The 55,957-nt window shown below is 59.4% G+C and carries 58 protein-coding genes (1 of these 58 cut by a window edge); 31 read left to right on the top strand and 27 right to left on the bottom strand.

Features of this window, described 5'->3' with window-relative positions; genetic code table 11:
- Together HY36_RS17510 and HY36_RS00275 are read left to right on the top strand one after the other, a co-directional pair.
- On the top strand, positions 1–409 hold the final stretch of the coding sequence (locus HY36_RS17510; RefSeq protein WP_051602361.1) for a diacylglycerol/lipid kinase family protein. It extends 470 nt beyond the left edge of the window; 409 of the gene's 879 nt are visible here — the last part of the coding sequence; the start codon falls outside the window, past its left edge; the stop codon is at positions 407–409.
- Complete coding sequence (locus tag HY36_RS00275) at positions 406–1,194, top strand: metallophosphoesterase family protein (RefSeq protein WP_051602360.1); 789 nt, start codon at positions 406–408, stop codon at positions 1,192–1,194. The genes HY36_RS17510 and HY36_RS00275 overlap by 4 nt, the downstream gene beginning before the upstream one ends.
- A 4-nt stretch (positions 1,195–1,198) precedes the next feature.
- Here HY36_RS00275 and HY36_RS00270 read toward each other — a convergent pair whose 3' ends face one another.
- Positions 1,199–2,095 (bottom strand): LysR family transcriptional regulator, encoded by an 897-nt coding sequence (locus tag HY36_RS00270; protein ID WP_035546702.1) that lies wholly within the window; start codon positions 2,093–2,095, stop codon positions 1,199–1,201.
- Positions 2,096–2,188: 93 nt separating this feature from the next.
- On the opposite strand from HY36_RS00270, the gene HY36_RS00265 reads away from it, so the two are divergent.
- The 5 genes from HY36_RS00265 (at position 2,189) to HY36_RS17505 (ending at position 5,210) form a co-directional block, all read left to right on the top strand.
- Positions 2,189–3,298, top strand: coding sequence for an S-(hydroxymethyl)glutathione dehydrogenase/class III alcohol dehydrogenase (locus tag HY36_RS00265; RefSeq protein ID WP_035546697.1), 1,110 nt, complete (start codon positions 2,189–2,191; stop codon positions 3,296–3,298).
- Positions 3,299–3,335: 37 nt separating this feature from the next.
- Entirely contained in the window at positions 3,336–3,866 is a 531-nt protein-coding gene (locus HY36_RS00260; protein WP_051602359.1) for a DUF1993 domain-containing protein, read from the top strand.
- A gap of 78 nt (positions 3,867–3,944) precedes the next feature.
- Positions 3,945–4,322, top strand: coding sequence for a VOC family protein (locus HY36_RS00255; protein WP_035546694.1), 378 nt, complete (start codon positions 3,945–3,947; stop codon positions 4,320–4,322).
- A gap of 116 nt (positions 4,323–4,438) precedes the next feature.
- The gene (locus HY36_RS00250) at positions 4,439–4,816 is read left to right on the top strand and encodes a VOC family protein (protein WP_035546691.1); all 378 of its coding nucleotides are present in this window, start codon (positions 4,439–4,441) and stop codon (positions 4,814–4,816) included.
- A 16-nt stretch (positions 4,817–4,832) separates the two neighbouring features.
- On the top strand, positions 4,833–5,210 hold the full coding sequence (locus HY36_RS17505) for a hypothetical protein (protein WP_051602358.1): 378 nt from the start codon (positions 4,833–4,835) through the stop codon (positions 5,208–5,210).
- On the opposite strand, the gene HY36_RS00240 is transcribed toward HY36_RS17505, so the two are convergent.
- Together HY36_RS00240 and HY36_RS00235 are read right to left on the bottom strand one after the other, a co-directional pair.
- Positions 5,207–6,301, bottom strand: a complete 1,095-nt coding sequence (locus HY36_RS00240) for a glutathione S-transferase N-terminal domain-containing protein (protein ID WP_035546687.1) — start codon at positions 6,299–6,301, stop codon at positions 5,207–5,209. The two genes, HY36_RS17505 and HY36_RS00240, sit on opposite strands and share 4 nt — an antisense overlap.
- Positions 6,302–6,360: 59 nt before the next feature.
- Entirely contained in the window at positions 6,361–7,977 is a 1,617-nt protein-coding gene (locus HY36_RS00235; protein WP_035546682.1) for a hypothetical protein, read from the bottom strand.
- Between the two features lie 295 nt (positions 7,978–8,272).
- Between HY36_RS00235 and fghA the strand changes: the two genes are divergently transcribed.
- A complete protein-coding gene (fghA, locus tag HY36_RS00230) occupies positions 8,273–9,115 on the top strand; it encodes an S-formylglutathione hydrolase (protein ID WP_035546678.1) in 843 nt (280 codons plus the stop codon).
- Between the two features lie 21 nt (positions 9,116–9,136).
- On the opposite strand, the gene HY36_RS00225 is transcribed toward fghA, so the two are convergent.
- Positions 9,137–9,334, bottom strand: a complete 198-nt coding sequence (locus HY36_RS00225; RefSeq protein ID WP_035546675.1) for a hypothetical protein — start codon at positions 9,332–9,334, stop codon at positions 9,137–9,139.
- 86 nt (positions 9,335–9,420) lie between these two features.
- Positions 9,421–10,770, bottom strand: coding sequence for an oxygen-independent coproporphyrinogen III oxidase (hemN, locus tag HY36_RS00220; protein WP_035546673.1), 1,350 nt, complete (start codon positions 10,768–10,770; stop codon positions 9,421–9,423).
- 118 nt (positions 10,771–10,888) lie between these two features.
- Between hemN and HY36_RS00215 the strand changes: the two genes are divergently transcribed.
- Complete coding sequence (locus HY36_RS00215) at positions 10,889–11,404, top strand: DsrE family protein (protein WP_035546670.1); 516 nt, start codon at positions 10,889–10,891, stop codon at positions 11,402–11,404.
- Here the strand turns inward: HY36_RS00215 and HY36_RS00210 are convergent.
- Together HY36_RS00210 and HY36_RS00205 are read right to left on the bottom strand one after the other, a co-directional pair.
- Positions 11,401–11,763: a RusA family crossover junction endodeoxyribonuclease gene (locus HY36_RS00210; RefSeq protein ID WP_051602357.1), complete on the bottom strand. Its 363-nt coding sequence runs from the start codon at positions 11,761–11,763 to the stop codon at positions 11,401–11,403. The two genes, HY36_RS00215 and HY36_RS00210, sit on opposite strands and share 4 nt — an antisense overlap.
- The gene (locus tag HY36_RS00205) at positions 11,760–12,071 is read right to left on the bottom strand and encodes a hypothetical protein (protein ID WP_155841592.1); all 312 of its coding nucleotides are present in this window, start codon (positions 12,069–12,071) and stop codon (positions 11,760–11,762) included. The genes HY36_RS00210 and HY36_RS00205 overlap by 4 nt, the downstream gene beginning before the upstream one ends.
- 207 nt (positions 12,072–12,278) lie before the next feature.
- On the opposite strand from HY36_RS00205, the gene fumC reads away from it, so the two are divergent.
- The 5 genes from fumC to HY36_RS00180 all read left to right on the top strand — a co-directional run bounded on the left by fumC (position 12,279) and on the right by HY36_RS00180 (position 17,073).
- Positions 12,279–13,664 carry a class II fumarate hydratase gene (fumC, locus tag HY36_RS00200; RefSeq protein WP_035546659.1) on the top strand — a complete coding sequence of 462 codons (1,386 nt, stop codon included), beginning with the start codon at positions 12,279–12,281 and terminating at the stop codon, positions 13,662–13,664.
- A gap of 35 nt (positions 13,665–13,699) precedes the next feature.
- Entirely contained in the window at positions 13,700–14,113 is a 414-nt protein-coding gene (locus HY36_RS00195) for a type II toxin-antitoxin system CcdA family antitoxin (protein ID WP_081805956.1), read from the top strand.
- A gap of 3 nt (positions 14,114–14,116) precedes the next feature.
- Positions 14,117–14,413: a CcdB family protein gene (locus HY36_RS00190; protein ID WP_035546651.1), complete on the top strand. Its 297-nt coding sequence runs from the start codon at positions 14,117–14,119 to the stop codon at positions 14,411–14,413.
- 129 nt (positions 14,414–14,542) lie between these two features.
- Positions 14,543–16,180 (top strand): SulP family inorganic anion transporter, encoded by a 1,638-nt coding sequence (locus HY36_RS00185; RefSeq protein ID WP_035546647.1) that lies wholly within the window; start codon positions 14,543–14,545, stop codon positions 16,178–16,180.
- Positions 16,181–16,269: 89 nt separating this feature from the next.
- Positions 16,270–17,073 (top strand): SDR family oxidoreductase, encoded by an 804-nt coding sequence (locus HY36_RS00180; protein WP_035548087.1) that lies wholly within the window; start codon positions 16,270–16,272, stop codon positions 17,071–17,073.
- Here HY36_RS00180 and HY36_RS00175 read toward each other — a convergent pair.
- Positions 17,070–18,017, bottom strand: a complete 948-nt coding sequence (locus HY36_RS00175; protein ID WP_081805955.1) for a DUF2306 domain-containing protein — start codon at positions 18,015–18,017, stop codon at positions 17,070–17,072. The genes HY36_RS00180 and HY36_RS00175 overlap by 4 nt on opposite strands.
- 14 nt (positions 18,018–18,031) lie before the next feature.
- Here HY36_RS00175 and HY36_RS00170 point away from each other — a divergent pair, with 14 nt between their 5' ends.
- The 5 genes from HY36_RS00170 to HY36_RS18795 all read left to right on the top strand — a co-directional run bounded on the left by HY36_RS00170 (position 18,032) and on the right by HY36_RS18795 (position 20,412).
- A complete protein-coding gene (locus HY36_RS00170; protein ID WP_051602356.1) occupies positions 18,032–19,042 on the top strand; it encodes a helix-turn-helix domain-containing protein in 1,011 nt (336 codons plus the stop codon).
- Positions 19,043–19,115: 73 nt separating this feature from the next.
- Positions 19,116–19,415 carry a hypothetical protein gene (locus HY36_RS00165; RefSeq protein WP_035546644.1) on the top strand — a complete coding sequence of 100 codons (300 nt, stop codon included), beginning with the start codon at positions 19,116–19,118 and terminating at the stop codon, positions 19,413–19,415.
- 12 nt (positions 19,416–19,427) lie between these two features.
- A complete protein-coding gene (locus tag HY36_RS00160) occupies positions 19,428–20,033 on the top strand; it encodes a GNAT family N-acetyltransferase (protein ID WP_035546639.1) in 606 nt (201 codons plus the stop codon).
- A complete protein-coding gene (locus HY36_RS00155; protein ID WP_035546634.1) occupies positions 20,026–20,220 on the top strand; it encodes a DUF4169 family protein in 195 nt (64 codons plus the stop codon). The genes HY36_RS00160 and HY36_RS00155 overlap by 8 nt, the downstream gene beginning before the upstream one ends.
- Before the next feature lie 69 nt (positions 20,221–20,289).
- Positions 20,290–20,412 (top strand): hypothetical protein, encoded by a 123-nt coding sequence (locus HY36_RS18795; protein WP_272983391.1) that lies wholly within the window; start codon positions 20,290–20,292, stop codon positions 20,410–20,412.
- A 7-nt stretch (positions 20,413–20,419) separates the two neighbouring features.
- Here the strand turns inward: HY36_RS18795 and HY36_RS00150 are convergent, their stop codons facing one another.
- Positions 20,420–21,436 carry a hypothetical protein gene (locus HY36_RS00150; RefSeq protein WP_035546631.1) on the bottom strand — a complete coding sequence of 339 codons (1,017 nt, stop codon included), beginning with the start codon at positions 21,434–21,436 and terminating at the stop codon, positions 20,420–20,422.
- Between the two features lie 148 nt (positions 21,437–21,584).
- Here HY36_RS00150 and HY36_RS00145 point away from each other — a divergent pair, with 148 nt between their 5' ends.
- The 3 genes from HY36_RS00145 (at position 21,585) to HY36_RS17500 (ending at position 25,920) form a co-directional block, all read left to right on the top strand.
- Positions 21,585–22,694: an NADH:flavin oxidoreductase gene (locus HY36_RS00145; RefSeq protein ID WP_035546629.1), complete on the top strand. Its 1,110-nt coding sequence runs from the start codon at positions 21,585–21,587 to the stop codon at positions 22,692–22,694.
- Positions 22,695–23,087: 393 nt separating this feature from the next.
- Entirely contained in the window at positions 23,088–25,427 is a 2,340-nt protein-coding gene (locus tag HY36_RS00140) for an ATP-dependent helicase (RefSeq protein WP_035546625.1), read from the top strand.
- Between the two features lie 58 nt (positions 25,428–25,485).
- Positions 25,486–25,920 carry a PH domain-containing protein gene (locus HY36_RS17500; RefSeq protein WP_162175917.1) on the top strand — a complete coding sequence of 145 codons (435 nt, stop codon included), beginning with the start codon at positions 25,486–25,488 and terminating at the stop codon, positions 25,918–25,920.
- 210 nt (positions 25,921–26,130) lie between these two features.
- Here HY36_RS17500 and HY36_RS00130 read toward each other — a convergent pair whose 3' ends face one another.
- The 5 genes from HY36_RS00130 to HY36_RS00110 all read right to left on the bottom strand — a co-directional run bounded on the left by HY36_RS00130 (position 26,131) and on the right by HY36_RS00110 (position 33,860).
- The gene (locus HY36_RS00130; protein WP_081805953.1) at positions 26,131–29,367 is read right to left on the bottom strand and encodes an efflux RND transporter permease subunit; all 3,237 of its coding nucleotides are present in this window, start codon (positions 29,365–29,367) and stop codon (positions 26,131–26,133) included.
- Complete coding sequence (locus tag HY36_RS00125; RefSeq protein ID WP_035546621.1) at positions 29,364–30,440, bottom strand: efflux RND transporter periplasmic adaptor subunit; 1,077 nt, start codon at positions 30,438–30,440, stop codon at positions 29,364–29,366. Before HY36_RS00125 ends, HY36_RS00130 begins: the two co-directional genes overlap by 4 nt.
- A 181-nt stretch (positions 30,441–30,621) precedes the next feature.
- Complete coding sequence (locus tag HY36_RS00120) at positions 30,622–31,632, bottom strand: zinc transporter ZntB (RefSeq protein WP_051602354.1); 1,011 nt, start codon at positions 31,630–31,632, stop codon at positions 30,622–30,624.
- 6 nt (positions 31,633–31,638) lie between these two features.
- A complete protein-coding gene (locus HY36_RS00115; protein WP_035546618.1) occupies positions 31,639–33,147 on the bottom strand; it encodes an amidase family protein in 1,509 nt (502 codons plus the stop codon).
- 119 nt (positions 33,148–33,266) lie between these two features.
- Entirely contained in the window at positions 33,267–33,860 is a 594-nt protein-coding gene (locus tag HY36_RS00110) for a superoxide dismutase family protein (protein ID WP_051602353.1), read from the bottom strand.
- 65 nt (positions 33,861–33,925) lie between these two features.
- Here HY36_RS00110 and HY36_RS00105 point away from each other — a divergent pair, with 65 nt between their 5' ends.
- Complete coding sequence (locus tag HY36_RS00105; RefSeq protein WP_035546613.1) at positions 33,926–34,654, top strand: TlyA family RNA methyltransferase; 729 nt, start codon at positions 33,926–33,928, stop codon at positions 34,652–34,654.
- On the opposite strand, the gene HY36_RS00100 is transcribed toward HY36_RS00105, so the two are convergent.
- Positions 34,651–35,382 carry a hypothetical protein gene (locus HY36_RS00100; protein WP_035546611.1) on the bottom strand — a complete coding sequence of 244 codons (732 nt, stop codon included), beginning with the start codon at positions 35,380–35,382 and terminating at the stop codon, positions 34,651–34,653. The two genes, HY36_RS00105 and HY36_RS00100, sit on opposite strands and share 4 nt — an antisense overlap.
- Positions 35,383–35,498: 116 nt before the next feature.
- Between HY36_RS00100 and HY36_RS00095 the strand changes: the two genes are divergently transcribed.
- Entirely contained in the window at positions 35,499–36,572 is a 1,074-nt protein-coding gene (locus HY36_RS00095) for a class I SAM-dependent methyltransferase (protein ID WP_035546607.1), read from the top strand.
- A gap of 155 nt (positions 36,573–36,727) precedes the next feature.
- Positions 36,728–36,898 (top strand): hypothetical protein, encoded by a 171-nt coding sequence (locus HY36_RS18285; protein WP_155841590.1) that lies wholly within the window; start codon positions 36,728–36,730, stop codon positions 36,896–36,898.
- Between the two features lie 13 nt (positions 36,899–36,911).
- On the opposite strand, the gene HY36_RS00090 is transcribed toward HY36_RS18285, so the two are convergent.
- The 3 genes from HY36_RS00090 to HY36_RS00080 all read right to left on the bottom strand — a co-directional run bounded on the left by HY36_RS00090 (position 36,912) and on the right by HY36_RS00080 (position 40,174).
- On the bottom strand, positions 36,912–37,967 hold the full coding sequence (locus HY36_RS00090) for a hypothetical protein (RefSeq protein WP_035546603.1): 1,056 nt from the start codon (positions 37,965–37,967) through the stop codon (positions 36,912–36,914).
- 103 nt (positions 37,968–38,070) lie between these two features.
- A complete protein-coding gene (aroC, locus tag HY36_RS00085) occupies positions 38,071–39,162 on the bottom strand; it encodes a chorismate synthase (protein WP_035546598.1) in 1,092 nt (363 codons plus the stop codon).
- A gap of 31 nt (positions 39,163–39,193) precedes the next feature.
- Positions 39,194–40,174 carry a malate dehydrogenase gene (locus HY36_RS00080; protein WP_035546594.1) on the bottom strand — a complete coding sequence of 327 codons (981 nt, stop codon included), beginning with the start codon at positions 40,172–40,174 and terminating at the stop codon, positions 39,194–39,196.
- Between the two features lie 173 nt (positions 40,175–40,347).
- Between HY36_RS00080 and pdxH the strand changes: the two genes are divergently transcribed.
- The gene (pdxH, locus tag HY36_RS00075; RefSeq protein WP_035546590.1) at positions 40,348–41,019 is read left to right on the top strand and encodes a pyridoxamine 5'-phosphate oxidase; all 672 of its coding nucleotides are present in this window, start codon (positions 40,348–40,350) and stop codon (positions 41,017–41,019) included.
- Positions 41,020–41,022: 3 nt separating this feature from the next.
- On the opposite strand, the gene HY36_RS00070 is transcribed toward pdxH, so the two are convergent.
- Positions 41,023–41,472, bottom strand: a complete 450-nt coding sequence (locus HY36_RS00070) for a glyoxalase superfamily protein (RefSeq protein WP_035546587.1) — start codon at positions 41,470–41,472, stop codon at positions 41,023–41,025.
- A 201-nt stretch (positions 41,473–41,673) separates the two neighbouring features.
- Positions 41,674–42,618: a glycerophosphodiester phosphodiesterase family protein gene (locus HY36_RS00065; RefSeq protein WP_081805952.1), complete on the bottom strand. Its 945-nt coding sequence runs from the start codon at positions 42,616–42,618 to the stop codon at positions 41,674–41,676.
- A 99-nt stretch (positions 42,619–42,717) separates the two neighbouring features.
- Between HY36_RS00065 and HY36_RS00060 the strand changes: the two genes are divergently transcribed.
- On the top strand, positions 42,718–44,343 hold the full coding sequence (locus HY36_RS00060; protein ID WP_035546585.1) for a long-chain-fatty-acid--CoA ligase: 1,626 nt from the start codon (positions 42,718–42,720) through the stop codon (positions 44,341–44,343).
- On the opposite strand, the gene HY36_RS00055 is transcribed toward HY36_RS00060, so the two are convergent.
- Entirely contained in the window at positions 44,340–44,858 is a 519-nt protein-coding gene (locus HY36_RS00055; RefSeq protein ID WP_035546582.1) for a DUF305 domain-containing protein, read from the bottom strand. The genes HY36_RS00060 and HY36_RS00055 overlap by 4 nt on opposite strands.
- 157 nt (positions 44,859–45,015) lie before the next feature.
- Between HY36_RS00055 and HY36_RS00050 the strand changes: the two genes are divergently transcribed.
- Complete coding sequence (locus HY36_RS00050) at positions 45,016–45,885, top strand: DUF1499 domain-containing protein (RefSeq protein ID WP_051602352.1); 870 nt, start codon at positions 45,016–45,018, stop codon at positions 45,883–45,885.
- Here HY36_RS00050 and HY36_RS00045 read toward each other — a convergent pair.
- The 4 genes from HY36_RS00045 to HY36_RS00030 form a co-directional block, all read right to left on the bottom strand.
- Positions 45,882–47,105, bottom strand: coding sequence for a potassium/proton antiporter (locus tag HY36_RS00045; protein WP_081805950.1), 1,224 nt, complete (start codon positions 47,103–47,105; stop codon positions 45,882–45,884). The genes HY36_RS00050 and HY36_RS00045 overlap by 4 nt on opposite strands.
- A gap of 98 nt (positions 47,106–47,203) precedes the next feature.
- The gene (locus HY36_RS00040; protein WP_035546579.1) at positions 47,204–48,643 is read right to left on the bottom strand and encodes a mannose-1-phosphate guanylyltransferase/mannose-6-phosphate isomerase; all 1,440 of its coding nucleotides are present in this window, start codon (positions 48,641–48,643) and stop codon (positions 47,204–47,206) included.
- A 112-nt stretch (positions 48,644–48,755) separates the two neighbouring features.
- A complete protein-coding gene (locus HY36_RS00035) occupies positions 48,756–49,667 on the bottom strand; it encodes an ABC transporter permease subunit (RefSeq protein WP_035546576.1) in 912 nt (303 codons plus the stop codon).
- Positions 49,667–50,638 carry an ABC transporter permease gene (locus tag HY36_RS00030; RefSeq protein WP_276325145.1) on the bottom strand — a complete coding sequence of 324 codons (972 nt, stop codon included), beginning with the start codon at positions 50,636–50,638 and terminating at the stop codon, positions 49,667–49,669. Before HY36_RS00030 ends, HY36_RS00035 begins: the two co-directional genes overlap by 1 nt.
- A gap of 136 nt (positions 50,639–50,774) precedes the next feature.
- Between HY36_RS00030 and HY36_RS00025 the strand changes: the two genes are divergently transcribed.
- The 3 genes from HY36_RS00025 (at position 50,775) to HY36_RS00015 (ending at position 53,215) form a co-directional block, all read left to right on the top strand.
- Positions 50,775–51,185: a TIGR01244 family sulfur transferase gene (locus HY36_RS00025; RefSeq protein WP_035546572.1), complete on the top strand. Its 411-nt coding sequence runs from the start codon at positions 50,775–50,777 to the stop codon at positions 51,183–51,185.
- A 138-nt stretch (positions 51,186–51,323) separates the two neighbouring features.
- A complete protein-coding gene (locus tag HY36_RS00020; protein WP_035546569.1) occupies positions 51,324–52,262 on the top strand; it encodes a hypothetical protein in 939 nt (312 codons plus the stop codon).
- A gap of 41 nt (positions 52,263–52,303) precedes the next feature.
- Positions 52,304–53,215 (top strand): MBL fold metallo-hydrolase, encoded by a 912-nt coding sequence (locus HY36_RS00015; RefSeq protein ID WP_035546565.1) that lies wholly within the window; start codon positions 52,304–52,306, stop codon positions 53,213–53,215.
- 23 nt (positions 53,216–53,238) lie between these two features.
- Here HY36_RS00015 and HY36_RS00010 read toward each other — a convergent pair whose 3' ends face one another.
- Positions 53,239–54,243: an NAD(P)H-dependent glycerol-3-phosphate dehydrogenase gene (locus HY36_RS00010; RefSeq protein ID WP_035546562.1), complete on the bottom strand. Its 1,005-nt coding sequence runs from the start codon at positions 54,241–54,243 to the stop codon at positions 53,239–53,241.
- A gap of 45 nt (positions 54,244–54,288) precedes the next feature.
- Positions 54,289–55,806 carry an acetyl-CoA acetyltransferase gene (locus tag HY36_RS00005; protein WP_035546552.1) on the bottom strand — a complete coding sequence of 506 codons (1,518 nt, stop codon included), beginning with the start codon at positions 55,804–55,806 and terminating at the stop codon, positions 54,289–54,291.
- Positions 55,807–55,957 lie beyond the last annotated feature (151 nt).

The following is a 55,957-nucleotide window of genomic DNA, read 5'->3' as shown; positions in this document are numbered from 1 at the left end:
AGCGCTGCGCGAAGGCAATCTGATGGAAGCGGCGGAGATTGTGCATGATTCTTCGGCGCTGGCTCTGCGCTCAAACCTGCATTGGAAGGTGCCGGGACAAACCCTGCGCAAATCGACTGCCGTGACGGTGAACATCAATGCTGACACGCCGGGCAAGCTGGAAGTTGCGAGCGTCGACCCGGAAGGTCTGCTCGGACTGGCGAAAATTGGCATTGAGATGCTGGTAGACGGCTGGCGGAATGCCGAGGACGTTGATCTTCTGTTGGCGGATCAAATCGAGGTCGCCAATTCCGAGAAGGACCGCATCAGCCTGACGCTGGATGGGGAGCTGCGTGAAATGGCGTCCCCGGTTCAGTTCCAGCGTGTGGATTCTGCGGTCAAGATTTTCGTGCCTGATCTGTCCCAATGACCCTGATTGCACAGATTTCCGACGTTCACTTCGGCGCCGAAGATGATCGGGCCATTGCCGAAGCCGCGGCCTGTATCGAAGAGGCGGGGCCTGACATGCTGGTCCTGTGTGGGGATTTGACCCAGCGGGGAAAGCGTTCTGAATTTGAAGCTGCGGCGACCTGGCTTGATCAATTCGATCTGCCAAAGCTGGTCGTGCCCGGAAACCATGACACACCCATGTTCAATCTTGCTGCTCGCGCGGCTGAACCGTTCAAGCGGTTCAAGAGCCTGTTCAGCGACTTGTTCGATGTGGCAGAGGCCGGTGAAGCGATCGCAGTTGGGCTCAACACTGCGCGTGGCTGGCAGGTGCGGCGCAACTGGGCCGAGGGGACGGTCAATCTGGATGATCTGGATGAGGCGATCATTCGCGCGGCTGAATCTGACGCCGCGCTGAAGATGATTGCCTGTCATCATCCGTTCCATTCCCTGCCGGGCGCGCCCTTGCGCACGCGCACACGTCGGGGCAGGCGCGCCTCTGACAAGGTTGCGGCGAGCCATGTTCAAATGTTGCTGACAGGGCACGTCCACACACCATCCGTCACGTTGCGCCAGCGCGCAAATGGATGTTATCTCGCCGTATCGTCAGGCACATTGTCTGTGCGCCTGCGAGCTGAGCCGCCATCCTTCAATCTGGTGCGGCTGGAAGACGGGAATGTCAGTGTGGACCGGTGCGACATGCACAGTGACGGGCCGAAACTGTCCCGCATGGGCGAATTTGAAGCCCATGCCAGCGCGTGTTCCTGATCGCCTACTGAGTGCCGCCGGTTTCAAAACTCGCCTGTAGCTCGGCGCGGATTCGATCAACCAGCAAATGTACCTTGGGCTGAAGGTGTCTGGCCTGCGGGTAGACGGCCCAGATGGGTTCGGGCTCCGGGCGGAGGTCTGCGAACAATTCCACCAACTCACCGCTTTCAAGATGCGGCGCGACATAGAAGAGAGGCAGCTGGCCGATACCTGCGCCTGCCAGCAACGCATCCAGCACGGACGCGCCGGAATTGCATTTCAGATTTCCCCGTGGGCGGATCGTTTCATGCTGGCCGCCGTGCCGGAACCGCCAGCTGCTGGATGAGCCGATGATGCAATTGTGGGATTTCAAATCATCCAGCCGGTCCGGCGTGCCGTTGGCGGCAAGATAGGCTGGGGCAGCGCAGACCAGGAATTGCCGCCTAGCCACGCGAGAGCTGATCAGGCGGGAATCTTCCAGCTGGCCAGTTCGGATGGCAAGGTCAAATCCCTCGGCGATCAGGTCTACCAGTCGATTCGACAAATCCAGTGTGATCTCGACTTTTGGATAGTCCTGACAGAATTGCCGGACGATCGGCGAGATGTAGCGCTCGCCAAGCGAGGTCGAGCAAGTGATCTTGAGTTCGCCCTGAGGCTCGGTGTTTCCGCCCACGACTGCGAACAATTCGTCGCGCGCGCGGATCAGCGCTTCACACTGGCTGAGCACAGTGCGGCCCGTATCTGTCAGGGAAACTTTCCGCGTCGTGCGATAGAGCAGGGGTGCGCCGATGGCGTTTTCGAGTTTGGTGACCGCGCGGCTGACGTGAGACGTCGACACATTCAGCATCTGGGCCGCAGGCTTGAAGCCCATACAGGTGGCCACGGCCACGAATTCCTCGATTCCATCCCAGCTCGCGCGCATTATCCCAATCCTGCAACAATGAATTTCGAATTACCTACTTTATCGCTGAATTCGCAAGAGTAGTATGGCAGGCAAACTGAATGGAGTTCCCTCATGAAAACGCGCGCTGCTGTCGCCTTTGAAGCCAAGAAACCGCTGGAAATCGTCGAACTCGATCTGGAAGGCCCGAAAGCGGGTGAAGTTCTGGTCGAGATCATGGCGACCGGCATTTGTCACACCGATGCCTACACGCTGGACGGGCTCGATTCCGAAGGCATCTTCCCGAGCGTTCTGGGCCATGAGGGCGCGGGCATTGTGCGCGAAGTGGGCCCGGGCGTGACGAGCGTGCAGCCGGGTGACCATGTGATCCCGCTCTACACGCCGGAGTGCCGCCAGTGCAAAAGCTGTCTTTCGGGCAAGACCAATCTCTGCACGGCGATCCGCGCGACGCAGGGCAAGGGCCTGATGCCGGATGGCACGACGCGGTTCAGCTATAAGGGCCAGCCGATCTATCACTATATGGGCTGTTCGACCTTTTCGAACTTTACCGTGCTACCGGAAATCGCTGTCGCGAAAATTCGCACCGACGCGCCCTTCGACAAGGCCTGCTATGTCGGCTGCGGCGTGACAACGGGCGTGGGCGCGGTGGTGAACACGGCGCAGGTTCAGGTTGGCGACAATGTCGTCGTGTTTGGCCTCGGCGGCATCGGGCTGAACGTGATCCAGGGCGCGAAGATGGCCGGGGCGGACATGATTGTCGGTGTCGACATCAACCCGTCCAAGAAAGAGTGGGGCGAGAAGTTCGGCATGACGCATTTCGTCAACCCGAAGGAAACCGCCGATGTGGTCGCGCACCTTGTGGAGCTGACCGATGGTGGGGCGGACTATTCCTTTGATTGTACCGGCAATACGGATGTGATGCGTCAGGCGCTGGAATGTTGCCATCGCGGCTGGGGCACGAGCGTCATCATCGGTGTGGCCGAGGCCGGCAAGGAAATCAGCACACGGCCGTTCCAGCTGGTGACGGGCCGCAACTGGCGCGGCACGGCCTTTGGCGGCGCGAAAGGGCGCACGGATGTGCCAAAGATTGTCGACTGGTACATGAACGGCAAGATCCAGATCGACCCGATGATCACCCACGTCATGAAGCTGGACAAGATCAATGATGCGTTCGACCTGATGCATGCGGGCGAAAGCATTCGGAGCGTGGTGGTTTACGACTAGGTCGGTCACGTCCAGAGTGGTCGGGAAGGAGCCATCCATGACCATTGTAAAACGCAATCTTGACATCTACCGCACGCGCCTGATCACGCTGCAGAACATCCTTGGCCGGGCCGAGGCGGAGCTGGTTCCGGAGGACCCGGAAAAAACAGCCCTGCTGACGGCCCGGCTGGCCGAGGACATGCTGCCGCTGCCCAATCAGGTCTGGTTTGCATGCCGTCAGGCAGAATTGCTTCTGGGCAAGCTGAATGACACGCCCGTGAAGGAGTTCGAGGTTGATACGGCGAGCTTCGCGGACCTGCAGGCGCTGGTGGCCGAGACGATTTCCCGGATCGAGGCGCAAGCCGACGCAAAGGAAAGCTTCGCCGAGGCGAAGACCCCGCTTGAACTGCCCGGCATGCCGACGCTTTCCATGACCGGCCAGGACTATATCGATGAATGGCTAACGCCGAATTTCTATTTCCACCTCGTCACCGCCTACGACATCCTGCGGGCCGAAGGGTTGGCGATCGGCAAAGCAGACTATTTGAGCCATTTACGCCCGCTGCTGGCGGCGGCTATGGCTAGCTGACGCGAGGGGAGGCCGAAATCCCTCTGGCGCTGTTTCGGCGGCTGAGGCACAAATTCCCCATCCATAAGGAGGAAACACATGTTCAGTCACGTCATGGTCGGCACGAACGACCTTGAGAAATCGAAGAAATTCTATGATGCGCTGTTCAAGGCGCTGGGCGGGCGCGAGGCGATTGTCGATCCGAAAGGGCGGCTGATCTATTTGCATAATGGCGGGACGTTCCTCGTGACACCGCCGATTGATGGCGAGCCTGCCTGCCATGCCAATGGCGGTACGATCGGATTTGCGGTCGACAGCACCGAGCAGGCCGATGCCTGGCACAAGGCCGGGATCGAGGCTGGCGGCACGGCGATTGAAGACCCGCCAGGCTGGCGCGAAGGGAATGGCATGAAGCTGTACCTTGCCTATCTGCGCGACCCGGACGGCAACAAGATCTGCACCATGATGCGCGGCTAGGCCGGTCAACTAAACACACGGTTCAGGGCGGCGCGATTGCGTCGCCCTTTTCGATTCCCTAGGGCAGATTTGCGCGCGCTGTATCCTGGCGCGCCATGCAAGACAGGAACTGATTTATGCTCACTCACATCATGATGGGGGCCACCAACCCCAAGGCCTCCATTGCGTTCTATCAGGCGGCGCTCGGCGCGGTTGGCGTAACTGCGACGGTGTCGCCAGACGACCGGGCCTACTTTTCAAAGGATGGCCTGATGCTCATCGTAGCCCGGCCCGCCGATGGAAAGGATGCGACCTGCGCGAACGGCCTGACCATCGGTTTCCGGGCGCAGTCTGCGGAAGAAGTCGACGCCTTCCACAAGGCAGGTATTGAGGCGGGTGGCACGGATGAGGGCGCGCCGGGACTCCGCCCGAATGCGCCGGGCAAGGCCTATGGCGCCTATCTGCGCGATCCGGATGGCAACAAGATCTGCGCCTTTTGCCAACTGGCTGAGTAAGGCCCCAGCCCGCAGGATGGAAAATCAACCTGCGGGCCTCGCCTTGCGGTTCAAATCGCGGCATGGTCTGCGCATGACAGAGTTTACGCATTTCACGCTGATCGCTGACGGACATGTGTTCGAGCCGAACGAGAATTACGGCACGGAGATTGGCGCATGCATCATGGGCATGAAAGTCTGGGCCGAGGATGCCGAACAGGCCGCCGACATGATCGTCCAGATTGGCAAGCGGCTCGGCTTCAAGGTCGATGGCGAACTCCAAGTCTACCAGACCGAGCCGGAGATCGCCGCCGAGGACCAGCCATTCGGCTATGATGTTCAGTTTACGTCATATGCTGACATGGTCGACGAGGATGACGATGAAGACGACATCGGCAACGCCACCATTCATTAAGCGGCCAGGGCGATCCGGTAATCTGTCCGCGCAAGGCGCGCAGGCAGGCTGAATTCCTTCAGCGCGCTGCCGCGAATACGCTCCAGAAGATCATCCGCGCGGGCTAGCGCGTCGCCCTCCAGGGCGGAGTATGCGTCCAGTGCCGCCTGAAGGCGCCAGAGCGGAAAAGTGCGCGCCGCCGCCGGGCCTTGAGTGTCTTCGATATCAATCTCGATTTGCCCGACTGCACGCGGCACATGCGTGCCGGGGGAGGCGGTCTCGGCCCAGGCGCCGAACAGTTCCGCCGTCTGGTGGAGGGCGGGGAATTGTTCCCGCATCTGGCGGGCAAGGATCGGCACCAGTGTCAGCGGAATTTCGTCATTGGGCAGCAACTCGCCCTCAGACGGAGAACCTGCCTTTACACGCTCCACCCAGTCGGCAACTTTCGGCGCGTAGCGCTTCATCAGGTCGCCGGATGTCGGGTCACGATAGAGGTGAGCATAGAGCGGACCATAGAGCGCAAAGTCCGCCAGCGTGGCACGCCCCCCCAGCGCATAGGGGTGTACTTCCAGATGGGTCGAGAATTCCCGCAGGAACGCTTCATAGCTGCGCTCGATCGCCGGCGCAGTGGTCGGGGAAACGCCAAGCGGCGGCAACGCGCCCTTGAAGCGTTCTCCATTGCGCTTGCCGATGTCATATTGTTCCGGCGCCGGGCGGTCCGGCGCAGAGATCGCGCCAAACTCCTGATAGGCCCAGTCTTCATTGTAGTTCCAGCGATAGTGCATTGCCGGCAGGACGAGCCACTCATCTGCATAGAGCTGCAGCAGCTGCGCGACGAAGGCCTGAACCGGCGTGTCCGGAATTGCGGGAGGGGAGAGCCCTTCCGCCGCCTCGACATGGGCGATGATGTCGGCGGTATCCTGCACGATCTCTCCGCTCGGCGTCTTCATCACCGGAATGACCGGCCAGCCAACCGAGGGCAGGATGATGTCGCGGTAGACCTGTTGCGTCGCCAGCTCCTCGACATAATCCACGCCGCGCCAGTCGAGATAGGCGCGCGCCTTGCCGGTGAAATAGCTGACTTCGGCGCCGTAGAGTGTGTAGCCTGGCATGATACGGTTTTCGTTCCTGTGTAGTCGATGTTGTGCAGTCTGCTGAAGGAAGGTCACGCCTAGTCGCTGAAGCACCTTTGACGCGTGCCATATTTCGTCTCTTCAACATTGTAGCAGCGCAATTCGGACTGCTTCTGATAGGGCGGCTTCCAGTTCAGCAGCTCGTCATAGGCGGCGTCGATTTCGGCACGGCGCGCGGCTTCCCGGCGATTGGCGGCGTCCCACTCGGCCTGTTGCCGGGCTTTCTCACGCATCACCTGATTGTAGTGACGCTCCCAGGTCTTGCGGGCCAGTGGCAGCACATCCGGCGGGATCGCCGCGCACAAGGCTTTGTCAGGGGCGCCCCAACGGTCGAAGACTCTGGCGAGACCGACGAAATCCTCTTCAGCCTGACTGAACTTGCTCCAGTCATGGGCAATGTTGCGCGAATACCAGATCGCCGCCTGGCAATTCCCGCCCTGAACATAGGTTTCGGCGAAGGTCTGGTCGCGCCACATCCAGCGTTCAACAAAGGCCTTCCAGTCATTCTCGTTCCAGATGTTCGGCTTGTTGTTCCGGAATTCCTCCTCGGCCCCATAGGCCTCGAACAGTTTCGGGTCCTGCTTCGCGACCCAGTCGCCCAGCTCCTGCGGCATGGCCGGGCATGCCTGTCCGGCGGCTTGTGTCTTCTCGAATTGCAGGGCCCAGCTGATGCCGCTGTCCGGCACCGGATCGACGATGAAACTCATCTTGTCCCGATTGATACCGCCAAAGACGTAGGAATAGGCGATCTGGCAACCATCGAGCGTGCCGAAACGCTGATAATCGTTGCGGGCCAGAAGGCGCTCGCGCTTGGACTTTCGCAGATATTCGTCCTCGCGGGCCTGCTTCTCGGCGGCAGCCTGCGCCGCTGCAGCAGCCTCTGCTTCCCGTGCCGCGATCTGCACGGGATCTTCAAGGGCGGCATAATTGTTGTCGTCATAATACTGCATGAAGGTGGGTATCAGCTCGATGGGTGCAACGCCGCATCGCGTCGCCCCTTCATCAGGCTTGTTGCGCACCTGATTGATCAGGTAGTAGGCGAGCATGCCCCATTCCCTGTATCTGGCGATCTGGGCGTCGGTCATCGGCGGCGCCTCGCTGCGGTAATTTTCTCCGCGGTAAAACATCGTCTGTCCGGCGCGAAAACAGATATCGATCGGCAGGTCCGTTTCGGTCAGCTCGACCTCATCGAGATAGATGCCCTCGCCGGCGGAACCGAAACAATCGCCGACGACCGCCATCGCGTTGCGCACGGCGCTCGCCGGCGGCGGGTTCTTGAAATAGGCCGTGGAGACGCCATTTTCCGGCACGTCGAACTGGCTGAGCTCATTCGCGATATTATAATTCAGCGGCAGTCCACATTCGCGCTCACCATTGAAGCACGCCGCAAAACTCTTGCGGGACACGTATTCCATTTCGTTAAGGAACTGGTCGCCGGTGACATGCCACTTCAGGATTATCGTCGCCATCGAATTATCCGGGATGAACCAGTATTTCGTCCCATCACTTCGATAAGTTGTATTGTAAAAATTCTCGGAAATCATGCATTGCTTGTTCTGCTCATAGGGCGTCCAGTCCCGCTGAACGGTCTGTGCCTGTGCACTCGCGGCAAACGCCGTCACAACCCCCAAAAGAGTCAGCAAAATCCGGATCATACTTGTCCCCTTAAGCGTGCATGTCTTGTGCGGCCGTATCCCCGGTGTTTTCGGAATCAAGACCGGTGCGACCTGTGATGATGGTCTCCTTGTATCAGAGGCGAAGTCGAAGGGAATCCCAAGTTTCGCGGTTTCAGCGAGTTGAGCCTGTTTTTTTCCGATTGTCTTCGTTTTACTTGGCGGGGTCTTTGCGCCACTATCGCCAACATGCGTGGAGTGGCGTATTCGAGGCCCAAAAGGGTGCTGAACCTCGAGGGGCGGCGGCCACCAAAGCAAAACCGAAAAGGATCATGGCGTGCAACCAACTGAAGTTTCTTCGTGGCAATCCTTTGGCGGCACGCTGTCTGTCCATGATCATGAAAGCGCCTTGCAGAACTGCACGATGCGGTTTGCGGTCTACACCCCCTCGCAGGCGAACCCCGAGAAGGTGCCCGTGCTGTGGTATCTGTCGGGCCTGACCTGTACCTGGGCCAATGTGATGGAGAAGTCCGGGTTGCAGCGTGCGGCCTCCAAGCATGGCATCATGATCATCGCGCCGGACACCAGCCCGCGCGGCGAGCATGTGCCGGATGATGAGGCCTATGATCTGGGGCAGGGCGCAGGATTTTACCTGACGGCGACGCAGGAGCCGTGGGCGAAGCACTACAAGATGGACGAGTACATCACCGAGGAACTGCCGAAGGTGATCGCGGAGAATTTCCCTTATGCGGATATGAGCCGGCAGGGGATCTTCGGCCACTCTATGGGCGGTCATGGCGCGATCACGCTGCACCTGAAACATCCGGATGTTTACAAATCCTGCTCAGCGTTCAGTCCGATCACCAGCCCGGCGCAGGTGCCATGGGGCCAGAAGGCATTCGGCGCCTATCTCGGCGCGCCTTCGGTTGCATGGGAGCAGTATGACGCGACTGAGCTTGTCAAGGAACGTCAGACAAAGGCGACAATCCTGGTTGATACGGGTACGGCAGATACTTTCCTTGAGCGGGAACTGAAGCCTGAGATCTTTACCGAAGCCTGCGCAAAGCATGGCCAGCGGCTGGATTACAATCTGCGCGATGGGTATGGCCACGACTATTACTTCATCGCGACCTATATGGACGAGCATATTGCCCACCATGCGCGGGCGCTTGGCAGCTAGGTACCATCCGGCCCTCCCGGGCTAAACGTGTTCGGCTTCCAGATAGGACATCAGGCTGGCCAGATCCTCGCGAACCAGGAGGCTGGAGAACTCGCTGTCGCCTCCAAATTCCAGCCATGTGCCGGATTCGTCATGCGGACGCAGCATGCGCACATGTTCAATGTTCACCACGCGCACCTTGTCATTGTTCTTCTGATGCAGGACGAGGAATTCAGCCATGGGAAGTCACGCTCCGGATTGTTGAGCCTGCGTGTATCACCAGTTCACTTGTCTGCAAATGACGCCGGTTGCTTTGATGCGCTGGATCAGACCGCCTTGGCGTGGCGTTGGGCGGCGGGTTTGTAGCGACCATCAAGGCTTTGCGCGACTGTGCGCAGGAAGAGGCGGGCCTCAGTCGGAACACGGATCGTTTTGCCGTTCAACTCGCAAAGGCCCGCAGACTGCAGGAAGCGGGCGGTCTCCAGCGCATCGGCGAGACTGCCGCGAGGGGCCTGCATCTCGTCGCAGACGGCGTCCACATCCACTTCCAGATCACACATCAGCCGCTCGATCGCGCGTGAACGCAGCCTGTCATCGTCGGTGAAGGCCACGCCGCGCTCAACCGGCAGGCGACCATCATTGATGGCGGCTTGCCAGTTTGGGCGATCCTTGAAGTTCTGGGCGTACCCTTCTGAAAACTGGGAAATTGCTGTGCTGCCGATACCAATCAGCGTGTCGCACGGGTCATCCGTGTAGCCCTGGAAGTTTCGATGCAGGGTTCCGGCGCGCGCAGCAACGGCAAGCGAGTCATCTGCACGGGCGAAATGGTCCAGTCCGATGGCGTGATAGCCTGCCAGTTCCAGCGTGTGTGCACCTGCCTCGGCCTGTTCGAACCGTGCCTCAAGGCCGGGCAGGGCGTCCTCGTCGATGGCCTTCTGGTGTTTTGCAAACCACGGGACATGCGCATAGCCAAACAGGGATATGCGGGCCGCGCCCATCTCTGCGGCGAAGTGCGCGGCATCTTCAACATCGGCCACGGTCTGGTGTGGCAAGCCGTACATCAAATCCATGTTGATTGCCCGAATGCCGGCATCATGCAGGCGGTCGATGCCTTCGCTGAGCAGGATCTTCGGCTGGATGCGCCCCACGGCCTGCTGGACGGTAGGGGACAGGGTCTGGACGCCGAAGCTGACGCGATTGAGGCCGGACACGGCCATTGCGTGAATGAAATCTGGCGACAGGCTGCGCGGGTCGATCTCCACCGCGATTTCGGCATCGGGCCGCAAATGGAAGGCGCGGGCAGCGTGGGCAACCAGATCCTTGAAATCCTCTGCCGACAGCGCATTGGGCGAGCCGCCCCCGAAATGGAGATGCGCCATGCCCGCATGGTCTCCGAGCGCTGCGGCCCACAGGTCAATCTCGCGGTGCAGCGTTTCCAGATAGGATGCAATCCGGGAATAGCCGTTCGGCACGCTGGTCGCGCACCCGCAATAGAAGCAGAGCTTCTCGCAGAAAGGCACGTGGATATAGACCGAGACCGGCTTGTCAGGGGTCGTCGCGCTGGCCCAGAGGCGGGCATCCGGTTCCGAGACATCCGGCGCAAAGTCTGCGGCGGTCGGATAGCTGGTATAGCGCGGGACAGGGCGCGACGCGAAGGGGATCCATGCCTGTTTCATGGCGTTGTCCTACCAATGGCTGTACAACGGGGAACTAGGGGGAAACCCGTAAGCGAGACGCATCTCGACGCCGCCCGCGCCGCAGCCTAATCTGCCCGGGCTCAGAGGAGGTTGCCCCATGATCCGACTGCTCGCCTGTGCCTTCGCGGCCAGTTCACTCAGTTTACCAGCGCTTGCCGGCCCGGAAGATTTCAAGCCAGGCCCGCCTATTCCGACCTATGGCAAGGTCGCCGCCGTGCCGGACGCGGAACGCCTGAACAAGGACGCCGTCTTCAAGATCGCCTTCGATACGGCTGCCGCGGCTGAACCCGGCAAGGTGAATCGCACGCTGGAGAGCGCCGCGCGTTTCCTGAACATGCATGAAGCGGTTGGCATTCCGGCCAGCAATATCCAGCTGGCGGTTGTGGTGCATGGCGGGGCCTATGCTGACTTGCTGAAGCGTGAGGACAATGCCTCCGCGCCACTGATCGCTGCGCTGCTGAAGAACCGGGTGCGAATTATCCTGTGCGGCCAGACGGCGGCCTATCGCGATGTCACCAAAGCCGACCTGTTGCCGGGCGTTGAAATGTCGCTGTCAGCCATGACGGCTCACGCGCAATTGCAGCAGGACGGGTACACGCTGAACCCGTTCTAATCCATCGCCTCGGCTTTCAGCCAGATGCCTTCGCGTTCTCCCACACGGCGCTCTACCAGAAGGCGGGCGACCTGGTGGTCGTCCTCGAAGACATTGCCCGTCAAACTGTCGAGCAGGGCCTTGGCGAGATTGTCGAGATCCATCCAGGGCGCGTCTCCCGTGTACTCCATCATGATGTGCACGGAATAATCGCCGTAGCCGGGGCGAAGAGGCGGGAAGTCCTTGCGGAAGAACTCTTTCAGCAGCGTCTTGTAATATTTGGTTTGCGTCGTCAGGCCCGTGCAACGCACTTCGAGCGCGCCTTCATCGGTGATGCGCGCGCGCACCTTTCCGGCGCTGGTCCAGTCCGACAGGCTCATCCGCGCATCCGGTGGCGGGATTGCATGCGGGCCTCGATGGCCTCCTTGGAGGCTTTCAGGCCGAGGCCGGTTTGCTCCCGAAGCAGTTTGATGGCGAGGAGTTTCTTGCGGTCGTCAATTGCGCGGTCGATCTCGGCCCAGCGGGCCTTGGTGACGCGTGAGAGGGCATCTTCGACCTGTGCCTGTGTCAGGATTGGCGGCGAGGTCGAGTTCTTCCCGATACCGCGCACAAGGAAGCCGAGCCCGAAGGCGAGTGCCATCAGGACGAGAGTCTCCGGCTGGGTCAGGGCGTGGGCGAAGGTATTCAAGATGTATCCTGGCTCAGCTTGCAGGGGAGGGGCTGTCAGGCGGCCCGGCACAAGCGCAATCTAGGCTCGGCGAGGGGACGAGCGCAAGCCAGCAGTCCGACAGGCGGCTGCGGCGTATCGGGCCAGTAAACCGGCAACACCTTGTCATGTGCGCCCACTTGGCTAAACCCGGCTCGAAAGCTTTTCCACGCACGAGGATTCAAGACCATGACGACGCGGACCGAAACCGACACGATGGGCCCAATCGAAGTTTCTGATGATGCCTATTGGGGCGCACAGGCGCAGCGCAGCCTCGGAAACTTCAAGATCGGCTGGGAAAAGCAGCCCGAGCCCATCATCCGCGCGCTGGGCATCGTGAAAAAGGCCGCTGCCGAAGCGAACATGGACCTCGGCAAGATGGATCCGGACCTCGGCAAGGTCATCGTGCAGGCCGCCGAAGAAGTGATCGAAGGCAAGCTGAACGATCATTTCCCGCTGGTTGTCTGGCAGACGGGGTCGGGCACCCAGTCCAACATGAACTCGAATGAGGTCATCTCAAACCGCTCAATCGAGATTCTTGGCGGGGAAAAAGGCTCCAAGAAGCCGGTTCACCCGAATGACCATGTGAACATGTCCCAGTCGTCAAACGACACATTCCCGACAGCGATGCACATCGCCTGCGCCGAGGAAGTCGTGCACCGCCTGATCCCGGCGCTGCAGGTTCTGCACAATGCGCTCGATTCCAAAGCCAAGGAATGGGCTGACATCATCAAGATTGGCCGCACGCACACGCAGGACGCCACGCCGGTCACGCTCGGCCAGGAATTCTCCGGCTATGCCCAGCAGCTGCAGAACGGCATCGAGCGGATCGAACTGACCCTGCCAAAGCTCATGGAACTGGCACAAGGCGGCACGGCCGTCGGCACCGGTCTCGCCTCGCCTGTAGGGTTCGCCGAGAAAGTCGCTGAAAAGATCGCGGCGATCACCGGCCTGAAGTTCACGACGGCACCGAACAAGTTCGAAGCGCTGGCCGCGCATGACGCGATGGTGTTCACGCATGGCGCGATCACCACGGTGGCTATGTCCTGCTTCAAGATTGCGAACGACATCCGCTTCCTCGGGTCCGGACCGCGTTCCGGCCTTGGCGAACTGGCTCTGCCAGAAAACGAACCGGGCAGCTCCATCATGCCGGGCAAGGTGAACCCGACCCAGTGTGAAGCGCTGACACAGGTCTGCGCGCACATTCACGGCAACAATGCCGCAATCGGTTTCGCAGGGTCTCAGGGTCACTTCGAGCTGAACGTGTTCAACCCGATGATGGCCTATAATTTCCTGCAGTCTGTCCGCCTGCTGGCCGACGCCGCAATCAGCTTCACTGAAAACTGCGTTGTCGGTATCGAGCCGCGCCTCGACAATATTCAGCGCGGCCTCGAAAACTCGCTGATGCTGGTGACGCCGCTGAAGGAAAAATACGGCTATGACCGCGCCGCCAAGATTGCCAAGACGGCCCACAAGAACGGGACGACGCTTCGCGAGGAGGCCATCGCCGACGGCATCCCGGGCGACGATTTCGACAACATCGTCGACCCATCCAAGATGATTTCGCCGGGGTGATTGACGTTCACTAGTTGTGAACATAAGTTCTCAACATGAGTTCGCTTTCTGGATGGCGCAAAGCAAACAGGCGCTCCCTTGCATCGCTTGGGGAACAGATAGGTTTGCAAAAGGGGTTCCTGTCCGAAGTCGAGCGGGGACTGAAGCGACCTTCTGTTGAGGCAGCGAAGCGTATTGAGGCTGCGACCGATGGCGAAGTAACAGCGGCGGAATTGCTCGGAATCTCCGGCGGTGTCAGCGAAGAGGCTACTCCGTTTGAGCCTGCGCTTGCCTCCGAGGCGCGTGCGCTAGGCTTAGATCCCAATGCGATTGCCCGCACGGCTGTAGAAGAAGCCGTGAAGCGGGCACGTATGGATGCATGGAACGAGAAAAACCGCGAGGCCGTCGACAGCTGGAACAAGCTGGTCGAGCGTGAAGGCCTATGGTCCGATGATTTGCGGGCGCTCTAGCGAATGGAGCGTCTCGCCGTTCATCGCTTGAGTCACGGCAAGCCACCAGTTGTGATCTTGCAGTATCCCAGCATGGACACGGGAGATATTGTGCTGGCTGCGCCGCTGTACCCCGCTGGCGCAGCCATGCCGATGGAGATCATCACACCGGAAGTCGTATTAAACGGGGACAGATTTATCCTCGGGGTTCATCTGCTGGCTGGAATTCGCAAATCCAGTCTTGAAGGCCGGATGGGAGATTTGCTCGCATATGAGTACGAAATCTCCCGCGCGCTTTCGCGTTTGTTCTTCGGAAATTGAAAGTCGCCCAAGGTGCGGGCAGGGGCTGGAAACGCATTGGTTTTCTCACGCCTGCGGTTGCGCGATGCCATGAAGATGGCCATACGGCGGCAAACATCTTCCTGCCCTCACAATGAAGAGTGTCATCCCGTGGTAAAATCGTCTTTTGCAGCCTTTGCGGATCGCCTCGGCGCGCAGAATTTCTCGCAGGCCAATCTCTCCAAGTTCACGCCAGACCGGATCAAGATTGAATTGCTTTCGGGCCTGACCGTGGCGCTGGCGCTTGTGCCGGAGGCCGTGGCCTTCGCCTTCGTGGCGGGAGTGCACCCCCTGGTGGGCCTGTATGCGGCCTTCATCGTCGGGCTGGTAACAGCATTGATCGGCGGTCGGCCGGGCATGATATCCGGGGCGACCGGGGCCCTCGCCGTCGTCATGGTGTCGCTCGTTGCGCAGCATGGCGTTGAATACCTGTTCGCGACGGTTGTGCTGATGGGCATCCTGCAGCTTGCGGCAGGGGTCTTCCGCTTTGGCAAATTCATCCGCCTTGTGCCGCACCCCGTGATGCTTGGCTTCGTGAACGGTCTCGCCATTGTGATCTTCATGGCGCAGCTGACCCAGTTCCAGGTGCCAGGAACGGCAGAAGTTTCCGGGCACGGCATGTCGGGCGGGGAATGGATGAGCGGCTGGCCGCTCGCGCTGATGCTGGCGCTGGTTGCGCTCACCATGCTGATCATCTGGGCCTTGCCGAAATTCACCAAGATCATTCCTGCGCCGCTGGCAGGTATCGCTATCGTGGCGGGCGTGGTGATCGCGTTCGGGCTGGATGTGCCACGCGTTGGCGACATGGCGTCGATCGAGGGCGGCTTGCCGCCTTTCCATATCCCGAGCGTGCCGCTGACATTTGAAACCTTCAAGATCATCCTGCCTTACGCGGTCATTCTCGCTGCCATTGGCCTGATCGAGAGCCTGCTGACGCTGAACCTTGTTGGTGAGATTACCGGCAAGCGGGGCGGGGCCAGCCAGGAATGTATCGCGCAGGGCACGGCCAATGTGATCACAGGCTTCTTTGGCGGCATGGGTGGCTGCGCCATGATTGGTCAGTCGATGATCAATGTGAAATCCGGTGGGCGCACGCGCCTTGCGGGCATTGCTGCGGCGCTGTTCCTGCTCGCCTTCATTCTTGTCGGCTCCAGCCTGATTGAGCAGATTCCCCTCGCGGCTCTGGTCGGCGTCATGTTCATGGTCGTGATCGGCACTTTTGCGTGGAACAGTCTGCGCATCATGACGCGCATTCCGCTTCTGGATGCGGGCGTCATTGTGCTGGTGACTGTCGTGACAGTGTTCTACGATCTCGCCACGGCTGTTGTGGTGGGCGTGATCGTGTCGGCGCTGGCCTATGCGTGGAACAATGCGCGCCGGATTCGCGTGATCGAGCGTGACAGTGTCCGCACGCCCGGCGCCCACGTCTACGAGATCGAAGGCCCGCTTTTCTTCGGATCGACAGATGGTTTCGCCGAACTCTTCCACCCGGAAACGGATCCGGACGTCGTAATCGTGGACTTCATGCGTTCGCGCATTGTGGACCAGTCGGCCCTACAGGCAATCGAGGATCTGGCCCGCCGCTATGAAGCGCAGGGCAAGACGCTGCAATTGCGCCATCTGTCCCGCGATTGCCACAAGCTTCTGACCAAGGCTGGCCAGTTGATGGTCGATTCTGATGACGATCCGGAATACGCCGTGGCGGTCGATTATTCGGTTCGCACAGGCGCATTTGGCGGCGGCCACTGATCTTTCCTGCGACCTAATCTCCTTGCGCCAGGCCGGTTGTTCCGCCATCAGGAACGCCGATCAGAAACTTGGAGGAAAGTCGGATGGATATGGATTTCAGTAATTTGTTCTCGGTGGCCGGCAAGACGGTCGTCGTAACTGGCGGTTCGCGCGGGATTGGCGAAATGATCTCGGCTGGCTTCCTGGCCAATGGCGCCAAAGTGATCATTTCTTCCCGCAAGGCGGATGCCTGCGAAGAAACGGTTGAGCGTCTGAAGTCGCAATATGGCGGTGAAATCTATGCCATCCCATCCGATGTGGGCCAGATGGTTGGCATTGAGCACCTCGCCAAGGAAATTGCCGAGCGCGAAGACAAGGTCGACGTTCTCATAAACAATGCTGGCGTCGCATGGGGCGCGAAGCTGGAAGACTTCCCGGAGCATGGCTGGGACAAGGTGATGGACGTCAATGTGAAGGGCCTGTTCTTCCTGACACAGAAACTGATGCCATTGCTGCGCAAGGCGGCAAGCGCCGACAATCCGGCCCGGGTGATCAACATCGCCTCGATTGATGGCATGCACACCTCGCCCATGAGCGGTTTTGCCTACGGCACGTCAAAGGCCGCCGTCATCCATCTGACGCGCTTCATGGGCGCGCATCTGGCTGGGGAGCACATTCTCTGCAATGGCATCGCGCCGGGTCCGTTCCCGACCTACATGCTCTCCACCGGCGTCGGCTTCAAAGGCGAAACCGAAGGCGTGGACTGGCAGAAGATCGGCGACCAGAATCCGTCGGGCCGCGTGGGCCAGCCGTCTGACATTGCCGGCCTCGCCATGTTCCTGTCGTCCAAGGCATCGAACTATATTACCGGCCACACCGTGCCCTGCGATGGCGGCATCGTTTCCTCCAGTTAGAACCAGAGGAACATTGACGCGCCGAGAATGCCGATCCCGGTGAAGACCGTGGCCCCTGCGACGAGCAGGCTGGCCGCGGCCTTGGCCGGCACAGAGCGACTGCGGCGCGCGGCGGAGTAAAGTTCCAATACGGCGAGCGGGATCAGAAAGCTGCCATAGCTGATGACGATGTCGGCAGGCCCGCTCATCGTGCTGTTCATCCAGCGCGGGGACTGATTGATCAGGATCCAGCCCATCAAGCCGACGCGGATGAACCAGACGCCATTGGCGACCATGAACAGGCGCATCGCCCAGCGTTGATGGTCTGCAAAACGGCGTGCCAATGCAAACCGCAATGTATAGGCGGCGCAGACGAGGATCAGCACGGCATTCAGCGACACGCTGACCGCTGAAACGAGCGACAAGTATGTCACCCGTCCCCAGGTCAGCCACAGCCCCCCAAGGGCAAGGAAACAGGCCAGCACCAGAAACATGCGTCCTGACCATCTGTGAAGTTTGGGGAATTTTCGGCGGAGCACAGGCACCAGCTGGATCAGTCCGGTGAACGTCATCACGGCGGCGAGCAAGACGTGTAGCGCAAACATAAGATTGCCCGCATCATCGCCCGGTACATGCCCCTTGATCAGGCTCTTGTCGTTCCAGCCAGCATAGTTTCCCGTGGCGGTGCGCACGCCGTAATAGCTGGCAATGAAGAGTATGAATGCGGTCTGGCCAATGGCTGCGACGCAAAACCAGGCGATGCCGGTTCGACCGAGAATCTTGTTCCAGAGAGTGAGGGGCGGGGGAGATGTGGGCACAATGAGTCCTTCCGGGTTTTCAGACCCGAAAGGCGTGAAGGTGTTGAGGCTCAGCGTCTTGCCGATTTGGAAATCGGCGAGGATTTCCGAAGAAAAACGTCGAATTTGGCGTCGCGAAGGCCTAAGCTGGCCCCGGATCGCAGACATCAGGATGATACCTCATGAACATTGCGCGTGCTTCGCTGGGAAATCTCGGGACGTTTTGGCGAAGCTTGCCGTCCGGGCCGGCATCGCCTCTGGCGATCTACTGGGCCGCCTTTGCGCTGTCAGTTGCAGCTTTCGTCGCCGAATATTTCGTGGGCAGCCATGTGCTGCAGCTTGGTGTCTTGTTGGTGCTGATCAGTTTCGTGCCTTGCGGATTGGCGTGGCTCCTGTCGCGGGAATTGTTCCGCAAGGAAGCCGAACGTAAGGCCTGGCCCGCGCTGGTCGTTGGTGTTCTCTATCTGACATGTCTGATCAACTATCTGGCCCCGGAATCCCACGTCGGTGGCATGTTGGGGGTCGTCGCCAGCATGAAATCCCTGATCGGGTCAGCCATGCTGCTGATGACATTTGTAGAAGCGATTGACGGGATGAACGCGTCAGCGTCGGAGCGAAGATTTCGCCTGAGCTTTGCTGGCGGATATGCCGGGCTAGTCACGGTGTCACTGCTCGCTGACCAGCCGGGACTGGACGCGTGGCAGGACGAGTTTCGTATCGTTGCGGCGTCGCTAGCCCTGATGGGGGCGAGCCTTGCTGTGCTGTATCGGCGTCGTAACCCTCTGGAAGTCAGCAAGACGCGCAAGACAGATCGTAGCCGCAGCGTGCCGTGCGATCCGGCTCTGGCGGCGCGGCTGACAACTTTGCTTGAGGTCGACCGGATTTATCTGGAACCGAATATCAAAGTGGCCGACGCCGCTTTGCGCCTGCGAACGCCTGACTACAAGGTCAGCCAGTGCATTGTGTCGGATCTCGGCTTCGCGAACTTCAACCAGTTGATCAATTCGTATCGAATTCAGGAAGCCTGCGACCAGCTGTTGCAGCCGGATCTGGCGGACCAGCCAATTCTGTCTATTGCGATGGATTGTGGCTTTGGCTCCATCGGTCCATTCAACCGCGCATTCAAGGCGCATACCGGCATGACGCCGAGCGCCTATCGGCGGCAGACCCGGATAGCAGAGTCGGTGCGGTGAGGGCTGGCGGACAGCGCGGCGGCGTCTAGACTGCGCGATAGAGAATCACTTCCCGCCAAGAAAGGCCGTGCTCATGGCAAACGCTCCCGTCGGATCGAAATCCAACCCGTCCCAGTTCGATATTCTGAACAAGCTGGCCGATGACGAACCCTATTTCGTGATCCGGGCACACGACCCGCTGTCGTCTGCACTGGTCGAGCTGCACGCCTATATCGGTGCGGGGCAGGCGGGCGCAGCGCACAACAAGCTGGCCGAGATCATGGCGCTCACCTCTGCAAAGGCGCCGCGCCCGGCCTCCAGCCCGAAATACCGGGAAACCTTCGCCATCTCACTGGCGATGGAGCAGTGGCGCGAAACGCACGGCGAAGACTAAAGGCAGGTCCTGTTGCTGATAGAACCTGTTACGCTTCAGAATGAGTTCGTACGCCTCGTTCCGTTCGAGATAGGTGGGCATGCCGAAGCCCTGCGGGACATGGCGGAGCGCTCTGGACAGCGGTTAGCAACCTGGCCGTTCTTCAATCCACCGGGCGACTGGATTTCGGATTGGGTGAAATCTATCCGCAAGCGCACTGAGGCAGGTACGTTGGTGCCGTTCGCCGTGCTCGCGTCCGATGGACGCTTTGTTGGGATGAGCGCTTATCTGAACCCGGATGCCGCGTCGCGAAATGTCGAAATCGGCATGACGATCTACGCGCCGGAGTTTCAGGGCGGAGCGACCAATCCCGCCTGCAAGCATTTGCTGTTGTCTCATGCTTTCGGGCAGGGGGCCATCCGCGTCTACTTCAATGTGGATGAACGCAATTTGCGGTCGCGTGCTGCCGTTATGAAGCTCGGCGCAACTCAGGAAGGCGTGCTGCGGGACAATCGCATCCTTCCGGATGGATTTGTGCGCACGACCGTGGTGTTCTCCGTGCTGGCGCGGGAATGGCCTGCGGTGAAGGCGGGTCTTGAGGCGCGCTTGTCCGCATTCGAGGACGTGAATCATGGCTGAGCCGATCAATCTGAACAAGTTCCGAAAGGCCAAAGCCAAGGCCGAGAAAGATCAGCGCGCAAAAGAAAACCGCGCCAAGTTTGGTCGCACGAAAGCGGAGAAGTCGCTGGACAAGACGCGCGCCGACAAGGCCCGCGATCAGGCTGACGGCCACCGCCTTCAGGATGATCCGGAAGATCGTGGTTAATCAGCGGTTACGAACCGGCCCCTGATTTGCACCCTCACTCCTGACTTTGTTTCAAAGCGGGAGGACATAATGGGACGGATTATTGGAAAACTGGCGATTGCAACCATCGCTTTCGCCGCCGGCATCACCTGGGCCATCATCGCCGAAGCAAATGACGCCGGTGTGCCTTTGACCAGCCTGATCGGGCTCTGATCCGCAATCAGCTTTCCGGCGCGCTCTCTTCCGGATGGAGGATGGAATTGATCAACTGATCATCCATGCGTCGGCCCGAGACGCGCTCCAGAGCGGTGAAGATGGACTTGGCCTTCTTGTCCTCCAGAAGCGGGATGGCTTGGGCGAGCTCAGCCGCGCGGGCATAGCGCATCTGCGCTGTGGCCATATCCCCGCGCGCCTCGGCGCAGGCACCCAGATTGTGGAGGATGGAGGGTGACTGTGTCCATTCGCGGCCCAGCTCGTCCCATTGTGCACACGCTCCGAGGAAATTGCCGTCCTTTGTCGCCTTCACCGCGGCAGCGAAGCGAGGGTCATTCTGCGCTTCAGGAGTCAGGCCCTCCGTCATGATTTCCGCGCGCATTGTCTGGTAGTAGGGCGCAATGTCATTGCGGAAGCGGTGGACGGCTTCAATCGTTGCGTCCTCTACCATACCGATTGGGGCATTGTAGGGATCGTAGCTCGAATAGCGTGGCTCGCCCCACACTCCCAAATCCTCGCCATTGTAGGGATACTCGGCGATGTCGGCACAGCTTTCGCGGCTGGCCCCGCCGAGCTGTTCCTGCCGCAGGACAAGACGTCCCGTGCGGTGATCGATCAGTTCAGCTGTAACCACCACTTCAACCGTCTCTTCGCGGCATTCGGTTTCCACGACAGCGCGGCGTTCGCAATCGAACAGGCCGTCATACTCAACGCATCGCTTCTTGCGTTCGAACCGGGTTTCAGCCTCCCAGGAGTCAATGTCGACACGCCCCTGATAGGTCCCCGCGGGCTCTCCATAGGGGTCTGTGAACCAATACTCCCCGTCGATCACGATCTGGTCGAGCATTGCGGCGAATTCTTCCTCCGCAACATATCCAGCTGGTCCCCGGAACTCTCCGACCAATACGTCCCGATACTCGGCTGCTTGCGGAAAGGTCGGCGCCATCCGGGCTTGATAGTCATATCCGGGCGTTGCGCAGGCTGCAGCCAGAACGGGAAACAGAAGGAGCAGGGCGTGTCTCATGTGGCGAGCTTTCAACAGTTTCAAGTCAGTAGGGTTCAGAGATACTGAACAGACACTGAACCATGCAATGTCTGTCTTTGCGCTGCGTAAATTCTTGACGCGAGGGGAGGGCGCGGCCACCTGTCTCGCAACATTGATGGAGCCCTAAATGACAAGTTCACTGTTCACCCCATTCAAGATCAAATCTCTCGACCTGCCGAACCGGATCGTTATGGCCCCGATGACGCGGTCGAAATCTCCGAACGGCGTTCCGGGCGACGATGTGGCCGGCTACTATGCGCGCCGCGCAGAAAACGAAGTCGGCTTGATTCTGACCGAGGGCACCACGATCCGCCGGGGCGGCGCGTCCAACGATCCGAACGTGCCGAATTTCCATGAGGCGGACTCGCTGGCTGGATGGAAGAATGTTGTCGGGAAAGTCCACGCCAAGGGCGGCAAGATCGCGCCGCAGATCTGGCATATGGGCATGGTCCGCAAAGTTGGCAGCGGGCCTAATCCTGACGCCCCGACGGATAGTCCGTCAGGTATGACGCATACCGGCAAGCAGGTTATCGACGCGCCGACCTCCGCAGAAATTGACGATATGGTCCTGGCCTATGCGGACGCCGCCGCCGAAGCTGAAAAGCTGGGCTTTGACTGTGTCGAAGTTCATGGCGCGCATGGCTATCTGATCGACCAGTTCTTCTGGGATGCGATGAACCAGCGTGATGACAAGTTCGGCGGAACGTCTCTCGTGGAGCGTGCGAGCTTTGCATCGGATATCCTGAAGGAAATCCGCAAGCGCGTGTCGCCGGACTTCCCGGTGATCTTGCGCTATTCCCAGTGGAAACAACAGGATTACGGCGCGCGTCTCGCCACGACACCTGACGATCTTGAGGCCTTCCTGAAAGTGTTCGTGGATGCTGGTGTGGACGTGCTCCATGCTTCTCAGCGCCGCTATTGGGAGCCGGAATTTCCCGAAATCGACGGCGAGAATGGCCTCAATGGCGCGGGCTGGGCCAAGAAACTGACGGGCTTGCCAACCATTACGGTCGGGTCTGTTGGACTGTCAGGTGATTTCATCAAGGCCTTCCAGGGCGAAGGGTCCGGCACGCGGTCACTGGATGATCTGGAAGAACGCCTCGCTCGGGACGAGTTTGATCTCGTCGCCGTTGGTCGCGCCCTGCTGCAGGACCCGGCATGGGCCCGCAAGATTCATGAAGGACGTATAGAGGAATTGACTGATTATGATGCAGCGAGCCTCGCGACGCTATCATAGGTCGATTTTTCTTGCATCTGAGGGCAGGGAATGGTTCTCATTAACCAGACGAGGAAACGCTCTCCCGGGTAAGTTCTTCGTCTGGATGGTGGGGACATAAAAGAGCCATCCGGCACAATTTGATGACGAAGTTTTGCGGGGGACCCGTACACGCATTTTCTTCGTCTGCGCTCGGAACCTGCGGGTTTCGATGTCGCTCGTGCGGATGCTTGATTTCCCCTACTCTCGTGGGCTCTGCTCACACCCAAGGTAAGATGCCCTCACACCAGCATCTTGCTTAGCCCTGTGAGGCCGCGTCCCGCACACCTGACGCGTCCTTGCAGGGTTTTTTGATGCTGTCGGTGAACAGTGATCTGCGCCACAAGCCCTGCCCAATAGGGCATTCGGTGCTATATGTTCTGGATGAGTTCCAATCCGAATCGTATGTCCATTTCGCAGATGGCCTCTGCCAAGCCGCCCGCAGCCAAGAGCGAGGCGGAGTATCTTGATGGCCTGAACCCAGAGCAGCGCGAAGCCGTGCTGACGACTGAAGGGCCATTGCTGGTGCTGGCTGGCGCGGGCACGGGCAAGACGCGCGTGCTGACCACGCGCCTCGCACACATCATTGGCACGCGGCTGGCTTGGCCGTCGCAGACGTTGACCGTGACCTTTACCAACAAGGCCGCACGGGAAATGCGCGAGCGGGCCCTGTCCATGTTGGGAGAGGCAGGCGAAGGCCTGCGCTGGCTCGGCACATTCCACTCGATCAGCGCGCAGATCCTGCGCAAGCATGCCGAGCTGGCGGGCCTGAAATCCACCTTCACCATCATCGACACCGATGACCAGATCCGTTTGTGCAAACAGATTATCCAGGCTGAGAACATTGACCCCAAGCGCTGGACACCGCGCTATCTGGCCAGCCTGATCGATGGCTGGAAGAACCGCGCTCTGGTACCGAACAAGGTGCCACCGGAAGAGGCGCACCAGTTTGCCGACGGCAAGGGTATCACCTGTTACCAGATCTATCAGGCACGCCTGAAAGTTCTGAACGCGTGTGATTTCGGCGACCTGCTGATCCACAACATCCAGATCTTCCAGAACAATCCGGACCTGTTGAAAGAGTATCACGACAAGTTCCGCTATATCCTGGTTGACGAATATCAGGATACGAACGTTGCGCAGTATCTGTGGCTGCGCCTGCTGGCACAGGGGTCACAGAACATCTGTTGTGTTGGCGATGATGACCAGTCGATCTATGGCTGGCGCGGTGCGGAAGTGGACAATATCCTCCGCTTCGAGAAGGATTTTCCCGGCGCGCATGTCATCCGGCTGGAAAAGAACTATCGCTCAACCAAGCATATCCTTGCGGCGGCTTCATCCGTCATCAGCCACAATAAGAGCCGTCTCGGCAAGACGCTCTATGTGGGCGATGACAATGCGATCGACGACATTGACGCCTCCAAGGTGAAGGTGCGCGGCCTGTGGGATGGAGAGGCCGAGAGCCGCCTGATTGCCGACGACATCGAAAGCTGGGTGTCCAAAGGTGGAAGCCATGAGGATTGCGCTGTACTGGTACGCGCATCCTGGCAAATGCGGGCGTTTGAAGAACGCTTTATCATGCTGGGCATTCCATACCGCGTGATTGGCGGGCCGCGCTTTTTCGAACGCGCCGAGATCCGCGATGCGTTGGCCTATCTGCGCCTGATCCGCTCACCAGATGATGATCTTGCGTTCGAGCGCGTGGTGAACCAGCCCAAGCGCGGCATCGGAAATACGTCTCTGGCCAAGTTGCAATCCTATGCGCGTGAGGATGGGCGCAGCCTGTTCGTACTCACGCCCATGGTGTTGCAGACTGACGAAATCAAAGGTGGCGCAAAGCGCGGCCTGACCCAGTTCATCGACCAGATCAATCTGTGGCGTGACAAGCTGACCAATGGCATGCCGCATACAGAGCTCGCCGAGACGATTCTGGAGGAATCTGGTTATACGGACATGCTGCAGAAGGATCGCAGCCCTCAGGCGCAGACGCGGCTGGACAACCTCAAGGAATTGGTACGTGCCATGGGCGAGTTCGACTCGCTGGCCGGATTCCTGGAGCATATCGAGCTTGTCATGGATGCTTCGACGGGCGGGGCAGGGGAAGACCAGGTCCAGATCCTGACACTGCATGGCGCGAAGGGCCTGGAATGGCCGGTCGTGTTCCTGCCGGGATGGGAGGAGGAGGTTTTTCCTTCACGCCGTAGCCTGGACGAAAGCGGGATGAAGGGCCTCGAGGAAGAACGCCGTCTTGCCTATGTCGGCATCACGCGCGCCCGCCAGCATGCCTATATCTCTTTTGTTGCGAACCGGCAGATCTATGGCCGCTGGCAAAGCGTGCTGCCGAGCCGGTTCGTGGACGAACTGCCCCATGAACATGTCGAGGCGGTATCAGAGACCGGCTATTCCGGTATTCCCGGAGGCGATACCGGATTTACCGGGACGGTCGAAGATCTGGGGGAGCGCTCGAATTACAAAAGCCCCGGGTGGCAACGCCTGAAGGAGAATGCGGGCAAATTCGATACACGCCCACCACGGGACGCTACCAATTTGTCGGCCACTTCTGGCGGCCCGTCCGGGTTCAAGGTCGGCACGCGCATCTTCCACGACAAATTCGGCTATGGCCGTGTCGCCCATACAGAAGGCAACAAGCTTACGGTGGACTTCGAAAAGTCTGGTCGGAAGAAAGTGATCGCCACCTTCGTTCAGCCTGTCTGACGGTTGACCGCGCCGTCTATTCGGAATTGGATGGATGCGGGGCAGCGGTGAGGCGCACATGGCCGGATACATCGAGAAGCATCTCTATGAAGGCGAGATACTTCGCCATCGCGGCGCGTTTCATTGGTTTGAGCATGCCAAGGCCTGGCTGATGCTCGTTGTGTTTGGCATTCTGATTGTCGGAATCGTCTATTTCATCGCGAAGATGATCCATCTGAACACGACCGAGTTCGTCGTGACCGACCGTCGTGTTGTGATGAAGACCGGGCTGTGGTCAGCGGATGTGAATGAAATTGCGCTGGACGCGATTGAAGGCAGCACGTTGAAGCAGGGTATTCTTGGTCGCATCTTCGGGTTTGGAAGGCTCTCGATTCATGGCCGCGGTGAAACCCACATCACCTTTCCCTCCATGGCGCACCCGCAAAAATTTCGCGCCGAAGCGGAGAAATCGAAACAGGCCGCGATCCAGCCCGGCGGGCCGCTTACCGGATAGGTAGGTGATTTCCAAGATCAGGGATTTGCAGCAACCGGGGGGCCTGTTCAGGGGGGTAAGGGAAGGCAGGCCGGCCTCGACAAACGCGATGGGTGGATGCGCTGGTCCCGGAGGACTGGCGAGGCATACCCGGCGCTACAGGGACAGGTGTTACATTGTGGCGGGCGAACGCAATCCGAATGGCGCGTTCATCTGCCGGTCATCAGGACCCTATTCCGCCGCGGGCAGGGAGCGGTCCACTGGGGTGTTCTCATTGGCCGTGCCCGAAGACGATTGTGAGACCGCGCGCTTGGCTTCACGCTTGCCGCGTACACGATCCTTCATCCGGCCCGCCCAGCGAACGATGCGGTGCGGAGCGAGCAGCCAGACCGGTGTCACCAGCAAGATCATGATGGTTGAGAAACCAAGGCCAAACACAACCGCCGTGGCGAGCTGAACCCACCATTCGGAGCTTGCCCCTCCAAAATTGATCGAGCCTTCAAAGAAGTTGACGTTCATCTGGATGATCATGGGCAACAGGCCACAGATCGTCGTGCCGGTCGTCAGCAAGATCGGGCGGATACGTTGGGCCGCTGTCGCAACCGCGGCTTCTTCAGGCGTCCGGCCATCGCTGAGCAGGCGATTGTATGTATCGATCAGCACGATATTGTTGTTCACGACGATACCTGCGAGCGCCACGATTCCCGTGCCGATCATCAACTGTGAGACATATGGCAGGATAAGCTGGATGCCGACCACGACACCCGCCGTCGACATGATGACAGCCGTCAGGGTCAGGAAGACCTGCCAGAAATTATTGAACTCCCAAAGCAGGATGATGGCCATCATGAACAGCATGGCCAGCAGGGCCCCCTGGAAAAAGGCGGCGGCGTCTGCGGCATCTTCGTCCGCGCCCTCGAAGCGAACCTCGACTGTGGACGGAATATCCTGATTGGCGATCCAGACCTTCAGTTCCTCCACGATGCCTGCGCCGGCGCCTTGCTCGACCGTATTGGCTCGAACGTCGATCACGCGTGCGCCATCGCGGCGAGTGATCTGACTGACCCGTGGAGCAGGCACGCGTTCCACGAACAGGGAAAGCGGAACATTCCCGCGCGGCGTGGCGATGCGCAGATCATCAATCGCGCTGGCGCTCCGGTCAGACTGTGGAAAACGTACACGAATGTCGACTTCGTCCTGCGCATCATCCGGGCGGTACCGGCCGACCAGCACACCTTCGGTGATCAACTGAACTGCTGCGCCAACCTGGCTGATGTCGAGCCCATACTTACCAGCTTCGGCACGGTCGACCTCCAGCTGATATTCAATGCCGGGCAGGGGACGCGTATCTTCGACTTCGCGAAGGTCGGCGCGGGAATCGAGATGCTCGCGGATCAATTGTGCCGTTGAGTTCAGCGCGGCTGCATCTTCAGAGAGCAGGGCGATCTGCACGTCCTTGCCGGAGGGCGGACCTTGCTCACGCGCGGCGATTTCAAATCGCAGGCCGGGCACTTCGCTCAACCGATCACGGATATTTGCCAAGGTGCGACGGCCATTGTGCACGCCGTCTGCAGTGGCAAGGTCGATCAGCAATTGGCCGACCGTATCAATTGGCTTGCTGGACGATCCATCTGGGGAGAAAATCGCCTGACCGGAACTTCCAGCCTCGGTCGAAATGTCCTGTACGCCGTCCATACCGGTGATGGCTGCTTCGGCGCGTTTGACCAGGGATAGCTGTTCGGCCGTCGAGAGACTGCCTTGCGCCTGAACAAAGACAAAAGCCTGTTCAGGTTCGACATCCAGAAACAGTTCCGATTTGTGCTCGGTTGAGCCGAACCACATGAAGATTGCAATCACGCTGACAATTGCGACGCCGGTGACAGCGAGCGGTCTGGCGATGAGCGATTGTACGATCCGCACATAGCCGCCGAGCCAACCGGTGGCCGACGCCGGATCGGCATCCGCAGCGAGCGCGGCGAGGCTTTCATCCTTGCCGCCCGGACGCGCGCCAATGACGGAGCCGAGCACCGGCAAGAAGATCAGCGCCATGACCAGCGAGGCCGAGAGCACGAAGATCAGCGTGATGGGCAGATAGGCCATGAATTTGCCGGGCATCGAATTCCAGAACAGGAAGGGGATGAAGGCGGCGAGCGTGGTGGCAGTTGAGGCAACAACTGGCCAGAACATGCGCATGCCGGCCATGGCATAGGCACGTTTCCGGTCCAGCCCTTCCGCCATTTTCCTGTCGGCATATTCGGTTACGACGATCGCGCCATCTACCAGGATACCCACGGCGATGACCATGCCGAACATCACCATCATGTTGATTGTGTAGCCAAACGCGCCGAGCAGCAGGAAGGCCATGACAAATGAGGCTGGGATCGAAATTCCGACAAGCAGCGCAGAGCGCAAACCCAGAGCTGCCACACAGATGATCATCACGAGAACGACTGCGGTAATGATAGAATTCTGCAACTGTCCGAGCTGGTCGCCGATGAGTTCCGACGCGTCTGACGTGATGCGCACGTCTACGGTATTGGGCCAGCTTTCCTTCTGGGCCTCTACCGTGTCGCGGACGAAATTGGCGGTATCGAGAATGTTGGCGCCGGAGCGTTTGACGATCTGAAGCTGCAGCGACGGCTCACCATTGAATGTGGCGTAGCCGGTCGCGTCCTTGTACGTACGGCGAATTTCGGCGACATCTGACAAGGTCACTGTTGCGTTCTCAGAGCGTTTTACCGGAAGGTTCAGCGCGTCCTGGGCCGTGCGGATAAGGCCGGGGACTTTCACCGCAAAGCTGCCTTCGCCCGTATCAATCTGGCCAGCCGGCACAAGCTGGTTGTTGGCCGAAACCACGGCGTAGATATCCTGATAGGACAGGTTGTAGGTTTCCAGCTTCACCGGATCGACGACGATTTCCAGCACGTCTTCGCGCTGGCCGATAATGGTCGCTTCCAGCACGCCGGGGTTGCGTTCCAGCAAGTCTTGAAGCGTTTCAGCAATATCGTTCAGGCCGCGCTCTGGGGCTTGGCCGAACAAATTCACCACCATGATGGGGAATTGGGAAGCGTTGACTTCGGTAATGATCGGTTCACGCGCATCATCCGGGAAGAAACGTTTGGCGAGGTCTACCTTGTCCTTCACGTCCAGCACTGCCTGATCGATGTCGGAATCGATTTCGAACTCCAGAATCAACTGGCCAGCACCTTCGGCTCCGATGCCGATGAAAGATTTCAGGCCTTCAAGAGACTGGATCTCCTGCTCGATGGGTTTGACGAGCAGGCGCTCGGCATCTTCCGGCGTCACGCCTGCAAGAGGCACGGTGATGCCGACGAACGGAATCGGAATATCCGGGTCGGCTTCCTTGGGCAGGCCGACATAGGTGGCCGTACCGGCAATGATCGCGCAGATCAGGATGGACAGGACCATCCTGGCGCGGCCGATGGCACCTTCTACAATGCGGGTCATGGCTGCGCTCCACCCTGTGGTACGGGCCGCACCTCGACGCCTTCAGCCAGATAGTCCTGACCAATCGAAATCAAGCGAGCCGGAGAGGGCAGACCGGTGACCCATGCGCCTTCGGGCGTCTCGTCGATCACCTTCACTTCGGCGAAGCGCACAATGCTCTGATCATCCACATAGCGCACACCAAGGTCGCCTGCGTCTGACAGGGTCAGCAGTCCGGGGGAAATCAGTGTGGCGGGGACATCGCCCATCGGAATGAACAATTCGGCGGTGATGCCAGCCGCGACCGGGTCTTCCCCCGTGTCCAGTTCAGCTTCGATCAGGAAGGTCCGTGTGCCTTCATTGGCCGTGCGGGACACATAGCGGAGCCTGGCCGGATAGGTTTGTCCGCTAGGCAGACGAGCGGTGCCGGTCATGTCCGTGGAGAGCTGGCCGGCATTCGCTTCGGCAACTTCGACCGCAACGATGACCGGGTCCATGTCCACCATTGTGCCACATGGTTGGCCGGGGGAGAGATAGTCGCCTGCCTCGGCTAGACGCGTTTCGAAGATGCCATCGAACGGAGCGCGGATCTGGGTCTTGGACAGTTCCACCCGCGCGGCATTGACCGAAGCTTCAGCCGCGTCCAGCGCTGCCTTGGCCGCGGCTTCGTTATTGGCCGGAGCCAGACCTTTCTCGGCCAGCGTTTTAGCCGCCTCAAAATCAATGCGAGCGGCGTCGCGACGGGCTTCTGCTTCTTCCAGTCGTGCAGCACGCGCCTCAACGTCCAGTCCGCAGAGCAGGGTGCCGCGCGAAACATGTGTACCCTCTCGCACCGGTGTCGAGATCACATTGCCTGCGGTGCCCGCTTTCACGGTGACAGATTTGTCGGGTGCGGTCAGGCCCTTGGCCTTCAGGCGAATGCCGTGGGTCTGCGCGGACGCCTCATAAGTCACCGCCTGAGGCGCGACCGTGTTCTTTTCGATCCGCGGTTCCTCGTGCTGGGTGCTGATATCGCCCCGGATCACGCTTCGGATGACGAACCAGGCGAGCAGCCCGGCAAAAATCAGAATGGCAATTTTGACGGATCGGTTCACGGTTCACACTTTCACACAGGGCTGCTTGTGTAGCAGAAATAGGGTACGGCGTCGCCCAGTTAAGGCGACCGATACAGCATAGTTAACAGCGGATTGTTGCGATCCCGCAAAGGTGCTGCAGGGATTTCAGCTTTCAGCGAAAGGTATGATTAATAATCGCCCTGATACGTAAGGGCGCCAGTCAGATCCAGCGACGCCAACGAAAGAGGGCAAGCATCAGCAAGGTGGCCAGTGCCAGCCCAACGACCAGCAGCGCGAAGGCGCCGGGGCTTTCCACGCCGGGCATACCGCCAACATTGACGCCGAACAGCCCCGTCACAAAGCTGATCGGCAGAAAAACAGCCGACAGGATAGAAAGCACAAACAGGCGCTGGTTCATGACTTCGGCGCGTTCTTCGATGACCTGTTCCTGAAGCACGGTGGACCGGTCCCGGATCGTGTCCAGCTCTTCCGCCAGACGGGTCACCCGGTCAGCGGATTCCCGCAGGAATAGCAGGTCATGATCAGTGAACAGGCCCGCTTGCGATCCCTCTCTCACCAGCTGGGCCAGCGCCTCTCTCTGGGGCAGGATGTAACGCCGGACCTGAAGAACACGACGTCGGAACTCCGACAGGGTAGAGCGCGGCAGCTTGATGGATGGATCGAGCAGATCATCCTCGAATTGATCGGCATGCTCATCGAAACGTGAGACCTCGGGTTCCATTCGATCCGTCAGAGCATCGGCCAGTGCGGCGATCAGTCCGCCGGTTGAGGTGGGGGCTTTTCCCTCTTTCACCAGGGTTTCCACGTCGCGCGCGCCGCGGATCGGCTTGGCCCGCAAGGTGATCAGCGCCGTCTCGCTGGCCCACATGCGCAGGGCAAGCATGTCTTCCAGCGCTTCGCCTTCATTGAGGTTCATGCCGCGCAGATTGATCAGGAAGCCCGGATCATGTCGGACGGCGCGTGGACGCGTGTCTTCCTGAAGAAGTGCTTCTGTTGACAGATGGTCCAGACCGCTTTGGGTCTTCAGCCAGGTGCGGACATCCGGTGACAGCCTGTTCAGGTGCAACCAGTATCGCGCGAACTCCGACAAACGGCCGGACAATACATCCGACCATTCCAATGGCGTCGCCGCTCCGTCCGCCGTAAATCCGTAGCCAAACACCATCGGTGCATTCGCGGATTCGGGTGGGTGCGGGGCAGGCGTCGTCATAGGCGTCTACAGCGCGGAGACGGGTGGTGTGCGTGACATCCAGGGACGGGCGATTTCCAATTGCATGGCAAGTTCGAACAATAGTCCATCCTGTCCACGCTTGGCCGAGAACATCGAACCGATCGGCAGATTTCCGGAGGACCAGGATAGCGGGACACTCATGGAGGCGGCGCCGGCCACGTTCATGGGGGCAGTGAATGCAGCGAAATTGAGCACGCTTTCCATGACCGTGTCGAAGTCACCATCCGGGGCCTGCTCACCAATCGGCACGGCCGGGCTGCCGGTGACGGGCGTCAACAACACATCAATGTCATTGAACCATTCATCATAAGCGGCTTCGAACGCTTGGAGATAGGCAATGGTTTCAGGCATTTCTGCCTGCCGTGACTGGAACATGGACACCAGTCCAAGCGTCCAGGGCTCAAGAATGTCCGGCCCAACCGGCTTTCCGGAAAAGGCGCTTGCCTGCCCGGCGAACTCCGCTGCGCCAGCGGCCCAGTAAAGCAGGAACTTGTCCGTGAATTCCTTGCCATCCAGAGGAACGGAGAAGTCGCGTACCTCATGGCCAAGCTCTCGACAGAGCTGCGCAACGTCCTCAAGCGCGGCTGTCGTCTCGGCCGCGACACGCGTGCCGCTGATCGTATCAGGCGCGAAGCCAATCTTGAGCGGGCGGTTCAGAGCTGAAATTTCTCCTAGCGGAGCGTAGGTGCCGTCATTCGTCTCGGCGACACGGAACAGTTCGATGGAGTCCTGAACGGAGATTGTGACGGCATGATTGACTGAAATGTCGACAGGGGGCGCCGCAGCCGAGCGCGCACCGAGCCGGCCACGAGAAGGCTTGAGACCGAACACGCCGCAAGTCGACGCTGGAATGCGGATGGAGCCGCCGCCATCGCTGGCATGCGCAAACGGCACCACGCGCGCAGCGACCAGCGCGGCAGCGCCGCCGGAGGAGCCGCCGGTCATGCGGGACAGGTCCCAGGGGTTGCGCGTCGCACCGGTCACCAGAGGTTCGGTTGTCGAGGTCAGCCCCATTTCAGGTGTGGTGGACTTGCCGAGTGACACGACCCCGGCCTTACGCCAGGCAGTGGCGAAGGGAGAATCCTGCGATGAGATGTTTCCGACGAAAGCGCGACTGCCCCACAGGGTTTGAGTCCCCTCCCAGTCGAGCAGATCCTTCATGAAGGTGGGGACGCCGCTGAACGGGCCTGGAAGTGGATCCGCGGCCACTGCACGGGCTGTATCGAAGCTTGCCGTGGCGATGGCGTTGATGTCGCCATTTACCGCCTCTGCGCGCGCAATCGCTTTCTCGACCTCAGCGAGGGATGTCGTTTCTCCGGATTTAATACGGCGCGCGATGGTCAGGCCGCTTTCCCAACCGGCAGGTGGCACCGCTTTCGCGGCGACCGGGGTGCTTGCCGGTGTGAGTGCACCGCTGGATTTCTGGCCGCAGGCGGCAAGTGTCGTGGCCGCCACGCCCCCAAGCAAGGCGGCGCGTCTTGTGAATCCGGTCATTTATGGTCTCCCTTGTCCCTTTTGCGCAGCAGACTGAAATGCACTGCATGTTTTCGCAAGGCCAAATGAACCGCCAAGACGGTTTATGGCCCGGCGCCGCAAAAGGGTGAGGTCAGGAACTACTGGATCACGCCGCACGCAACGCGCGCGCCAGCGCCACCAATGGGCTGGGTGAGATGATCATCTTCCTGCGCATGGATAATGATCGCTGAGCCATCTTCATCGAGCAGGGAGTCGAGCGCAGTCAGGCGGGTGAACGCCTCGTACCCGGCCGATCCATCCGCTGCCACCCAGATATTCGGGAGGTCGCCAGCTTCGGGGCCTTTGGGGTTCAACAGACCGTGCGCCCCTTCGACTTTCCCATGATGGCCGCCTGACTCCTTGAACTCGCCCACATCCTCGCAGGTGCCGACGGCGTGCAAATGCAGTCCATGCCAGCCGGGGCTAAGACTGTCGGGGTTCAGCTCAATACGGATCACCTCGCCATTTGGCCCATCCAGGAAGTTGGCCGTGCCGATCTCATTGCCTTCACTTCCGATAAGCGTAGCCGAAGCGGTCATCATGGATGGGTACACACCCTCATCAGGACCGGGCATGTCTTCGGGGCCGGGCAGGGTAGGCTCGTTTTTGGGCATTTCCTGAGGGGTCGCGCCCTGTTGGCCACGAGCGGTCAAGGCAATGGCAAGTGCGGCGAAGGCAGTTCGGGTGATCATGGGGGTCTCCTGTCTGCAAGTTCTGGTGTAGGCCTAACGCCCATGTTGCAGGAAGGCTCCCTGACGTGAAGGATCGTGCGGATAAATTGCTGGTAAGCCTCGGCCTGTTCGAAAGCCGGGCGGCTGCGCGCGCGGCAATTGACGCTGGCAATGTGACCGCTGGCGGTGCTCTCGTCAGAAAGCCGTCGCAGATCCTGTCGTCTGAAGACAATATCACTGCCGCGCCCGCGCATCCGTACGTGTCACGCGGCGGGTTGAAGCTCGCGCATGGGCTCGATGTGTTCGGCGTAAATCCCGAAGGCCGGCATTGTCTCGACATCGGCGCATCCACGGGTGGCTTCACGGATGTACTGCTGAGAGCCGGAGCGTGTCATGTCGTGGCTGTCGATGTCGGGCGGGGGCAGTTCCACGCATCTCTTGCAATGGATGAGAGGGTCACCAGCCTTGAGGCACAGGATGCCCGTACGCTGACTCCGCAAATGCTGAGCAATGCGCCGTCACTGCTGGTTTGCGATGCGAGCTTTATCGCGCTTGAAAAATTACTTGCTGTGCCGCTGTCGCTCGCAGCAGACCGCGCAGAGTTCGTAGGCTTGTTCAAACCACAGTTTCAAGTGGGTCGGGACCATATCGGCAAAGGCGGATTGGTGACTGACCAGAACGTGACCGAACGAGCGGCCAATGCCTTTGCAGACTGGATGAAGGAGCACGGCTGGCCGATTACAGCCTGGACTGAGAGCCCGATTACAGGCGGCGACGGAAATGCCGAACGCCTGTTTCATGCCATTAAGCGCTAATAGTTCTCGTCGTTGAACGGATCGCTGATTTCCCAATTCCCGTCATAGGGGTCGCGACAGGCCGTGATCGGATCGCGGATCACCTGGCCATCAGGTAGCCGGGTTTCACGCTTGATTGTGCGACACTCGATATTCGTGCCGGCCTGCGGCGGCAGGGTCGGGCCCGGCGCGGTCGACACAGGATAGGTCCGGCTTGGCGGCGGCGTGTTCGGATAGGTCATGACTTCCGGGCCACCATAGAGGCCATCTGTCGTGCGCGGGATTCCGCCCGTCGGATAGGCTGTGTTGGGAGAGGAACCGTACGGCGTTGCGACCTGACAGGGACGGCTTGTGTCGTCCGCAATCGCGCCACCTGCAATGCCGCCAACAATCGCGCCAAGGATCGCGCCGGCAGCCACCTCGTCCGAATTGCCGTTGCCGCGATGGTTGCGATGATACCCTCGGTGGCCGCGATACCCACGATACCCACGATACCCGCGATAGTGGCGGTGATGGCGGTAGGCGTCTCCGTCATCAATATTGTTTCCGATGGCGCCGCCGATCAGTCCACCTGCAATGGCGCCCACCAGCACGCCTGCCAACTGGTCGTCCTTCTTCTGGCGTTCGCACTGAACATTCTGTACGGGCGCGTTGTAGGTGTAGCCATACCCGCTCTGGGCTGCGGCGGTGGCCGGGATAGCGAGGCCCGAGAGGGCCAGCGCGCCGATGATGAGCGATCGGGATTTCATCGCAATACTCCTTGCAGCAGATACACGTCCACCAAGTCAGCCTGCACAGTGCCGGTTTGAACCTGAACACGAGGTGAAAGCTGGACGAAGCAGGATATGCGCCACATATTTCTGGCATGGGAGTTCTGGATGTAGCTGCCCGCACGGCGGGGCGCGCCCGATATGCAGCGGCGCAAGGGCTGAGATCAGCCTGGTACGGGGTGCAGATGGGCGCGGCCCGGCGCAGCGCGAGCGGTTTTGACCGGCCCGGCGAGCCAGCCTTTCGCCCGACACGTGGTACACCTGATCTCAGCGTGTTGCGGCGTGCTTATTTCGAGCTTTTCCTTCAGGATCGTATGAATGTGGAGGCGGGGCTTTATCCGAGACCGTCGGATGTACGACTGAGAGACCTGCCCAAAGCGCTCCGTTCCGCCCGCGCATTCCGGGAAGATGTCGCTGAAGTTGACCGGCGTCGCATTGAGCGAAATGGCACGGAAATACGCCAGCAAATGGTGGACGGTCATAATCGCTATCCGAATTACTATCTGCAGAACTTTCACTACCAATCCGGTGGCTGGTTCACCGAGGACAGCGCAGATCTGTATGACACGCAGGTTGAAGCGCTTTTCACGGGTACCGCCGACGCGATGCGCCGCGCCGCGCTGGCAGAGATTTCCCGCGAATTGAGGGGCAGGGATCAGCGCGGTGTCAGCCTGCTGGATGTGGCGTGCGGCAATGGCCGTTTCCTGTCGCAAATCATGCAGGTCTATCCGCGCCTAAACGCAACCGGCCTGGACCTGTCACCCACATATACGGACGCAGCGCGTGAGCGCCTGAAGTCGTGGAAACAGGTGGAGATTCTCCACGAGGCGGCTGAGGCAATGCCGGTAGAAGATGCCAGCCAGGATATAGTGATCTCAGTGTTCCTGTTTCACGAGCTGCCACCGAGGGTGAGATCGGTTGTGTTGGCCGAAATGTATCGCGTGTTGAAGCCCGGCGGGCTGTTGATCATCGCAGATAGTGTTCAATTCGGCGACTATCCTGAGATGGACGGCCTGCTGGAATACTTTCCCCATGGATTCCACGAGCCCTACTATAAAGGGTATCTTTCCTGGAATGTCCAAGAAACGTGCGAATCGATCGGTTTTGTGCCCGATCGGCGGACACTGGCATTTCTGACAAAAATAAACAGTTTTCGGCGTCCAGCCTAACACCTTGTAAGAGAACTGATTTCTCGTCAGCGCTGTCGCGCTTAATTCCGAATGAAGAAATATTGATTTGCGTGTATGGAACGTGACACTAATATGACAGTTACGTTACGGTCATGTGACACGAACTTTGATACCAGGAAGGAAAGGAGGCAACTATGGCCGTCCTAGATCATAATGATAACCACGTTTCCTGGCTGGCGCACAGGGACCTCGCTCTCAACGAGACGGGCCTGCGTGTCCTGCGGGGAGCGATGCTGACCACAGCAGGTATTGTCGGGGTAAGCCTAGCGATTGCGCTAGACCCGATCTTCAACCTGTTTGCCTGATTAGGTCAGGAACCTAGAAGCTCGGCAGTTTGCCGGTTCCCAGTATGGGCATGGCATAAGCGAGAATGATGGAAATGATGAGGCCGAGGAAGGCACGTCCGGCATCGCCGACGACATCTTTCACGGCCTCATTTTTTGCCCGCAGCTGAGCGACATAGGCGATTGCCAGCTCACGTCCGGCCAGCAAGCCGAGGAACACCCATGTTGTGCTCATCGGAACGTTGCTCATTTCTTTGAAGATAAACAGGATGATCCCGTAGATAAGGTCGACAATTGTCGCCGCGCGAACATCGACCGTATTGATTTTGCTTTGAACGATCTTCTGAATCTGTCCGCCGCGGGTCGCGAAGATGTAGCCCTGGATTGCGACCAGCAGGATGGCACCGAAAACGACATACCCCAGTGAGAACGCGACATGCGTTTCGTCGCCCGTCACCGTCACGGTGCGCGGAAGGTAGACAAAGATATTTGCAAGGTCCTGCATCAGCCATTGCGACCAGAGGAAGGTCGTTGTCAGCCACTGGAACGTGACCCAGTAGGGCCAGGGCAGTTCATCCTTGGTGTGGAACACCCAGCGCTCGAACGTGCGCGAGATAATGATCCAGATGACCGCGCCGCAGGCGAATGCCACGACATAGCCCATTGCGGACTTGATGATCATCTTCTCGAGAATGCCCTCGCTGGCAGACCCACCAGACAGGGCAAACAGGGTCAGAACGAGGAATGTGGTCGAAACAGGAATGCCAAAGCGTGTCAGGAACAACAGGACCAGCGGGGGCAGGGCATGCCACCATTGGATGCCTGGCATCAGCAATTGGGTGCGATCCCCTTCACCGGGAAGCTGAGACAGCTTGTCGAGGCGCTCATAAGCAACGTCGCCATTGCCATTGAAGTAACCATAAAACAGGACTGCGAGCAGGATAGCGCTCGCAAAAAGCCACAGAACCCACCAGGGACGACGGGCATTTGAGGACAGGAATGTGCCTAGTGTCTGGATGGAGTCATTCGCGACAACCGCATAGGCGGCCAGCACAAATCCAATGATGCCGAAAATTTCCACGCCACTCATGCCGACAACCCATCGCTATATGAAGTCTGAACGCGAGGTAGCAGGTTCACTGAACAATGCCGATAGCAGGTTTGTGAACTTACTGTGACACGCGCATCTGAGCTCATCGTCCCGTTTGCCCTCTATGACGCAATTTTGCATCTGCCAGCACACAGGCAAGCATGGCTTCGGCCACAGGTACAGCGCGTATCCCCACACAGGGATCATGCCTGCCGATGGTCCGCACGTCTACCTCTTCGCCGTCACGGGTCACCGATTGGACGGGTGTCAGGATGGAGGAAGTTGGTTTGATTGCGATTCGCACCACAACCGGCTGGCCTGTCGAAATGCCTCCGGCGATGCCGCCATTATGATTGGAGAGAAACTGCGCGCCATTGTCTCCCGCGCGCATCTGATCCGCATTTTCCTCGCCGGACAGGGTCGCAGCGGCAAAGCCGTCACCGATTTCGACGCCCTTTGCGGCATTGATGCTCATCATGGCGCTGGCGAGTTCTGAATCCAGTTTCCCGTATATGGGCGCGCCCCATCCGGCAGGTATTCCGGTTGCCTCGACCTCGACGATGGCTCCGGCCGAACTGCCGGCCTTTCGTGTCTCGTCAAGAAAGTTCTCCCAAACGGGCACCATGTCCGGGTCCGGACACCAGAACGGATTTGACTGGGTCGTTTCCCACTTCCACCGCGACCGGTCGATTGCGTGCGGCCCGATCTGAACCACAGCGCCGCGCAGTAGGACATCTTTACCAAGAACGCGGCGGGCTACGGCACCAGCAGCGACCCGCGCCGCAGTTTCGCGCGCACTGGACCGGCCGCCGCCGCGATAGTCACGTACGCCATATTTCTGATCATAGGAGTAGTCGGCATGGCCGGGTCGATACCGGTCGCGGATCTCGCTGTAATCCTTGGAGCGCTGGTCGGTGTTTTCGATCATCAGCGAAATGGGGGTACCAGTCGTCACCGGTCCGCCGGTGCGGTCATCCTCGAACACGCCGGACAGGATTTTTACCGCGTCCGGTTCCTTGCGCTGGGTGACGAAACGCGACGTGCCCGGTCTGCGCTGATCAAGAAATTGCTGGATAAAGGCCTCATCCAGCGGGAGGTTTGGCGGGCAGCCATCGACCACGCAGCCGAGCGCCGGTCCGTGGCTTTCGCCCCAGGTCGTCACGCGGAAGAGGTGGCCGAATGTGTTGTGTGACATGGCTGCCCATCTCGGATTTAAAGGTCAGGAACTAGGCGAACAGATGCTCAACAGCCGCGCGTTCTTCGCGGAGTTCTGCATCGGTTGCGTCCATTTTGGCGCGCGAGAACTCGTTGATGTCGAGGCCCTGAACGATCTCGTACTTGCCGTCCTTGCAGGTGCAGGGATAGCCATAGATGACGCCTGGCTCGATGCCGTAGGAGCCGTCAGACGGGATGCCCATGGAGACCCATTCACCTTCAGGCGTACCGAGCGCCCAGCTGCGCATATGGTCGATCGCGGCAGATGCCGCGGATGCTGCGGAGGAGGCACCGCGCGCCTTGATGATGGCTGCGCCGCGTTGCTGCACGTCAGGAATGAACGTGTCCTGATACCAGGCGTCGTCCACTTGTGGCTTGGCGGCATCGCCTTTCACTGTGGCGTGGTGGATGTCGGGGTATTGGGTGGCGGAGTGGTTGCCCCAGATGATGACATTCTTGATGTCGGTATTGTGGGTGCCGGTTTTCTCGGCCAGCTGGCTCATCGCGCGGTTGTGGTCGAGCCGAACCATCGCAGTAAAGCATTTCGGGTCGAGGTCTGGCGCATTCTGTTGTGCGATCAGGGCGTTCGTGTTGGCCGGGTTGCCGACGACAAGCACTTTCACATCGCGTGACGCGTGATCGTTGATCGCCTTGCCTTGTGGGCCGAAGATGCCACCATTTGCGGACAGCAGGTCTTTCCGCTCCATGCCTTGCTTGCGTGGCATCGCGCCAACGAGCAAGGCGTAGTCGCAATCCTTGAACGCGACGTTTGGATCGTCGGTGGCAACAATGCTGTTCAGCAGCGGGAAGGCGCAATCATTCAGTTCCATCACCACGCCGTTCAGCGCGCCGAGCGCGGGCGTGATTTCGAGCAGGTGAAGGTCGACCGGCTGGTCCGTTCCAAGCATGTCGCCAGCGGCAATGCGGAACAGGAGAGCGTAACCGATCTGGCCGGCAGCGCCGGTTACAGCGACTTTCACAGGCTTTTTCATGGGAGTTTCCTTCTTGCATAGGGTGATTTCGCGGCATCAATGGCGAATTTGTCGGGGAAGGGCAAGCGGCCATGCGTCTATGACGCAGAGCGGGCACCCTGCCGCAGTGGGACTCCGGCAGAGTTTGGCCTATATGGAAGGCTCACCCAGCAGCCCTTGGACCGGACATCGCCATGAGCCAGACCGACACGCCAGACATCATTCCACCATCGCCCAGCGCCGCAGATTATGCGACGGATCCGAACGGGAAACCGCTGATTCCGAATACATCTGATCCAATTGCGCTGTTCAAAGCCTGGATGGCTGAGGCGCGGGAGAGTGAGTTGAACGATTCAAATGCCATGTCGCTGGCCACCATCGGCGCGGACGGCATGCCGGATGTACGCGTGGTGTTGCTGAAAGAGGTGACAGAGGCAGGATTTGTCTTCTTCACCAATCTGGAAAGCGCGAAAGGGCAACAATTGGCGACAACGCCAAAGGCCGCGCTCGGCTTTCACTGGAAAAGTCAGCGACGCCAGGTGCGGGTGCGCGGCACCGTCGAGCCTGTTTCAGAAGAGGCTGCGGACGAGTATTTCGCGACCCGCGCAGCGCAAAGCCGGATCAGCGCAATTGCCTCCGACCAGTCCCGGCCATTGAATGACCGGGCCGAGTTCGAACAGCGCGTGGCCGAGCTTTCAGAGATATTCGGCGATGGGCCCGACATTCCCCGCCCCGAATTTTGGGGCGGGTTCCGTGTCGTTCCGGTCGAGATCGAGTTCTGGCAGGACCAGGCCTTCCGGATGCATGACCGGCTGAAGTTCACACGCGCCGACGATGGCTGGACGACAGGTCGCCTCTACCCCTGACAATCAGACGATCCCGTTTGCAACGGTTTCAATGATCAGGTGCGGGACGCCATCACTGGTCTTCGCCCAGGAAACACCATCGCTGCCGACCATCGCAGACACACGCTGGCGGTGAGCAGAGAAACTGTCGAATTCGACCACATCGACGGGTGTGTCGAAATGCAGGGTCACTTCATAGCCCATGCCTCCCGCCAGTTCGCGGATCGCATGGACGCGGCCGTGGAAAGGCTGTTTCAAGTAGCGGCCAAAGACATGATCGCCGAGTTGGCAGGGGGCCTCGGGTGTGTTCGACAGCCGCGCAGATGCGGTGTTCCAGTCGCGATAGCCGAGCTCAGCGGCGACCATTTCGAGCGCTTTTGAGTGCGAGATGGATTGCCCCGCAGTGCTGGCCTCAAGGCGCAGTTCACGGGCGCGGGCCTTGGCGGCTTCGCGGGTTGTAATGGATTGCGGCATGGGTGGGATCCTTTCCCTTCATCCAGACGCGGTCGCTCTACGCGGGGCTTGCCTTGCCGCTGGACCGCTTGAAATGAAGCGTCAGCATCCTGAAAGGGACAGCCGCGCGTTTGCGGCTGTGAGATCTTCACCTTCGGGACGTCCCGGCAAGCGGCAGGTGTCTCAAACCTGCGCGCCAGATAAGCCTGGAACGGGGAAACGTCAACGCCCGCAGGCGGCGATGGCTGTGTCGTCCGAGGTCATTGCCTCTGCCGCTTCCAGTGGGCGATCGGTCGCCAGCATGACCAGGCCGTCATCTGCCAGGTCCTGAAACTCCGATCCGTCGCCGTCAGCCATGTAGATGTCGTCAAGGCGGTCGCCCGCCCGGCCGAGCGTTCCGAACGCCGACTCCACATCATTCATTGCGTTGCGGTCCCAGGCAGCGGCATAAGGACGTTCGGTGCCCGTCCAGCCGATGAGACGCCGGGAATCCACGCCCCGAGCTTCCAGCGCGGAAATGTCCCGTCCGCCACGAACCGAAGCCGTCATCATGAGCTCCGGATCAATCGCAGCGATTTCGGCGGCTTCATCATCATTGTAGGAAATCATGATCACGCTCTCCTCCGCGTTCGCTGCATATACGGCCTCAGCGATGTTGGAGAAGCTGGTCGTCTTCTTGCGGTCCAGCTCAAGAATTGCACCGGTATTGCGCGCCCAGATCAGGGCATCTGTCAGTTTGGGCGGAGAAAAATCTGTGCGGCGACCGTCATTGTCGACCAGCAATACGCCGGACAAGTCTTCCCAGCTGATGTCAGAAATATAGCCGCGGCCAGTGGTGGTGCGATTGAGGCGGTCATCATGCATGAGCGTCAGGACGCCATCGCGCGTTTCGGCGACATCGACCTCGAACACACGTACGCCGCGGTCGAAATTGTATTGCATCGTTTCGATGGCGTTCTCCGGATACCCGGGAGCAGGGCCGCCGCGATGGGCCGCAATAACGACACCGCGATTTTCGCGCAGGCAGTCGAAATATTCGGGCAAGGGAAGGCGCTGGCTGTTGGCTTCGACTGCAGCAAACCCTTCAGTTTGAGGCGCGATATCGGTTGACGGCTCGCAACCAGCAAGAATGATGAGGGCGGTAACAAGCAGCGCGGAACGGGTCATTCTAGGGTCCTCTTCTTGCGCCGCACCAAATGCGCGCATAAACCGGTTCTAAATCAGGCGATTAATGCTGAAAACAAGAACACACAGGGAGACTTCATCATGTTGGGCATCATGCAGGATTGGCCGCTCACGGTTAACAAGATTCTGGAACACGCCAACCGCATCAACCCGACACGGGAAATCATCACCCGCCGGGTCGAAGGCAATATTGTCCGCACGACATATGCCGACCTTTTCAAGCAGTCCAAGCAAGTTTCGAATGCGCTGGTCGATGGCGGCATCAAGCTGGGCGACCGCGTGGCAACGCTTGGCTGGAACTCGGAACGCCACATGGCGTCCTGGTATGGCGCGATGGGGATTGGCGCGGTCCTGCACACTATCAATCCGCGCCTGCATCCTGAGCAGATCGCCTGGATTGCCAACCATGCCGAAGACAAGGTGCTGATCTTCGACAAGACCTTCCTTCCGATTGTCGAGGCCATCAAGGACCATCTCCAGACGGTCGAAACGTTCGTGATCTATGCCGATGCTGACACGATGCCGGAAAACAATCTTGGCGCAGTTCCGTTTGATATCTGGATCGACGGACGGTCCACAAATGTGCGCTGGGGCGATTTCCCGGAAGATACCGCATGTGGGCTTTGCTACACATCCGGCACCACGGGCGACCCGAAGGGCGTGCTGTATTCCCATCGGTCCAACGTGCTGCACACGATGATTACCATGCAGCGTGACGCGATTGGCATGGGCGCGAATGATTCCGTTCTGCCGGTCGTGCCGATGTTCCACGCCAATGCGTGGGGCCTTGCGCTGTCCTGTCCAGCTGTCGGGTCCAATATGGTGATGCCGGGCGCGCAGATGGACGGTGCGTCGATCTATGAATTGCTTGATACCGAGAAGGTGACCATCACCGCCGCTGTGCCAACAGTGTGGCTGATGCTGCTCAACCACCTTCAGGAAAACGATCTGAAGCTGCCGCATCTTGAAAAAGTGATCATTGGTGGTTCTGCTGTGCCGGAGCGTATTCTCCGCGCGTTCGAGGAAGATTACGAGGTGGATGTGGTCCATGCCTGGGGCATGACGGAGACCTCACCGCTGGGAACGCTCGGAACGCTGCCGCCGCACATGATGGATGCGGACATCGACACGCGTATGGAGCAGAAGCTGAAGCAAGGGCGTCCGCCCTTCGGCGTTGAGCTCAAGATCGTCAATGACGAAGGCGAAGACCTTCCGAATGATGGCGAAACGTCCGGTCGCCTCGTGGTGCGGGGCGCGGCCATCGCGGCGGGCTATTTCAAGGGTGTCGGTGGAAATGTCCTCGACGATAACGGCTTCTTCGATACGGGCGACGTCGCGAACATCGACGAGTATGGCACGATGACGATTACCGACCGCGCCAAGGATGTGATCAAGTCTGGCGGCGAATGGATTTCTTCGATCGACATCGAGAACATTGCCGTCGGCCATCCGAAGGTAGCGAATGCGGCCGCGATCGGTATCTACCATCCGAAATGGGATGAGCGTCCCTTGCTGGTCGTGCAGCCTGCGCCGGGCGAAACCCCGAGCAAGGAAGATGTCCTGGCCCAGCTTGAAGGCAAGATTGCCAAATGGTGGACACCGGACGACGTGGTCTTTGTTGACGAGATCCCACTTGGCGCAACTGGCAAGATCAACAAGTTGGCCCTGCGCAACCAGTTCAAGGACTACAAGCTGCCGACAGCTTAGTCTGCACTGAATTCAGGAACCGGGCGGGCGGCGGCTTCTTCTGGAGTCGTCGCCTTTCCATTTCTGTAAATGTCATCAAGCAACCATTCCATTTCGGCGATTTCTTTCTTCTGAGCCTCGAGAATTTCATCCGCCAGTTTCCGGACGCGGACATCTTCGATTCCTGCCCGTTCGCTTGTCATGATGGCGATTGAATGATGCGGGATCATGCCTTCCATGTAGGCCTTGTCCCCCACCGTTGCCTGAGAGCGGACAAGGAACAGTGCTGCTACGAACAGCAGAGCGCTGCCTGCATAGATGGCGAAGTTGATGCGCGTATCCTTGTACATGTTGAGCATGAAAGACAGCATCACGACGGCCATGGCCGCGGCCATGATCAGCGTCATGAAGAACCGTGTCTCACTCCAGTGCACGTGCGGGAGAGCATAAGTGTTGAGATACATCAGGCCGAACATGAAGATGGCGGACGTCGCGATCATCAGCCCGAACCGGCGATAGCTTCCAGAATGGTTCATCAGTTTCTCGCTCCATCTATGGCTCAGTTCATCTTGTCCAACGCGAGTTTCAAGGATCCCGTTCCGGAATATTCTGCCCGTCACGACTGGTTCGAAAGGATCGGCTGATCTATGTCAGTTCAGTTGAAGAATTTCGGAGAGGGCAGGGCGTATGAGTATGACATCGGAACAGACACAGGATGCCGGTTGGCGGGGGCTGGTCGCGAAGGCATCGCTGGCCTTGTCCATCTTTACGGTTTTCTGGTTTGTCGCCGCCGCGCTGGGCACAAAGCTCGGTCTGTGGGGCTGGCAATTCGGCCTCGGCACGATGACGATCAATTGGGGGCTGAAGCTCATCTTCCTGGCGCTCGGTGTCTCTGTAATCGCGCTGGTCCTCTCCCTGATCAAGGCGCCGCGCAAGCGAGCCTTTATTCTGTCATTCGCAGCACTGCTGATTTCGGGCCTGTGCTTCGGCCGGGTGGCGGCGTTCGGTGGACAGGCAACGCGACTTCCTCCCATCCATGACGTGCAGACCGATTGGACGAACCCGATCATGCCGAGCGAAGCGCTATTGGCAGCGCGTGAGAAAACCGGCGCGATGAACCCGGTCATGGAAGCGCCAGTGGTACCGGAATACGCAGAGGAACGCTGGCCAGGTACACCAGGGCGGCTCGTGTCGGAGTTGCAGGAAGAAGCGGAGTTCGATCCGGCCGTACAGGAAGACCGGGTCGACGCGCCATATCCGAAGCTTGATTCCTACATCACCAATGCGCCGCCAGCGACAGCGCATGAGGCAATTCTGGATATCGTCAAAGAGCGCGGCTGGGCTGTCGTGGAGGACGATGCGGCTCAAGGCGTGATCGAAGCGACAGAGACCAGCTTCTGGTTCGACTTCAAGGATGACGTAATGATCCGTATCCTGCCAACTGAAGAAGGTGGCTCTCGCATCGATGTGCGTTCGACCAGTCGGGTAGGCCTGTCAGATCTGGGCGCGAATGCAAAGCGGGTTCGCGACTTGCTCGACGATATTGAGACGGCTTTGCGCTAAGGCGCGCTCACCTCGGCCTCGTCCTCGGCCTTTGGCGGTTGGGGACCGAGGCCGAGCAGGCGGGCGACCGGTCCAATGGTCCAGCCTTGTGTCGTGAGAGAAATGGCAACGATCACGAAGACGACGTTGAAAAAGCCGACAGTAATCGGTCCCGGCGATATGACGGGATAGATCGCCAGCAGGATCGGGACTGCGCCCCTCAAGCCCACCCAGCTGAGGAATATGTTCTCGCGCAACGTAAAGCCCATCCACCCCACCGAGGCGAACACGGCAAGCGGTCGCGCGACCAGCATCAAAACAGCGGCGATCCCGATGGTTGGCCAGATATCCTGAAGCAGTGCGCTTGGCGTGACCAACAGGCCGAGCGTCAGGAACAGGACGAGTTGGCAGAGCCATTGGAAGGCTTCGTTAAAATCGACAATGCGATCGATCGGGCGTTTCAGCTTTGCTTTCAGGCTGATGCCAGCAAGGTAAGCCGCGAGAAATCCACTGCCGCCGAGCAGAGACACACCCGCAAAGATCACAAGTGCGCCGGCTAGCGTCATCACAGGGTATGTGCCCACGGGAAGCGATAGCGTATCCAGCAGACGCGCCAGAAGACGCCCCCCGAAGATGCCGCCCAGAATTCCAATTCCGGCCTGCATCACCAGCAACACGCCCATGCTCGCGAGATCGAAAGGCGCATCCGTCTGCATTGTTGCAACAAGGGACGTTAGCGTGACCGTCAGAAAGATTGCCATCGGATCGTTCAGGCCGGACTCAAGCAATAGCGTGTCTTTCAGGCGTGGCCTTAGTCCGATACCACTCTGCTGGATCAACAGGAAGGTGGCTGCTGCGTCAGTGGATGCCACGGCCGCGCCAAGCAGTAGTCCAACTTGCCACGGTACCTGTAGCAACAAGGCTGCAGCCACGCCCGTTATGCCGGCAGTAACCAGCACGCCCAGGGTAGCGAGTGATGTGGCGGGCGCTCCGGCAGAGCGGAACACGCGGCGGTCTGTTTCAAGGCCTCCCGCAAATAGGATGACAGCCAGTGCCACGCTGCCGAGGTCGAAGGCAAAGTTGAAATTGCTGAATTCGATCCGGCCTGGCCCATCTTCGCCAAGCAGCATGCCGATGATCAAGGCAATCAGAAGGAAAGGCGCACCCGCGCGCCGCGCGACAGGCATGAAGGCAAAGCTGATGAAGATGATCAGGCTGCACAGGAAGACAAATAGATACACTTGGACTCCCTGACTGAACTTGTAGCGCGTCCTGTAGATAAAGGCCGTCGACGCGTCAGTTCAAGGCGGCGCACGTAATCCGTCGGGACTATTACCGTTCAGTTTCGCGCGTACTTGTCTTCGTAGCGAATGATGTCGTCTTCACCGAGATAGCTTCCAGTCTGAACTTCGATCAGAACGACTGGCAGTTTGCCCGGATTCTCAAGACGATGCACGGAGCCGACAGGTATGTATACCGATTGGTTTTCCGTGACGAGTTGAACTTTTTCGTCTATCGTCACCTGAGCGGTTCCGGAGACAACAATCCAGTGTTCCGCACGGTGATTATGTGACTGCAAGGATATTGACTGACCAGGCTTCACGAGAATGCGTTTTACTTGGAACCGCTCTCCGACAGCGATGGATTCGAACCAGCCCCATGGGCGATAGTCGCGGGGGAATTGTTCAGCTTGAGGGGCCTGCTTTTCCTTGAGCTTGCTGACGGCAATTTTTACGTCCTGCGCGCGAGAACTGTCAGCGACGAGGACCGCGTCCGGCATTGCCACGGCGATGATGTCTTTCAAGCCAATGCCGACGAGTTCCACGCTGTCACTTTCTGACCTCAGCAAAGAGTCCCGACACTCAATGGCGGTGACGGGGCCGCTGCTGGAGACTCCATTCTCGTCGGGCTCGGTCTCTCGTCGAACGGCGTCCCATCCCCCAAGGTCAGACCATTTACCAGAGAACGGCACGACGCTGAGATTGTCGGTGCGTTCCATGACGGCATAGTCGACGGAAATGGACTGGGTCCTGCTCCAGCTGTCAGGAGCCAGGCGGATAAAACCCAGGTCGTTCTCTGACCGGTCAACTGACTGGGCAACATGTTCGACCATGTCTGGTTCAAACCTGCGGAAAGCGGCGAGAATGCTTCTCACGCTGAACAGGAAGATGCCAGCATTCCATAGGAAATTGCCACTCGCCAGCATGTCGGTGGCGCGGTCGATGCTGGGCTTCTCGACAAACTGCTTCAGTTTGATCGGAGACAAGGAGCCTGCCCCAGTTGGCTCGCTCAATTCCAGATATCCATACCCGGTTTCTGGATGTGTGGGCTCAATACCGAACGTGACAAGCTGACCGGCCCGCGCGGCGTCTGTTGCCGCAAGGATAGAGGCAAGGAACGCCTCATTGTCTGGAATGACATGGTCTGAAGGGGCGACCAGCATCAGGGCGTCTGGATCGGACTTTTCCAGGTAAAGCGCTGCCGCCAGAATGGCAGGCGCTGTATTGCGCGCTTCGGGTTCGATCAGGATCGTCGGATCTGTGATGCCTATTTCCGCCAGCTGCTCGCGTACCAGAAACCGGAAATCTGCATTGGTCAGGATCAGGGGAGGCGTAAACCTGCCACCTGTCAGTCTGAGCGCGGACGCCTTGAACAGGGATGTTTCACCGACAAGGGGTACAAACTGCTTGGGATAGCTTTTACGCGACAGTGGCCACAGACGCGTGCCGCACCCGCCACATATGATAACCGGCACAATGTCCGCGACTCGTTTCGTCATTCTGTCTGCCCTCTGCCAACCTTGCGTTTATGGCGCATGAAGCGTGCACATGTCAGGCCGGTGACCAAAAAAATCACGGCGTGTCAAAAGTTGAAGGCTGATGTCCTGATCGTTAGCGATCCTTGGGGTCCAGTGCGTCGCGGAGGCCGTCGCCGATGAAGTTCAGGCAGAGCAGGGTGACCGCCATGGTCAGCGCCGGCGCCAGCAGCATCCAGGGCTTTTCCTCCATCCGGTCTGCGCCATCAGAGATCAGGACCCCGAGAGAGGTCAGTGGCTCATTCACCCCAAGGCCAAGGAAGGACAGGAAGCTTTCAGCCAGGATGACGACCGGGATGGTCAGCGTGACGTATACCGCAACCGGCCCGATCACATTTGGCAGGATGTGTCGCGTGATGATGTCCTTCCGGCTGACACCGGCCGCGCGGGCGGCCTCGATGAATTCCTTGCCTTTAATGGCCAGCGTCTGGCCGCGCACGATGCGCGCCATTGTCAGCCACTCAATCGCGCCGATGGCTGCGAAGATAAGGACAATGTTTCGCTCGAACACGGTGAGCAGCAGGATCACGAAGAAGATGAAGGGCAGGGCGTAGAGGACGTCGACGATCCGCATCATGAAATTGTCGACGCGGCCACCCAGATAACCCGCCGTCGCGCCCCAGCTGACCCCGATGACGAGGCTGACCGCCGTTGCGACGATACCCACCATCAGCGAGATCCGAAGCCCGATCATCAGGCGGGCGAGCAAGTCACGCCCTTGGAGGTCGGTGCCTAGCGGGTGCATACCATCGAAGGTTGGCGCAATCGTGCGCAGGTCGGAAATCGTGCTGTACTTATGCACCCAAAGCATGGGGCCAAACACGGCGATCAGGACCAGTGCGCCCAGGATCCACATCGAGATCACGGCGGCGCGGTTGCGGAACAGTCGCGCACGCGCGTCATCCCAAAGCGAACGGCCGCCCACAATGGCTTTCTGTACCGGTTCAACACGTCCGGTCGGGTCGAGGAGGGGATCGAGATCCGTCATCAGTCGTACTTCACTTTCGGATCGAGCAGGGCATAGAGAATGTCAGCGAGCAGGTTCAGCAAGACAATCAGGCCCGCATAGACAATGATCGCGCCCATCACGAGCGTGTAGTCCCGGTTGAGCGCGCCATCGACAAAATAGGTGCCGAGACCCGGCAGGCCGAAAATCTTCTCGATGACCACCGAGCCTGTCATGACCCGTGCCATGGCTGGCCCGGCATAGGAGATCAGCGGTAGGAGCGCGGCCGGCAAGGCGTGGCGCGCGATGACCTGCCGCTCGGTCAGCCCTTTGGAGCGCGCTGTGCGGATATGGTTGGATCGCATCGTTTCAATAATGGACGCGCGCATCAGGCGCGAGATGATGGCGATCTGTGGAAGGGCAAGCGTGATGACCGGAAGGGTCATGTTGTGCCAGCTCATGCCGATGTTCGGATACGTGCCGAGGCCGCCGACTGCGAAGATGCCAGCGCCGAGCGCGAATATCAGGATCAGAATAGGGCCGGTAACAAAAGTCGGAATGGATATGCCCGCCATGGCGATGCCCATCACGCCGTAATCTGCGCTCGTATTCTGCCTGAGCCCGGCAAACACGCCGAGCAGTGTTCCAACCACCAGGCCAAGTCCCATGGCGAGGAAGCCGATGGTCAGCGAAATCGGCAATCCATCGGCGATCAAATCATTCACGCTCTTACCGAGCGTCTTGTAGGAGGGGCCGAAATCTCCCCCCAGCACACCGCCTACATAGTTCAAGTATTGCTCGTGCAGCGGCTTGTCGAAACCGAACTTGGCGGCGATCGCCGCTTCGGTTGCGGGTGGCAGTTTCCGCTCACCGTCGAACGGGCCGCCCGGCGCCGCGCGCATCATGAAGAACGCCATCGTGATGATGGCCAACATTGTAGGGATTGCAATCAGCAGGCGCCTGAACGTATAGGCCCACGGAACTCGGCTAATGGCACGTTGGAATGAGGACACGTTCTTTTGCTATTCCGTTGCTGGTAATAGGAAATTCGTCTTGCCGCCGTTTCGGGCGCTTGGCATCGCGATCCGCAATCCTTAGCTTGTAGCGACAGCCGATCAAGACCGCAGACACAGGCAAGGACACGAAAATATGGCCGATATTCGCCGCGTTACGGAAGCTTTTGCCGTCGCTCCTCAAATTGATGAGGAGGATGTTGCCGAGATTCAGGCTGCAGGCTTCAAAACGATCGTTGCAAACCGTCCGGACGGAGAAGGCGGGGTTACTCAGCCGCGCATGGGCGCGATCCGCGCGAAAGCCGAATCGTTGGGACTGACCTTTGTTGCTTTGCCATTTTCCGGTGCGCCGACACCCGAAGTGGTTGAACGGACTGGAAATATTCTGAACGAAGCGCCTCAGCCGGTGTTGGCGTATTGCCGCACCGGAACCCGCAGCATCACGGCCTGGGCGCTGACCCATGCGGGGCAGGGAGCAGCGCAAGAAATCGTCGATGCCGCAGCAGATGCGGGCTATGATCTGTCCAGTTTGCAGTCGTTGCTCTGATCATCAATCGCACAAGTTTGTGAGCAACTGGTCACACTTGCGCCGCATTAAGTGTGTTGTCAGTGTGGGCGGGCCATGCGAAGGCCAACACAGGGAGGCGCAGGTCATGAGGCCAAATGCGCGACAGGAGTGGAATGGATGAGCGATCGTCTATGGATCACCGACTTCAAATATGACGATGGCGCCATGCTGGTTAAGAAGACCGGGCACCGCGTTCCGCTCACGCTTTCCCTCGCGCACGACATCTTCACTTGGTTCTGCTTTTATTTCTTCGCTCAGACCTGGCGCACATGGCGCCGTCTGACCGGTCACAAGCGCCCTACGATTGCGTTCTATCCCGATAAGCCGCGCCCTTGGTACTTCATCTGGCCTGTCATGCACGTGTCCGGTGCGAAACTGATTGATGATGTCCAGACGGCTGACATTGTCATGCAGTTCGACGACTCGACGGAAACCGACAACTCGGTCCCGACAGTGAGAGATGGCGCAAAGCTGGTTAATTTCTCCTGTGATGACATATCGAAATCGACTGTTGCTGCCGCCTTTGAAGAGGCTGCGGGCTACTCCCTGTCTGTCGACCCAACCACTCATCAGGGCCGTATGGTCGAGAAGTCCGAGCTGAACGCTGCGCATGACGGCCGCATCCTGGAAGGCCCGCTGGACACGCCACTGCCCGGAAAGACGTACCAACGGCTGGTCGATAATGAGATTGAAGGCGGACTGGTCGAGGATCTGCGATGCTGCATTGTTGCAGGCTCGCCCGTCGTCGTGTTCCGCAAGCGTCGTCCGCTTGAGCGCCGTTTTCTGAATGAGAATGTCCAGGTTTTGCTCGACGAGCCTCGCAATTGCTACACGGATGATGAAATTGCCGTGATTGAGCGCTTTGCGGCATCCATCGGACTGGACTGGGGTGGTGTGGACGTCCTACGTGACCGGCAGTCCGGACGAATCTTCATCGTCGACGCAAACAAGACTGATATGGGCCCGCCTGTTGCTCTGAAGCTGGCGGCCAAGCTTCGCGCCACGCGCCGCATGGCTCAGGCGTTCGCAGTCGCATTTGCATCGAAGAAGCGGTGATCTCGCTCCGGCCAGTCAGAACCGCTGCAAGAGACTAGAAAATGGCAATTCCCTATATTCGCGAAATCGAGTTTGAGTATGGCGTTGTGGAGCAGGTCTCTCCGCTGATCCGCCGGGTAGTCGCGAACAATCCGGGACCATTCACCTATGTTGGCACAGGCGTGTACATCATCGGGCACGGCGAAGTCGCTGTGATCGACCCCGGCCCGGAAAATGCCGATCATTTCGAAGCATTGAAAAAGGCGCTTGAAGGCGAGACCGTAACACACGTTTTGGTTACACATGGCCATTCTGATCATTCTCCACTGGCTACGCCTTTGGCCGAATGGGCTGGCTGCAAGACCTATGCAAAGAATTGCGGTGTGCCGACGGCCAAGGGCGAACTCGGCAGCGCAGACGATCTCGGCTTCATGCCGGATGTGAAGGTTGGCGACGGCGATGTCATCTCCGGACCCGGCTGGACGCTGGACGTCATCGAAACACCCGGCCACACTTGCAACCATCTCTGCTTTGGTCTGCGCGAAGAGAATGCGTGCCTGTCAGGCGACCATATCATGGGCTGGTCGACCACGGTGGTCGCACCGCCCGATGGCGACATGGGCGACTATATGCGCAGCCTCGACAAGATCCAGGCGATGGAATTCGATACCCTTTGGCCCACGCATGGCAGCCCCGTTCGCGGCAAGGAATTTGTCGACCGCTTTATCACCGAATACGCCAATCACCGCCGTGCGCGGGAGGCAGCCATACTGGATCAGATGCGCTCGGGGCAGACCTCAATCCCTGAAATGGTGAAAGTGATGTATGCCGACGTCGACAAACGGCTACATCCGGCAGCCGCCATGTCGGTGCTTGGCCACATGATTGAGCTGATCAAGACGGGTGTTGCCGTCTCGCCAGATGACAAGCCGACCGTTCGCTCTCATTTTGAACTGGCGAAATCCGCCGCCTGACGGGCTTGGGCAAGGTTACCAGCCTAAACGGTTTCTGCCTTGTTCGGTCGCATGAGCAGCTGCTGGATGGCCTCATCCACGCTGATCGCGCCTTCAATCACATCTGCGACGGCATCACAGATCGGCATATCCACACCGCGTTCTGCCGCGAGCCGCTTCAGGACCGGTGCAGTCGCGACGCCTTCGGTCACCGCATTTCGTGCGCCCAGAATATCTTCCAGCCGCTCGCCTTTTCCCAGCGCCATGCCGCAACTCATGTTGCGGCTCGTCTCTGACGAGCAGGTCAGCACCAGGTCTCCGAGACCGGACAGGCCGGACAGGGTTTCACGCTCTGCGCCCAACGCGAGCGCCAGTCGGGTCATTTCGGCGCTTCCCCGCGCGATCAACGCCGCATGCGCAGAGCGGCCAAGTCCCTTGCCCAGTGCGATACCGCACGCAATGGCCAGTACATTCTTCACCGCGCCGCCGATTTCAGCGCCCAGCAGGTCATGCGCCAGATAGGGGCGGAAGTTTGGTGTGGCGACCGCGGCGATCAATTCGGTGCCAAGCGCCTCATCCTCAATCGCGAAGGTGACCGCTGTCGGCAGACCTTTGGCCACGTCAATTGCAAAACTTGGCCCCGACATCACGGCCGGAACGGCTTCGGGCAGTTCATCTTTCAGGACCTGCGTCATGAATTCGCCGGTCTTCAGCTCAATCCCCTTCGAGCAGAGAACGACAGGCGTTCCGGGACGAATATGTCCTTTCAGCGCCATGAGCGTTGCCCGCGTGTGCTGCGCTGGAGCAACGGCAAACAGCGCATCCATCAGGTGAAGATCAGCCAGGTCCGAAGTCGCTTTCAGCGCCGGGTTCAGGGCAACGCCCGGCAGGAAGCCTGTATTCTCGTGACGCGTGTTGATGGCATCCGAGATTTCAGGCTCGCGGCACCAGATCAGCACGTCCTGGTCTGCGCGGGTCAGCATCTGGGCAATTGCAGTGCCCCAGGCGCCGCCACCGATGACGCCGAATGTCTTGAAATGTTTCGTCATGCGCCGGAGATTGGTCGAAACCGCTCAGCGGGGCAAGCGGCTCAATCAGATGAAATTGAACGTGCCGCGTTCCTTCTCAGGGTCCACTGTGACGGCAGCTTTCCGACCCACCGGAGAGGCATCTTCCCGCAGGACAGGGAATGCCTCCTTCGAAGCATTGGCCAGCGCGCGCCGACCGTCTTCCAGCCGAATGAAGGCGATCCCCTTGTTCGGGCCTTCCTTGCCGTGCGTGACGGTGAATGTTTCCAGAATACCTTCGCAGTCGTCCTTGCAGAGCGTGACGCGTTCACTTGGCGTTGCGTACGGCTCGGCGGGCGCGAAGCGCGCAGGTTTCTCGGTGGAGTAAACGCCTACGGCTTCCTTGGTCATCCAGCCGCCATTGGCGAGCACCAGCCCGTAGTCGCCAGGATTCGCGCGCAGTTTCGCAGCCATCTCGGCGATCCCGTGCAGGGAGTAATTGTTTCCCGGCCCGCCAAAGAAGGGCAACCCGCCGGTGAGGGTCAGGGGACGTGGATCACTCTTCCAGTCGATTCCCAGCTCCGCCGTCGAAGAGAAGACAGCGCATGGGAAGCAGGAATAGAGATCAAGATGCTGGATGTCGTCAGCGGTCTTGTCGGCTTGGTCCAGCGCGCGACCAATTGCGGTCTGCATTGCCCAGGATCCATCAAGGCGCGGGCGCAGCGAGATCAGGTCATCCGCGGCCTCTCCACCTCCGTGCAGATAGACGCGCTTGTCTTCCGGAACACCCAAGGCCTCCGCTTTTGAACTGCTCATCAGGATGGCTGCCGCGCCCTGATTCACGGCGTCCTGCGCGATGAACCATTTCAGGAAAGGGTCGGCGTATTCGTAGTTGGCTTTTGACGGGGTCGACAGGAATTCTACGGAGTGTTCCTGAGGGAATTGTGAATAGGGGTTTCCGGCGGCCACACTAGTGAAGGGCTGGAAGAGTTCCGCCATTGCCTTGCGGTGTTCACTACGTGAATGGCCTTCGCGCGCAGCAATCGCGTTTTCGAACAAGGCATAGAAATAGGCTGGCGCGACAATGCCATGCTTGATTTCTTCCCGCGACAGCATCATTGGCCCCATGCCGCGATCTTCGTAGTCCGCGTCTGCGCTATCGGCCCAGTCAATCTCGACACCATTGCGGCGAGCCCCCTTGGACGCGCGATTGGCTTCCGATCCGGAGATCAGCACGCAGTCTGCGTCTCCGGCATGGATGCGTGCGGCCATCTCGTTGACGAGGGCTTGCGGGCTTTGTCCACCCACGGTCTCATAGATCAGCTTGTCGGGTGAGGCGTTGATGTCGCGCGCCAGCGTGCCCGGCAGGTTCGTGTTGTGACCATGCGGGTGAGGCGCGCCGCCGACGGAATCCTCGAAGATGCGAACCACGGCAATCGTGTCGATTGCATCAGCCAAGTCTGCGCCGCTATCGGAGAGCGCAGCTTTGGAGGCTTCTACCATGAGCGAGAGCGGAGAGGGGGCGCCGTCCGGGCCGTTCGTGCCGTCCCATTGGCTCAGGCTCTGTCCTACACCCACCAGAACCGGCAAATCACCCTTGGCCATATCACGCTTCCTTCTCGTCTTATAAGGCGAGTCCTAGCGTGGGATATGAGGCAAGGCGAGCCGGGACGTCGGGGAAGCCCGACGTCCCGTCATGGTTGTATCAATCGCCGTTCAAAAGGCCTTTCTCACGAAGGAAGCCGAGGATCACTTC

This window comes from Hyphomonas atlantica corrig., assembly GCF_000682715.1.
GTDB lineage: Bacteria > Pseudomonadota > Alphaproteobacteria > Caulobacterales > Hyphomonadaceae > Hyphomonas > Hyphomonas atlantica.
Note: the sequence above shows the minus strand (reverse complement) of the source record. Positions and strands in the feature narration are given on the sequence as shown.

Bases quoted from the DNA above. Each gene is read 5' to 3' on its own strand.
- HY36_RS00275 (WP_051602360.1), top strand. From the start codon at position 406: ATGACCCTGATTGCACAGATTTCCGACGTTCACTTCGGCGCCGAAGAT.
- HY36_RS00270 (WP_035546702.1), bottom strand. From the start codon at position 2,095: ATGCGCGCGAGCTGGGATGGAATCGAGGAATTCGTGGCCGTGGCCACC.
- HY36_RS00265 (WP_035546697.1), top strand. From the start codon at position 2,189: ATGAAAACGCGCGCTGCTGTCGCCTTTGAAGCCAAGAAACCGCTGGAA.
- HY36_RS00260 (WP_051602359.1), top strand. From the start codon at position 3,336: ATGACCATTGTAAAACGCAATCTTGACATCTACCGCACGCGCCTGATC.
- HY36_RS00255 (WP_035546694.1), top strand. From the start codon at position 3,945: ATGTTCAGTCACGTCATGGTCGGCACGAACGACCTTGAGAAATCGAAG.
- HY36_RS00250 (WP_035546691.1), top strand. From the start codon at position 4,439: ATGCTCACTCACATCATGATGGGGGCCACCAACCCCAAGGCCTCCATT.
- HY36_RS17505 (WP_051602358.1), top strand. From the start codon at position 4,833: ATGGAAAATCAACCTGCGGGCCTCGCCTTGCGGTTCAAATCGCGGCAT.
- HY36_RS00240 (WP_035546687.1), bottom strand. From the start codon at position 6,301: ATGCCAGGCTACACACTCTACGGCGCCGAAGTCAGCTATTTCACCGGC.
- HY36_RS00235 (WP_035546682.1), bottom strand. From the start codon at position 7,977: ATGATCCGGATTTTGCTGACTCTTTTGGGGGTTGTGACGGCGTTTGCC.
- HY36_RS00225 (WP_035546675.1), bottom strand. From the start codon at position 9,334: ATGGCTGAATTCCTCGTCCTGCATCAGAAGAACAATGACAAGGTGCGC.
- hemN (WP_035546673.1), bottom strand. From the start codon at position 10,770: ATGAAACAGGCATGGATCCCCTTCGCGTCGCGCCCTGTCCCGCGCTAT.
- HY36_RS00215 (WP_035546670.1), top strand. From the start codon at position 10,889: ATGATCCGACTGCTCGCCTGTGCCTTCGCGGCCAGTTCACTCAGTTTA.
- HY36_RS00210 (WP_051602357.1), bottom strand. From the start codon at position 11,763: ATGAGCCTGTCGGACTGGACCAGCGCCGGAAAGGTGCGCGCGCGCATC.
- fumC (WP_035546659.1), top strand. From the start codon at position 12,279: ATGACGACGCGGACCGAAACCGACACGATGGGCCCAATCGAAGTTTCT.
- HY36_RS00195 (WP_081805956.1), top strand. From the start codon at position 13,700: ATGAGTTCGCTTTCTGGATGGCGCAAAGCAAACAGGCGCTCCCTTGCA.
- HY36_RS00190 (WP_035546651.1), top strand. From the start codon at position 14,117: ATGGAGCGTCTCGCCGTTCATCGCTTGAGTCACGGCAAGCCACCAGTT.
- HY36_RS00180 (WP_035548087.1), top strand. From the start codon at position 16,270: ATGGATTTCAGTAATTTGTTCTCGGTGGCCGGCAAGACGGTCGTCGTA.
- HY36_RS00175 (WP_081805955.1), bottom strand. From the start codon at position 18,017: ATGTCTGCGATCCGGGGCCAGCTTAGGCCTTCGCGACGCCAAATTCGA.
- HY36_RS00170 (WP_051602356.1), top strand. From the start codon at position 18,032: ATGAACATTGCGCGTGCTTCGCTGGGAAATCTCGGGACGTTTTGGCGA.
- HY36_RS00165 (WP_035546644.1), top strand. From the start codon at position 19,116: ATGGCAAACGCTCCCGTCGGATCGAAATCCAACCCGTCCCAGTTCGAT.
- HY36_RS00155 (WP_035546634.1), top strand. From the start codon at position 20,026: ATGGCTGAGCCGATCAATCTGAACAAGTTCCGAAAGGCCAAAGCCAAG.
- HY36_RS18795 (WP_272983391.1), top strand. From the start codon at position 20,290: ATGGGACGGATTATTGGAAAACTGGCGATTGCAACCATCGCTTTCGCC.
- HY36_RS00150 (WP_035546631.1), bottom strand. From the start codon at position 21,436: ATGAGACACGCCCTGCTCCTTCTGTTTCCCGTTCTGGCTGCAGCCTGC.
- HY36_RS00145 (WP_035546629.1), top strand. From the start codon at position 21,585: ATGACAAGTTCACTGTTCACCCCATTCAAGATCAAATCTCTCGACCTG.
- HY36_RS00140 (WP_035546625.1), top strand. From the start codon at position 23,088: ATGTTCTGGATGAGTTCCAATCCGAATCGTATGTCCATTTCGCAGATG.
- HY36_RS17500 (WP_162175917.1), top strand. From the start codon at position 25,486: ATGGCCGGATACATCGAGAAGCATCTCTATGAAGGCGAGATACTTCGC.
- HY36_RS00130 (WP_081805953.1), bottom strand. From the start codon at position 29,367: ATGACCCGCATTGTAGAAGGTGCCATCGGCCGCGCCAGGATGGTCCTG.
- HY36_RS00120 (WP_051602354.1), bottom strand. From the start codon at position 31,632: ATGACGACGCCTGCCCCGCACCCACCCGAATCCGCGAATGCACCGATG.
- HY36_RS00115 (WP_035546618.1), bottom strand. From the start codon at position 33,147: ATGACCGGATTCACAAGACGCGCCGCCTTGCTTGGGGGCGTGGCGGCC.
- HY36_RS00110 (WP_051602353.1), bottom strand. From the start codon at position 33,860: ATGATCACCCGAACTGCCTTCGCCGCACTTGCCATTGCCTTGACCGCT.
- HY36_RS00100 (WP_035546611.1), bottom strand. From the start codon at position 35,382: ATGAAATCCCGATCGCTCATCATCGGCGCGCTGGCCCTCTCGGGCCTC.
- HY36_RS00095 (WP_035546607.1), top strand. From the start codon at position 35,499: ATGGGAGTTCTGGATGTAGCTGCCCGCACGGCGGGGCGCGCCCGATAT.
- HY36_RS18285 (WP_155841590.1), top strand. From the start codon at position 36,728: ATGGCCGTCCTAGATCATAATGATAACCACGTTTCCTGGCTGGCGCAC.
- HY36_RS00090 (WP_035546603.1), bottom strand. From the start codon at position 37,967: ATGAGTGGCGTGGAAATTTTCGGCATCATTGGATTTGTGCTGGCCGCC.
- aroC (WP_035546598.1), bottom strand. From the start codon at position 39,162: ATGTCACACAACACATTCGGCCACCTCTTCCGCGTGACGACCTGGGGC.
- HY36_RS00080 (WP_035546594.1), bottom strand. From the start codon at position 40,174: ATGAAAAAGCCTGTGAAAGTCGCTGTAACCGGCGCTGCCGGCCAGATC.
- pdxH (WP_035546590.1), top strand. From the start codon at position 40,348: ATGAGCCAGACCGACACGCCAGACATCATTCCACCATCGCCCAGCGCC.
- HY36_RS00070 (WP_035546587.1), bottom strand. From the start codon at position 41,472: ATGCCGCAATCCATTACAACCCGCGAAGCCGCCAAGGCCCGCGCCCGT.
- HY36_RS00065 (WP_081805952.1), bottom strand. From the start codon at position 42,618: ATGACCCGTTCCGCGCTGCTTGTTACCGCCCTCATCATTCTTGCTGGT.
- HY36_RS00060 (WP_035546585.1), top strand. From the start codon at position 42,718: ATGTTGGGCATCATGCAGGATTGGCCGCTCACGGTTAACAAGATTCTG.
- HY36_RS00055 (WP_035546582.1), bottom strand. From the start codon at position 44,858: ATGAACCATTCTGGAAGCTATCGCCGGTTCGGGCTGATGATCGCGACG.
- HY36_RS00050 (WP_051602352.1), top strand. From the start codon at position 45,016: ATGACATCGGAACAGACACAGGATGCCGGTTGGCGGGGGCTGGTCGCG.
- HY36_RS00040 (WP_035546579.1), bottom strand. From the start codon at position 48,643: ATGACGAAACGAGTCGCGGACATTGTGCCGGTTATCATATGTGGCGGG.
- HY36_RS00035 (WP_035546576.1), bottom strand. From the start codon at position 49,667: ATGACGGATCTCGATCCCCTCCTCGACCCGACCGGACGTGTTGAACCG.
- HY36_RS00025 (WP_035546572.1), top strand. From the start codon at position 50,775: ATGGCCGATATTCGCCGCGTTACGGAAGCTTTTGCCGTCGCTCCTCAA.
- HY36_RS00020 (WP_035546569.1), top strand. From the start codon at position 51,324: ATGAGCGATCGTCTATGGATCACCGACTTCAAATATGACGATGGCGCC.
- HY36_RS00015 (WP_035546565.1), top strand. From the start codon at position 52,304: ATGGCAATTCCCTATATTCGCGAAATCGAGTTTGAGTATGGCGTTGTG.
- HY36_RS00010 (WP_035546562.1), bottom strand. From the start codon at position 54,243: ATGACGAAACATTTCAAGACATTCGGCGTCATCGGTGGCGGCGCCTGG.
- HY36_RS00005 (WP_035546552.1), bottom strand. From the start codon at position 55,806: ATGGCCAAGGGTGATTTGCCGGTTCTGGTGGGTGTAGGACAGAGCCTG.